Annotated in this window: 39 protein-coding genes (1 of these 39 running past the window's edge); 13 read left to right on the top strand and 26 right to left on the bottom strand. The window is 36.2% G+C overall.

Annotation, left to right across the window (positions count from 1 at the left end):
• From JE46_RS12120 to JE46_RS12070, 11 genes are all read right to left on the bottom strand, one after another.
• On the bottom strand, positions 1 to 1,023 hold the start of the coding sequence (locus JE46_RS12120; RefSeq protein WP_031455553.1) for a SusC/RagA family TonB-linked outer membrane protein. It extends 2,346 nt beyond the left edge of the window; only the first 1,023 of its 3,369 coding nucleotides appear in the window; the start codon lies at positions 1,021 to 1,023; its stop codon lies off the left edge, out of view.
• Between the two features lie 848 nt (positions 1,024 to 1,871).
• A complete protein-coding gene (locus JE46_RS12115) occupies positions 1,872 to 2,864 on the bottom strand; it encodes a pectinesterase family protein (RefSeq protein ID WP_031455552.1) in 993 nt (330 codons plus the stop codon).
• An 89-nt stretch (positions 2,865 to 2,953) separates the two neighbouring features.
• Complete coding sequence (locus JE46_RS12110; protein ID WP_031455551.1) at positions 2,954 to 4,972, bottom strand: aceric acid hydrolase; 2,019 nt, start codon at positions 4,970 to 4,972, stop codon at positions 2,954 to 2,956.
• Between the two features lie 148 nt (positions 4,973 to 5,120).
• Complete coding sequence (locus JE46_RS12105) at positions 5,121 to 7,568, bottom strand: pectate lyase family protein (RefSeq protein WP_031455550.1); 2,448 nt, start codon at positions 7,566 to 7,568, stop codon at positions 5,121 to 5,123.
• Positions 7,569 to 7,582: 14 nt separating this feature from the next.
• Positions 7,583 to 9,994: a DUF5703 domain-containing protein gene (locus JE46_RS12100; protein ID WP_236010626.1), complete on the bottom strand. Its 2,412-nt coding sequence runs from the start codon at positions 9,992 to 9,994 to the stop codon at positions 7,583 to 7,585.
• 169 nt (positions 9,995 to 10,163) lie between these two features.
• Positions 10,164 to 11,588: a sialate O-acetylesterase gene (locus tag JE46_RS12095; protein ID WP_031455548.1), complete on the bottom strand. Its 1,425-nt coding sequence runs from the start codon at positions 11,586 to 11,588 to the stop codon at positions 10,164 to 10,166.
• A 281-nt stretch (positions 11,589 to 11,869) separates the two neighbouring features.
• Positions 11,870 to 15,256 (bottom strand): glycosyl hydrolase, encoded by a 3,387-nt coding sequence (locus tag JE46_RS12090; protein WP_031455547.1) that lies wholly within the window; start codon positions 15,254 to 15,256, stop codon positions 11,870 to 11,872.
• A gap of 291 nt (positions 15,257 to 15,547) precedes the next feature.
• Complete coding sequence (locus tag JE46_RS12085) at positions 15,548 to 18,883, bottom strand: glycoside hydrolase family 2 TIM barrel-domain containing protein (RefSeq protein ID WP_031455546.1); 3,336 nt, start codon at positions 18,881 to 18,883, stop codon at positions 15,548 to 15,550.
• Between the two features lie 139 nt (positions 18,884 to 19,022).
• The gene (locus tag JE46_RS12080; RefSeq protein WP_031455545.1) at positions 19,023 to 20,147 is read right to left on the bottom strand and encodes a glycoside hydrolase family protein; all 1,125 of its coding nucleotides are present in this window, start codon (positions 20,145 to 20,147) and stop codon (positions 19,023 to 19,025) included.
• Between the two features lie 151 nt (positions 20,148 to 20,298).
• The gene (locus tag JE46_RS12075; RefSeq protein WP_031455544.1) at positions 20,299 to 21,984 is read right to left on the bottom strand and encodes a glycoside hydrolase family protein; all 1,686 of its coding nucleotides are present in this window, start codon (positions 21,982 to 21,984) and stop codon (positions 20,299 to 20,301) included.
• A gap of 191 nt (positions 21,985 to 22,175) precedes the next feature.
• Entirely contained in the window at positions 22,176 to 24,359 is a 2,184-nt protein-coding gene (locus JE46_RS12070; RefSeq protein WP_031455543.1) for an alpha-L-rhamnosidase-related protein, read from the bottom strand.
• Between the two features lie 364 nt (positions 24,360 to 24,723).
• On the opposite strand from JE46_RS12070, the gene JE46_RS12065 reads away from it, so the two are divergent.
• Positions 24,724 to 25,893 (top strand): glycoside hydrolase family 88/105 protein, encoded by a 1,170-nt coding sequence (locus JE46_RS12065; RefSeq protein WP_035136562.1) that lies wholly within the window; start codon positions 24,724 to 24,726, stop codon positions 25,891 to 25,893.
• A gap of 143 nt (positions 25,894 to 26,036) precedes the next feature.
• Here JE46_RS12065 and JE46_RS12060 read toward each other — a convergent pair whose 3' ends face one another.
• Positions 26,037 to 26,852 (bottom strand): AraC family transcriptional regulator, encoded by an 816-nt coding sequence (locus JE46_RS12060; RefSeq protein ID WP_031455541.1) that lies wholly within the window; start codon positions 26,850 to 26,852, stop codon positions 26,037 to 26,039.
• Between the two features lie 100 nt (positions 26,853 to 26,952).
• Here JE46_RS12060 and JE46_RS12055 point away from each other — a divergent pair, with 100 nt between their 5' ends.
• The gene (locus JE46_RS12055) at positions 26,953 to 28,161 is read left to right on the top strand and encodes an MFS transporter (protein WP_031455540.1); all 1,209 of its coding nucleotides are present in this window, start codon (positions 26,953 to 26,955) and stop codon (positions 28,159 to 28,161) included.
• 172 nt (positions 28,162 to 28,333) lie between these two features.
• Here the strand turns inward: JE46_RS12055 and JE46_RS12050 are convergent, their stop codons facing one another.
• The 7 genes from JE46_RS12050 to JE46_RS12020 all read right to left on the bottom strand — a co-directional run bounded on the left by JE46_RS12050 (position 28,334) and on the right by JE46_RS12020 (position 37,479).
• Positions 28,334 to 29,848, bottom strand: coding sequence for a right-handed parallel beta-helix repeat-containing protein (locus JE46_RS12050; RefSeq protein WP_167343435.1), 1,515 nt, complete (start codon positions 29,846 to 29,848; stop codon positions 28,334 to 28,336).
• A gap of 379 nt (positions 29,849 to 30,227) precedes the next feature.
• Entirely contained in the window at positions 30,228 to 30,785 is a 558-nt protein-coding gene (locus JE46_RS12045; RefSeq protein WP_031455538.1) for a hypothetical protein, read from the bottom strand.
• Positions 30,786 to 31,109: 324 nt separating this feature from the next.
• Positions 31,110 to 31,670, bottom strand: a complete 561-nt coding sequence (locus JE46_RS12040; RefSeq protein ID WP_031455537.1) for a hypothetical protein — start codon at positions 31,668 to 31,670, stop codon at positions 31,110 to 31,112.
• Positions 31,667 to 32,008, bottom strand: a complete 342-nt coding sequence (locus JE46_RS12035) for a type II toxin-antitoxin system HigB family toxin (protein ID WP_031455536.1) — start codon at positions 32,006 to 32,008, stop codon at positions 31,667 to 31,669. The genes JE46_RS12040 and JE46_RS12035 overlap by 4 nt, the downstream gene beginning before the upstream one ends.
• A gap of 219 nt (positions 32,009 to 32,227) precedes the next feature.
• Positions 32,228 to 33,808, bottom strand: a complete 1,581-nt coding sequence (locus JE46_RS12030) for a sodium:solute symporter (protein ID WP_031455535.1) — start codon at positions 33,806 to 33,808, stop codon at positions 32,228 to 32,230.
• Positions 33,805 to 34,869, bottom strand: a complete 1,065-nt coding sequence (locus tag JE46_RS12025; RefSeq protein WP_031455534.1) for a Gfo/Idh/MocA family protein — start codon at positions 34,867 to 34,869, stop codon at positions 33,805 to 33,807. The genes JE46_RS12030 and JE46_RS12025 overlap by 4 nt, the downstream gene beginning before the upstream one ends.
• 87 nt (positions 34,870 to 34,956) lie before the next feature.
• A complete protein-coding gene (locus JE46_RS12020) occupies positions 34,957 to 37,479 on the bottom strand; it encodes an L-rhamnose mutarotase (protein ID WP_031455533.1) in 2,523 nt (840 codons plus the stop codon).
• A gap of 407 nt (positions 37,480 to 37,886) precedes the next feature.
• Between JE46_RS12020 and JE46_RS12015 the strand changes: the two genes are divergently transcribed.
• Both JE46_RS12015 and pelA read left to right on the top strand, forming a co-directional pair.
• Positions 37,887 to 39,575 (top strand): glycoside hydrolase family 28 protein, encoded by a 1,689-nt coding sequence (locus tag JE46_RS12015; protein WP_031455532.1) that lies wholly within the window; start codon positions 37,887 to 37,889, stop codon positions 39,573 to 39,575.
• 73 nt (positions 39,576 to 39,648) lie between these two features.
• Positions 39,649 to 40,857 carry a pectate lyase gene (gene pelA, locus JE46_RS12010; protein WP_031455531.1) on the top strand — a complete coding sequence of 403 codons (1,209 nt, stop codon included), beginning with the start codon at positions 39,649 to 39,651 and terminating at the stop codon, positions 40,855 to 40,857.
• A gap of 63 nt (positions 40,858 to 40,920) precedes the next feature.
• On the opposite strand, the gene JE46_RS12005 is transcribed toward pelA, so the two are convergent.
• The 6 genes from JE46_RS12005 to JE46_RS11980 are packed head-to-tail and all read right to left on the bottom strand — an operon-like array spanning position 40,921 to position 46,434.
• Entirely contained in the window at positions 40,921 to 41,754 is an 834-nt protein-coding gene (locus JE46_RS12005) for an amidohydrolase family protein (protein ID WP_031455530.1), read from the bottom strand.
• A gap of 5 nt (positions 41,755 to 41,759) precedes the next feature.
• Positions 41,760 to 42,557 (bottom strand): SDR family oxidoreductase, encoded by a 798-nt coding sequence (locus JE46_RS12000; RefSeq protein ID WP_031455529.1) that lies wholly within the window; start codon positions 42,555 to 42,557, stop codon positions 41,760 to 41,762.
• Between the two features lie 19 nt (positions 42,558 to 42,576).
• Positions 42,577 to 43,590, bottom strand: a complete 1,014-nt coding sequence (locus JE46_RS11995) for a zinc-binding alcohol dehydrogenase family protein (protein WP_031455528.1) — start codon at positions 43,588 to 43,590, stop codon at positions 42,577 to 42,579.
• A gap of 1 nt (position 43,591) precedes the next feature.
• A complete protein-coding gene (locus JE46_RS11990; RefSeq protein ID WP_031455527.1) occupies positions 43,592 to 44,446 on the bottom strand; it encodes a fumarylacetoacetate hydrolase family protein in 855 nt (284 codons plus the stop codon).
• A 17-nt stretch (positions 44,447 to 44,463) separates the two neighbouring features.
• Positions 44,464 to 45,228, bottom strand: a complete 765-nt coding sequence (locus JE46_RS11985; RefSeq protein WP_031455526.1) for an SDR family NAD(P)-dependent oxidoreductase — start codon at positions 45,226 to 45,228, stop codon at positions 44,464 to 44,466.
• Positions 45,229 to 45,246: 18 nt separating this feature from the next.
• Positions 45,247 to 46,434, bottom strand: a complete 1,188-nt coding sequence (locus tag JE46_RS11980; protein ID WP_031455525.1) for a glycoside hydrolase family 88/105 protein — start codon at positions 46,432 to 46,434, stop codon at positions 45,247 to 45,249.
• A 286-nt stretch (positions 46,435 to 46,720) separates the two neighbouring features.
• On the opposite strand from JE46_RS11980, the gene JE46_RS11975 reads away from it, so the two are divergent.
• From JE46_RS11975 to JE46_RS11940, 8 genes are all read left to right on the top strand, one after another.
• The gene (locus JE46_RS11975) at positions 46,721 to 47,860 is read left to right on the top strand and encodes an ABC transporter substrate-binding protein (protein ID WP_031455524.1); all 1,140 of its coding nucleotides are present in this window, start codon (positions 46,721 to 46,723) and stop codon (positions 47,858 to 47,860) included.
• A 4-nt stretch (positions 47,861 to 47,864) separates the two neighbouring features.
• Complete coding sequence (locus tag JE46_RS11970; protein WP_031455523.1) at positions 47,865 to 49,007, top strand: CaiB/BaiF CoA transferase family protein; 1,143 nt, start codon at positions 47,865 to 47,867, stop codon at positions 49,005 to 49,007.
• A 4-nt stretch (positions 49,008 to 49,011) separates the two neighbouring features.
• Positions 49,012 to 50,151, top strand: coding sequence for a CaiB/BaiF CoA transferase family protein (locus JE46_RS11965; protein WP_031455522.1), 1,140 nt, complete (start codon positions 49,012 to 49,014; stop codon positions 50,149 to 50,151).
• The gene (locus JE46_RS11960) at positions 50,151 to 51,374 is read left to right on the top strand and encodes an extracellular solute-binding protein (protein WP_031455521.1); all 1,224 of its coding nucleotides are present in this window, start codon (positions 50,151 to 50,153) and stop codon (positions 51,372 to 51,374) included. The genes JE46_RS11965 and JE46_RS11960 overlap by 1 nt, the downstream gene beginning before the upstream one ends.
• Positions 51,375 to 51,376: 2 nt before the next feature.
• The gene (locus JE46_RS11955) at positions 51,377 to 52,441 is read left to right on the top strand and encodes a Gfo/Idh/MocA family protein (RefSeq protein WP_031455520.1); all 1,065 of its coding nucleotides are present in this window, start codon (positions 51,377 to 51,379) and stop codon (positions 52,439 to 52,441) included.
• A 212-nt stretch (positions 52,442 to 52,653) separates the two neighbouring features.
• Positions 52,654 to 53,094: a MaoC/PaaZ C-terminal domain-containing protein gene (locus tag JE46_RS11950; RefSeq protein ID WP_007809657.1), complete on the top strand. Its 441-nt coding sequence runs from the start codon at positions 52,654 to 52,656 to the stop codon at positions 53,092 to 53,094.
• A gap of 21 nt (positions 53,095 to 53,115) precedes the next feature.
• On the top strand, positions 53,116 to 54,420 hold the full coding sequence (gene fucP / locus JE46_RS11945) for an L-fucose:H+ symporter permease (RefSeq protein ID WP_031455519.1): 1,305 nt from the start codon (positions 53,116 to 53,118) through the stop codon (positions 54,418 to 54,420).
• A gap of 91 nt (positions 54,421 to 54,511) precedes the next feature.
• Positions 54,512 to 55,618 carry a pectinesterase family protein gene (locus tag JE46_RS11940; RefSeq protein ID WP_051872873.1) on the top strand — a complete coding sequence of 369 codons (1,107 nt, stop codon included), beginning with the start codon at positions 54,512 to 54,514 and terminating at the stop codon, positions 55,616 to 55,618.
• Between the two features lie 58 nt (positions 55,619 to 55,676).
• On the opposite strand, the gene JE46_RS11935 is transcribed toward JE46_RS11940, so the two are convergent.
• Complete coding sequence (locus JE46_RS11935; RefSeq protein WP_031455517.1) at positions 55,677 to 56,447, bottom strand: response regulator transcription factor; 771 nt, start codon at positions 56,445 to 56,447, stop codon at positions 55,677 to 55,679.
• 106 nt (positions 56,448 to 56,553) lie between these two features.
• On the opposite strand from JE46_RS11935, the gene JE46_RS11930 reads away from it, so the two are divergent.
• Positions 56,554 to 57,306, top strand: coding sequence for a DUF1349 domain-containing protein (locus tag JE46_RS11930; protein ID WP_031455516.1), 753 nt, complete (start codon positions 56,554 to 56,556; stop codon positions 57,304 to 57,306).
• The last annotated feature ends 365 nt before the right edge of the window (positions 57,307 to 57,671 follow it).

Below are 57,671 nucleotides of genomic sequence, written 5' to 3'. Positions count from 1 at the left end.
ATACGTCGCTTTATCAGTTCCTCCACTAGCAGAAAGTGATTGTCTTTGCTGCACGGCTGGTTTCCATGCTTTATCAAGCCAGTTATAATCTAAACCTTTCATTTCTTCCAACTCTGCATCTGAGAAATATATAGCAGGATTGGCAGTTGGATTAGCCTGATTAGTAGATCTTAAAAATCTGTTTTTCCAGATACCATGCTCATACGCATTCATTGTTTTACTATGACTTACAGCATCATTAAATGAGTATTGACTGTAGTATGTAAATTTCAAATTACCTTTCTGACCTCTTTTTGTTTTTACAATTACAGCTCCCTGAGAGGCACGTGAACCGTAAATAGCAGCAGAACCGTCTTTTAACACTGTTATACTTTCAATCTCTGAAGGATCTAATCTGTTAAAAGTTTCCAATGTTGGTTTACCATCAGATGGATCTATTTGAACCATATCGTCAATTACAATCAAAGGTATAGTTGAGTTTCCATCTTTCGTTAAACCAAAAGTCTGACGTATCTGAATAGTCCCAGCATCTCCAGGACGTGTAGAACCTCCAGATACAGTAAGACCCGGAGTTAAACCTCTCAATGCCTCAGACAAATTTGATACAGGTAAATCCTGAATATCATCAGGTTTTATAGTAGCAATAGCTCCTGTAACATTATTCTTCTTCTGTGTACCATAGGCTACAACCACAATGTCATCTAATACATTAGAATCCTCTTGCATTTTAGCATCAAGATTGGTACGACCATTTAAAGGAATTTCCATTTTCTTCATTCCAATAAAAGAAAAAACTAATGTTGCACCTGGCTTTACATTAATTTCATATCTACCACTAAAATCTGTACTTACAGAGTTTTTGGTAGATTTTTCGGTTACGTTTACTCCCGGCACAAGTAAACCTGTGGGATCAGTAACAGTACCTGTGATCTTAATTTGACTGCCTGCAGTCTGGGCATAAGTAACAATGCTCATCAAGGCAAACAGAATAAAACTACATCTTTTGATAAGTGTTTGTTTCATAAATCTTTGATTTAGTTAGATTAATAGTTAGGTTAGTTTAGTTTATAAAAATGTATTTTTATTGTTGTTGAAAAATGCTGTATTTATACGGCTGTTAAATACCTTCAAAATTTTAAACGTTAAAACTACATTTATTACTTGGTTTCAAAAATATAATGATTGAAAATCACAACTGTCCTGTGGCATCCTGCTTCGATATTATCATCAAAAAAATTCCAGTAAAAAAACTATATCATCAAAAAAATGTAAGACAAAATAGAATAACACTAAAAAAAATGAGGAAATTTTAAATATAACAATACACAAATAAAATAAGTAAGAAAAAACACCCACAAATAGAGAGGTTTTAGCAAAGACATTAAAAAAACAGTAATTTAATTTAATTTTTTCATCCTAAAACATTGTAGGAAATCGATTTCTTTTAGTTAAAAATCTTACAAAAAATAGCATTTAGGGCTAATAAAAAAAAATAAAAAAATTTATAAAAAAAATAAAAAATAACTTTTATATAGGTTAATACTTATTAATGTGTTTTAAGATTTATCGTAAGTTTTGAGTGTTAAGACTATAACAACATTAATAAAGAATTATAGTCCGTTTAAAACTGTACTTCTTCATTCCCTTAAACGCTAATCTGTCTACTTTTCTTTCCTGAAGTCTGAAAATGAGTATTGCCTTTTTCCAAAAAGAAAAGCAGGAAAATGACCTGCTTCAAAGTTCTTAAAATGTTTTAGAGTTACATACACCTGACCTTTATTAGTAAAAAAGTTGATAGACAGTTTTTTATAGACTTAAAAACTAATATTGAAAATAAAATGGTTGTAAGTATTTAATAATTATGATCATGTTTAATTTTTAGGATTCCAGCCATTTAATACCTTTTCTAAACCGTACTTTTTTAGATCAGATTTTTTCAATTGATGTGACCAGAAAACTCTTTTAGACATATCTTTTGCGCCCTCCCCTTTACTGCCTGATTCTGCATAATAAACCGTTTTTTCCTTGTCAGGGAAATTTTTATCACCTTTCCATGGATTCCAGCCCTCGGGAATAATATGTGCGCCCAATTCTGCATTGATAAACACTGTTTTTGCAAAAGGTCTCCACGGACGTCCGAGAAAAACCTTATCTACAGAATTGTCTTTTGCTGTAAGTTTGCAATCCACAAAAACAAATCCGTATTTATCTTCCTGAGTCGTTGATGCCGCCGTAACATACGAATTACTTAAACTTTCAATAGTACAATTGTAAAAATAAGCTGTTGCAGCACCAAAAATAAAATCGACAGTACCACTGATATAACAGTTTTCAAAATAATTTCGGGTTCCTCCTTTTGCTAAATACAATGTATCCTGATTTCCTAAAACTGAACAGTTTTTCACTGAAACCCGATCGCCTTCAGTATGCAGAGCCACTGCCTGACCTACTTTACCAGCGGTATTTTCTATAGTCAGATTTTCTACCGAACAATCATTTCCCTGAACTAATAAAGTATAAGACGTATAAGTACTAAATTTGGTATCTCCCGTAACGTCAATCCCTCTGAAGGGTTTTCCGGAATAATCGTTGTATGAAATAATCGTCTTTTCTCTGTCTGAACCTTTTAAAGTAATATTTCTTTTAAAAGCCGGAATTACCACTTTTTCATTATAAGTACCCTCTTTTATTAAAATTACAACTCGTTTTTCGGCATGATCTCTCACTTTATTAATCGCCTCCTGTATTGTTTTAAAATCTCCGGATCCATCCTGTGCCACAGTTAATTCAAATCGGTTATCTGTTGTTTGCGCTAATGATAAAGCAGATATAAATGCTAAAAATAAAGTAACAATATATTTCATAAGGTTTTATTTTTTAACCATGTAAATTATATAACATTCTTTAAGTTTTAAAAAACAGAACTTATATGACTTATATGGTAAATTATTTTTTAATGAGAAAGCCACACAGACATTTCGCCTTTTCCGTGATTTCCCCATGCAAAATAAGGAATTAATTTGATACTGTATTCCTTGTTGTCTTTTGTAGAAATAGGTTTGTACAATTTTTTATCCCATGAATTATCGGGAGTAATTGATGAACTGGCAGTTATACTCAACAATTCTCTATTGTCTATTTTTATAAAATTTGTAGTGAATTTAGAATTCAAATCCAAAACAACATCATTTACTTTTACATTTGCCGGAAGTTTATTCGATTCTAAACAATATACAATTGGTCCTCTTTTTACGGCAACCTGATTTTTTACTTCTTCTACCAATGGATTTGCCTGCATCAGTTGTACCGGCATTGGAATATTCAATTCGATGACATCTCCCTTTTTCCATTGTTGTACTAATTTTTGGTACGAACCTGAAACTACTGTCTCATTTATATTTTTGCCATTAACTGAAATAGTTGTCCCCTGACTCCAGCCCGGAATCCTCAATAAGAAAGCGTAAATATCTTTAGGAGCTTTTATGATTTTCAACATAACTTTTCCATCCCACGGATAATTGGTTTGTTGTTCAATTTCAATTTTTTCTCCGGAAAGCGTAATTGAATTCAAATTATTACTTCCGTATAAATTCACATATAAACCTTCTTTCGAAAAGTTATAAGCATAATTGCTCACCTCAGCAATGGTTCTGGTTACGTTTGGCGCACAGCAGTTTGACAAAGCGATGTAGCCTTCGCGTTCTTTGCTCCATCTTTGTTTGAAAGGCAAATCTTTAGAAACATTCAGCGGATTGTTATAAAAGAATTCTTTTCCTTCCAGACTGATTCCTGACAAAACACTATTGTATAAAGCTAATTCCACAATATCCGCATATTTGGCATCTCCTGTAATCTGAAGCATTCTCCAGTTCCACAGCACATTTCCAATATTAGCACAGGTTTCGGTATGAGCTGTAGCATTTGGCAATTGGAAAGGTCTTCCGTAGGCCTGATGAATTTTTTGCACATCGGTTGGATTATACGAAGTTCCGTCTGGAGAAACCCCGTCATACAAAGAACCGCAGGCTCCTGTGATATACATTTTTCTATACGTTACATCATCCCAGATTGATTCCAGGTTATCCAGTAATTTTTTCTCTCCGGTTTCTGCGTATAAATCGGCGACACCTGCGTACAGGTAATTAGCCCGTACGGCGTGACCCATTGCTGTAGTTTGCTGTCTAAACGGAATTCTGTCCTGATTGTCATCGGTACCATCATCTGTAGTTCCTCTAATATCAATCAGATTATTGGCCAATTCCAGATATTTTGGATTTTTAGTAGTGCGGTACATTTCGACAATTCCCATATAATGAGATGGACAAATTGCATTTCTTGCCAATTCCGGTGAAGCTTTTTTGTAGAAATCATATAGAAAATCGGCAACGCCTTTGGCAATGTTTAAGAAATTAGTTTTCCCTGTCGCCCGGTAATGAATACAGGCCGCAGTCATCAAATGCCCCATATTGTATTTTTCGAAACCCAATTGTTTTTTCACTTCTTCAGGTCCAAGCGTTCCCCAGCGTTCATCGATTAGAACCGGTGTGTGCAGATAGCCGTCTTTTCGCTGTGCTTTCGCAAAAAGTGCAATGGCTTTATCCATTTCTGCATCGAGTTTTTTATCTTTAGTAACTGCATATGTCGCTGCCATTCCTTCAAAAATTTTATAAAAATCTCCATCATGAAAAGAAGGTCCTTTGAAAGTTCCTTTGCTTTCTCCCGCTGCAATTTCGAAGTTTTTGTAAGCATGCGAAACCTCATCATTATGATACAAGTCCCACATATAAGGTAATGTATTCTGGGTTTCAACATCAAATTGTTCTTTCCAAAAACCGTTTGTCCATTTTACATCCTGCAAACCTACACTCTGTAATTTAGAATAAGGGCTTTCAGAATTGGCTACCAAACCTTTGTTTTGGGCAAAAATTACTGTTGAAAGGAATAAAGACGATATGAGAATGTGCTTTTTCATTTGATATATTTTTTTATCTGCCTGATCTGCTAAATCTTCGGGAGGTTAATTTTTCTCGCAGATTTAGCAGATTTGGCTGATTATTTTTTTGCTTTTAAATTGAAATCTGAGCAAATTTCTTAAATCAAATCTGCTTCAAATCTTTCTATTATTTCACAAGGAAATTAATTTTACGGCTCATTGTATCGCCATCTGCATCTTTAACTGTTAATACAAAAGATGCTAATCCTGGTTCAATAGGCGTAAACTGAACTTCTTTTCCTTTTAAGACTACTCTCCCATTAGTAAGATCGGAAAAAGTAAATACCGGGGTTGTTTCGTAACCTTTAAAATAGTCTGCAGCATTTAAAACTGTTTTCTCACCCGATTTTATAAAGAAATGCGGCTGTGCCATCCAGTCTAAATAATTATCTAATTGCGTAAATCCGTCTTCATCTAAATCTAAATTCGCATCTGAAAAATCTCCTGCTTTAGAATTTTCGTTTAAACTGAATGCTTTTTCCCACCAGTCCGGCAAACCATCATGATCGGTATCCCAGTCTGCAGGACGGGTTTCTGAAGCAAACTCAGGCCATCCACCCGCATCTGATTCATTATCGATCATACCACCCAAACCACTTTTGCTTCCTTTATAAGTAAAAGTTCCTTTTAAAGTTTCCTCTATGATTCGGTTATCGTGTTTATCAAAAAAAGGCTGATTCGCACCAACATCCGAAAGTACATTTTTATAAGCTCCTTTTGCTGATTCCGTATTTACATAAGATTCGAAGAAAGGCTTATCTACAAACGTTTCGTATTCTACAATTTCTTTATTGGTAACGGTCATTTTTCTTCCCTTATCCTGAGATTTCTCATCGAAGTATCCCGGCATTACATTTCCATCAAAGAAATAACGCTGCATTCCTTTTCCAACTCCTTCGTGCTGTGCATTTAGTGCTACAAAAATATCTGTTGAAGCGCCAGGCTTGTAGTAATTGTTCACAAAATTAACTTCGTTTGCTCCACCGTCAGTAGTTCTTTTTCCCCAGTTGTAAACGACATTGTTTCGAATATCAATTCTTCCGGTATAAAATCCGTCACCGCTTAAACCACCTCCAATACTCCAGTTACGTCCATAATTGTGTGCCAGTAAATTGTGGTGAAAACTTCCAATATCGCCACCAATTGTTGCTGCATATCCGTGCATTTTCCCGGCTTCGTATTTATCGTGTCCGGCAACGTTCAGGGCTTCTGAAATTAAAGTCCTTTGTAATGAAATATGATGTGCTCCTCTTGAACTGAATGATTCATCAATCGTCCAGCTGATAGAACAGTGATCGATTATACTGTAATCAGCACCCGTTAATCCCATTCCGTCAAAAGTCGTTCCACCACCAATTCGAACTTTCAAAAAGCGGATTACACCATCATTCCAGGTAAGGCCAATTGGTGCACGGCTAATCGTAATTCCTTCTCCAGGAGCTGTCTGTCCGGCAATAGTGATATAGGGCTGATTCACTACTAGTCTTGATTTCAACTGTATATTTCCCGAAACATTAAAAACGATTGTTCTCGGTCCGATTTCCTGATTGATAGCGTCACGCAAACTTCCCGGTCCGTCATCATTAAGATTGGTTACTTCAACCACTTTTCCGCCACGGCCTCCAACTGCAAAACGCCCATAACCTTCTGCTCCCGGAAAGGCCAATTGTGCCGGTTTGAATGACCAGACATTTCCTAATGTAACATTTCCTTTAGCATCTACTTCATCAACACGCCAATAGTAAGTTGAACCGCTGTATAAATCAACAACTGGAAACGTCCTGTCAGTTAATTTTCCTTTGAATTCTTTTGAAGATTCAGTAGCATTAGCAACAGCATTTTTATCTTCTCCAAAAAACAATTTATGCGCCACCGCATTTTTTGAAGCTTCCCATTCCAACAAAACCTTTTTATCAACTGTAACGACATGCTCATTTGCATTTTCCGGTTTTGGAGAACGCGCCTGATTCATCAAGTTCGGCGTATCAACTTCAAAACCATTAATTACAATCTGCTTAACAATATCCGGATTTGTGGTCGGATCAATTTCAAAGCGTATAACGACTTCTTTCGATTTTACAGCATTAAAAGAAATATATGCCATAGAAGCATCAGCCTTGGCATTGGCTCTCTGGCTGGCATTCACAGTTTCTGCCAGTTTTCCGTTTACAAATATTTTTATTGGTGAAAATGTTTTTCCTGTAATGACATCAAAAGCATTATGAAACGTCAGAAGCGTATGTTTTCCTGGCTTTAATCCACTGATTTTTAATTCCAGATTTTCGGCTGTAACCAGACCGTCACTGCCTAATCTGTTATAATAAGGGGCATTCATCCCGACTTTATACCATTTTGAAGTAAAATTTCCTTTTAACTTAAATGTTAAACTATTAAAAGTTTTTTGGTCTTCTTTCATTTCATTTACAACCCACGAATCATAACCCGGAGCGTGAACTTCTTCCAGTCTTCTCTGAAAAAAATCAAAATCTACTTTTACAATTTGCTTATTCTGTGCCTGCCCATTGGCTGTTAAAAGCATTGCCAATGCAGCTGTGCTAAATAATTTCTTTATCATTTGATCGGTACTAGTTAGTTTAGTTTTTTCTTTTCTTCTATTGAAATCCCTAACAGATTTATAATGTTTTTTTTTCTTTCTTCGGGAGTTACTTTGAGGACTTTCAGCTCCCCGTTTATCATTTCCGCTTCCACGGTTGTATTTTGTGCTGCATGCAATTTAAAATGCACATTCCATTCTTTTGGCCAGGCCGGAAAAAGATAGATTTTTCCATCTGCTTCCTGCAAAAGCATTTCCTGCATTCCAATCATTCCGGCACCTCCCCAGTTGTGGTCCGGAACCCAGTCATATCCGGGACCCCAAAATGCGGGGAAACGTCTTTCTGAATTGGACATTTTCAACAAATTATATTTTGCTGCTTCTTCGGTTAAGCCTAATCTTGCCGAAAATATATTATCCTGTTTCCAGCCGATATGACTTCTGAATTTTATTGCATCCGAATCGTATTTCCATGTATTCAAAGCCGTTTCTAAATCGGGTTTTCCAATTCCGTAAATTCCCCACGGATATACCGGATACAATTGTGGCACTTCGGTATTATTTATGCGTTCCCAGGTTTTTGCCGGAAGCAGCACTTTATGATTTTCAATCTGTCCAAAATTCAAAGGCGGAATTCGGGTTTGAAAACTTTTCAGATATTCACCGTCTTCTTTGGACAATTCTTTTTCAGAAAGGTTTAAAAGATTTTCCATAATTATTTTCAATGCCGAAATAGTGCTGTTGGCATTGTTGGTCATTTTGTAAGTTTCGACAGCAGAACCCGGAAACAGTACTAAATGCCCGTTTCCATCCAAAGCTTTTCTGCCTCTTTTCTTAGCTAAATATTGATAGTGTTCATCAAAAAAACGAAGACAACTAATGATGAATGGATTGTATTTCTGAATATCTTCTCCTGCATATTCTTTATGCTGCAACATCATCTGGCAAAACTCAAAAACCGTATCCCATTCGTATTCCAACCAGGCGTTATATTCCATTCCCGGATCATAATCTGCCGGGCGTTTCCATTCGTATTCTGCAGGATTTGGAAGTCCAAAATTTTCTAATTGTTCGGTAAACGATGCGCCGTTATGGTTCCAATAGACTTTGCTTCTTAATTCCGCATTTTTCTGAAGGCTCAAATAATAATCAAGCTGTGATTTCATCATGTCAAAATCACCGCTTTTTACCATCGGATGATACACTAATCTTTGGTTTTGGGCTGTCATTGTTCCTCCTCCCCAATTCCTGAAATCAGGTGTGAAATTCAAATCGGGATTCGTAAAAGCAGGATCAACTGTAAACAATCCACCGTTGAATTTTGTTGGATATTTTCCGTATGCATTACAGCCCAACATATAGCGGAACAATTGATAATTCTGTCCTATTTGATAAACAGAATCTTTGGCTGTGGAAGTACTTTTTTGAGTGTAAATAAAACTGCGGTTCCAGAAATTATTCCACCATTTTATTGTGTTTTTCTCCGCTTGTTTTGCTGTATTTTTATTTTCAGCAATTAAGCTTTTCAATCCGTTATTCCAAGTTGAAAAATCAGATTGAATGGTGTTTAAGAAAATTTCTAAAGAATGCTTTTTTGAAGGTTTTATGCTCGTTAAATTAAAACCTTTGAAATCGGTATCCTGATATTTTCCAAGATATGTTCCATCCGGTTTTAAATTATCGCCTTTCATGAATCCACCGAAAGTCAAATTGGCAATTGGATTCATCATTTGATCTTTGACCGATTCCATTTTCTGCTGTTTTACAGCGACATCGAAAACAGTTTCTTCTCGATTTCTGTGGTAGAATTTAAGTCCGTTATTTTCAAAAGCAATCGAATCTTTAAAAATGATTAGATCTCCCTGAGGTGCCCATTTATAGGAATTGGCATTATTTTCTTTTCCTTTTGACTGATGGTTCTGATAACGCCAGCTTTCATAAGAGGCTGTCATTTTCAGCAGATCTTTACTTTCTAAATCAACATGAATTATTGGTTTAAAAACATCAACCCAAAGTTTGATTTTGGTATCGTTTTGACCAACCAAAACATACCCGTCTTTCAGTTTTAATTCCTGACGAAAACCTGCTGCCCCCACAAACGGATTCGGACTTAAAGTAATTTTTACACGACCTAATTTCAATAACGTATTATGCTCATCGAAAGTCCCGCTTCGGGAAAAATAGAAATACAAATCACCTTTTTCTACCCAAACATTCATCCCGATATCTCCACCTCCTAAAGGCATAGATTCTGATGAATTTGGGCTTTGCGTTGTCCAAACTTGATTGTAATTATCGAGCGCAGGAATTTGCGCTTTGATGCAAAACGTAGTGAAGAGAAGTATTAATAGTATATTATTTTTCATCGTTTTCTTTCCTGCAAGGTTTTCAAAACCTTGTAGATATCTATTTTTAATTTTCTCTCGCAGATTTAGCTGATTAAGCATATTTATTTTTATCTCCAAAAACTGCCAAATCTACGAGAGTTATAAATTAAGCGTCCCAAACAATCATCATGCTAGGTTCAAATCTTTGTCGAGTTACTTGCGAAGATTTCTCCTTCGTCGAAATGACAGACTATGTGGAAACTCATAACTCATAACTTATAATTATTAATTACCACTCGTCTGTTCTAAATGAAGAAACCGGCAATCCGCCCGCGCTAAACAATTCAGCTTTTGCGAAATCTTTCCACAAATATCTTACCGCAACTGGTTTTGTAACTTTATCAGAAGTCAAAACCACTGATTTTCTTCTAACAACGGTTTTAGCAGGATAAAAAACCTTGTCTTCACCAGCAATTTCAAAACCTAAAACCTCTTTGTCGTAAGTCGTGATTCCGTTAGCAACATCATCAAAAGAAACCGTTATAGCGCCGTCTTTTATTTCCATTGATTTGTATTTCGGACTTTCGAATTCGAAACCTTCAATTCCATAACTTCTTGCCAAAGCCTGGAACGCCAGTCGATTCCCTCCTTTTTCTTTGTCCATTGGGTGAATATTATTTTCTTCACCAACATCCATTAAAACTGCCATTCCTGAATTCGGAATTTCTTTTGCGGCTATAAATTGCGCCTCTCTCAAATAAGCCGAATTGTATTTTTCTAAATAATCTTTTGGGTGAAATGAAGCGTAATTAAAAGGTGCTATTTGAGCAAAATAAAAAGGAAATTCTCCCTGATTCCACAACGTTCTCCAACTGCTTACCATTTTCTTCATCAAAGCAGTATATTCATTTGCTCTTTCGTAATTCGATTCTCCCTGGTACCAGATACAGCCTTTAATTCCGTAACCAATAATCGGCGAAAGCATTCCGTTGAACAAAGTCGTTGGAACACGATTTGGGTCTTTTGCCAATTCTTCTTTTGTGGTCGGAATTTTGGCACTTGCAAAATCTTTCAGCATTTCCTGATTCATCCAGGCTTCCATACTCGAACCTCCGTACGAAACATGAATCAATCCCACCGGAACCTGTAAAACTTCCTGTAACAACGAACCGAAATACCAGGCCGTTGCACTAAAATTAGAAGTTGATTTAGGCGATGCAACTTCCCATTTTCCTTCAAAATCCTGCAATGGCTCTAAAACCGTTGCACGCGGAATCGTAATTAAACGAATGTTTTTATTAGTTGATCTTACAATAATTTCATTTCCGTTTTTAATCGGCTGTCCCTGAAATCCTTTCAAAGGCATTTCCATATTCGACTGACCGGAGCAAAGCCAGACTTCGCCAATCAAAATATTTTTGATGGTTACTTTTTCGTTTCCTTCCGTAACTTCAATTGTAAAAGGTCCTCCTGCTGTTGGCGTTTGTAATTCAGTTTTCCATTTACCGGAAGCATCAGCTTTTGTTTTGTAGATTTTAGAATTCCATGATGTTTTGATCGTAACATTTGCATTCTTTTCTGCCCATCCCCAAATTGGTGCGTTCGATTTTTGCTGCAACATCATGTTGTCTGTAAACAATGCAGGTAGTTTAATTTTGGCATTAATTTGAAAACTTGCTAAAATCGTTAATAATGCAATAATTGATTTTTTCATTTTTTATGTTTTTTTTGCCACAGATTAAAAAATTAAAAAGGATTATTAATCACTTGAAATTCTTTAATCTATTGATATTTTTGTTTTCAATTGCCTCCAGCTTTAGCTGGAGGTCATAAAGTATTTTCATTTTTAGGGCTTTAGCCAAATAATTAGTTTGGCTAAAGCCCAATTTTTATCTTCTTCTAAACCTCCAGCTAAAGCTGGAGGCAATTCATCTAACTCTTCTTTTATCACAGGTTAAATAATCATTTTTAATCCTTTAATCTGTGGCTAACATTTTATTTTTCTTTTACAATACTTACTGGTCCCAATAATCCCGCTTTTAACAACGGTTCGCCTTCCAAACGAAATGGCGCTGTTGTCCACGTTAATTTTTCTTCTTTTGGCAATTTTTGATCGCCGATTAATCTATTTGCCCAAGTATTTGTGATTTTTATTTCTATCGTATTTTTTCCTTTTTGCAAAACTTTTGAAATATCAGTTTTAAAAGGGAAAGTCCAAAGTGTTCCGCAGTCTTTTCCGTTGATTGAAACTTCGGCCATATTTGCAATTTCTCCTAAATCAAGCCATATTTTATTAACATCTTTTCCTTTCCAGATGAACTCCTTTTTATACACCACAGTTCCTGAATAATACTTAATCTGATCGTTTTCAGAAGTACTCCAGTCAAAAAGTTTGTTCGTTTTTACCACTTCTTTCGGACCTTTGAATTCAGGATCAAATTGTAGATCCCAGTTTTCATCTAAAACCTGAACTTTTTCAAATTCAGAAGATTTTCCCTGAGCTAAAACATCTTTCGTTTCGTCTTTAAAAATCACAAAACCGGATTCGTTGGCATCTAAAATTATCGAAACAATTGTTCTTCCGTTTTCTATTTTCCAATTGGTTAAAGCTAAAGTTTTATCGGTAACAGGATTATACCATTGAGGCACTTTTCCTGTTATTCTAAAAGAAGCATCAAATGTTCTTTTTTCATTCTTTTGATTCGAAAGGAAATATAAATCTTCGTTTTCTGCTTTTCGGTGTGTGTAGGCAATAGTTTCTGAATCGGTTCTGTTCAGGTTCGGAAAATAAACATCTTGTGTAATTCCGATTGAAGCAAAATCATTTCCTAAATACGGTAATTTCATAACTGTTCCTTTTCCAATTTTCCATGATTCAGCATTTGCATTGTTCCAGATTTCATCAATTACATTCTGCCATTTCTTTTGATCTTCTTCTGACTGAATTCCCGGCTGGATAGTTGGTTTTTCATCTACAAAAATAGTTCCACCTTCTTTTAGCAATTGCAGTATTTTTTCGGCGGAAGCCAAAGAAATCATTTTGTTCGGAGCCATTTTGTGACTTCCCGGAAAAAGTAAAGCGCCATATTCAATTCCACCATCAAAAGTTACTTTTCCGTTTTGAACTTTTGCTCTGTTGATTAAAACATCGGCATTAAATGAATCATATTGATAACCATTTAGAGGATTAATCCATTGTGATAAATCAGTGATATTTTTAGAATACGTCACTTCTTTCGGCATTTTGGCTGTTGGCTGACCTTCATTTTCCAAACGGATTTTCTCGCTTTCCAGTCTTTCCTTTCCAAACACATTCGGAATTAACGGCACTAATCGATCCGGTACAAAAGAGCGTGAAGGAAAATCTTCTCCAATAAAAACCGCTAAATCAATTACTGGTTTTCCTTTCTGCAACTGAAACTGCACACGTTGGCAATACTCAAACCATGCTTTCCCCGGTTTCCACCAGGTTTGGTCTCTTTGGAAAAAAGTTCCGATATCATCCAAAGTCATTCCCGGTTTTCTGTCAGTCCACGGATTATGTACAAAAACATGATAGAATAATCGGTTAATTCCTAAAGCGTAATTGCGGTCTGTCGTTGTTTTTAAATTCCCCGGATGTTCGTCCCAATCCATTCTCAACGCCGTAAAAGATTCTGCCTGAATAATGTCTTTTCCGTAAATATGTCCGCCCGAAATGGCATCTACCATATCAAAAGGTTTGTCATGAGTTGGGCTTTTCAGCCAAAATTCACCGCCCGGATAATCCACATATTTATAATGCAACAAAGCATCACTCATCATTGTTGGCGCAACATTTTCAGAACTTAATTTAACCTTATATTCTTTTGCAATTTGAGCGACAGTTCCGTAGAAATTATCCGCTACCAAATCGGCAATGGTTTTTCTGACATCATATAAAACTTTCTCTGAGAAATCGGCACTTTCTACGGGAATTCCGGCCATGACTGGAAGATAATCTACAAGATCGTAGCCACGTCTCTTTTTAAATTCCGCCTGAAAAACCGAAGACCAGTTTTGGCTTCCACATTCCCAACTGTCAAAATGAAGAATTTCTAACACTTTTGAAGCCAGCTCAGGACCAGCAGAACGAACGGCTTCTCCAAACCAATGATCCAATTGAAAACGAATTAATTCTGGATTAAATTTATCTACTTCCAAACCTTTTCCTGCTCCGCCCGTTGCATTTTCATGACCTGTAGAAGTATGTCCCATTCGGATAATTTTCCATTTCCCTTTTGGAGCTTTCCAGTTCAAATTTCCATCAGCATCAACAAAACTCGAAACATTGATGATTTCTGATTTTTTGAATGCCTCTGTATTAGGAATCTGTTTTTCTGTAGTTTCTGGTGTCAAACGCCAGATTGCTCCTGATTTTCCTTCGTAATTATTAATCAGTGATTGATTCGAAAGTGTAATTTTACTTACTTTCAGGTTTTGTTTCCATTTCGCAAAATCTAAATCTTCTGCTCCTGGTTCTGTTCCTACCGGATCATAAACAAATCTGAAATATTTTGCCGTAACGGGTGCAATTGTATGTGTATTTGAGAAATCCATATCCTGCCAACCGTGACGTGGTGCTATCAATCTTTCGTGAAATCTAAAATTGATTCCGTCATCACTCACTTCCACAATTAAACGCTGTGCCTGATAATCTCTTCCTTTGGTTTCAATTACAATCGATTTGCAGGTAAAAGGCTGAGCAAATTCGTACTGAATCCAGCCTGCATCGGCAAACTTGAAATTTTCGTCTTTTTTAGGATCAGCCAAAAATGAAGCATCTGAATTATTTGATGTTGTAACTTTTGGCAATTGAATTTGTGATGTTGTTTGATATTCTTTTATCGGAATAGCAAAAGTCGCAATGTCTTTATAATAGTCTTTGTAATGTTCCGAAACGGGAAGTTTTGAAGCTGCTTTTTTTCCTCCTAAAATTTCAGTTGTCGACCAAACCACTTTCTGCATTGACATTTCAGGCGTAATCCAAGGACCTCCTGCAACCGCAAATCCGTCTGCCCCGTGAAAAGCCAATTTTAAACCTAAACGATCCGCTTCTTTAAAAGCCCAATGGATCATATCCCAAAATTCAGGACTCAACTGTAAAACTGGCGGATCGATCAATGGTGGATTTGCCGGACCTTTGATGGTCATTAAATAGGCGCCTGCAATTCCGGCTTGTTTCATCGCCTCTAAATCGGCTGTGATTCCGGGTTTGGAATAGGCTGATTTCATCCAATACCAATATACCCACGATTTGGAGGATTCTAGCGTTGGCTGAAAAGATTCTTTTTTATGAACTTCCTGTGCAGAGACGATACTTGCAAATAGAAGGATAAAAAAGAGGTGTTTTTTTTGAAACATTATTGTTTGTTTTTTGATGATCTGCTTTATCTCCAAAATCTGCAGGAAAAATTTACTCTCGCAGATTTGGCAGATTATTTTTTTTGTTTTTTTAGTTTTTTTTGTCATTTCGACGAAGGAGAAATCTACACAAGTAGATCCGTAAAGAAAGTCTAATCTTTGTGGAGTTTCTTGCGAAGATTTCTCCTTCGTCGAAATGACAAACCGTACTTATACTATACTTAAAATTTACTTTTTCTATAATAAAAAATACCTAACAGGTTTTGGAAACCTGTTAAGATAAATCGTAATTTAATATTTAAACTTCTTCAAACTACTTTCCAATTCATTTTTTGAACCCGAAAAAGGCGTCAAATAAAAACTATATTGATAGTCTCCTGACTTTATCTGATATTGCTCAATTGGCTGAGCGACTAACGTCCAACTGTCGTTTCCTCCAACTCCCATTTGAATTAAATCAATATTCACTGTCAAAAATCCAGGGTCTTTCAATTCATATGTATGAGTAGCTGCACTTAGATTTTCCTGTGTATACGGCCATGCGCTCATACTTAAAACTTTGGTATCATTTACCACCAAAAATCCATTGCTTTTTTGTGGAGAACTTAATGCCATCCATCGTACATCGCAACGATTTCCATTTTCCTGTGGTTTTGGGTAATGCTCGATAAAGTCATTAATTGGCAATGAATATTTACCAACAAACGAGCCAAAACTTCTGTCGTTATAGTTTTCTAATTCCCCTTTTCCGTACCACGAAATCTGGTCAAATTTTCTTTGAACACCCATCTGCATTCCGATTTTTGGAATATTTGGCAATTTATTCGATGCTTTTAAACTGTAATCGACTTTAACAATTCCGTTTGGATTGATTTTATAAATGATTTGTACTTGTGCACTATCTTTTAAAACCTCATAATTACTGGTAACAAATATCCCATCAATCGCAGTGGCCATTTTAGTGCTTACCAATTTTGGTTTTGCTTTGTACCATTGTTTTAAAAGTTTTTGTGATTTCCATCCTCTTTTATCATTATCCGTAAGCGGTCTTACGAAATTAGGGAGCAACGGAGCAAAAACTTGTTCTTCGCCATTGAAAATATAAGAACTTAAAGCTCCATTTTCCTGACTGATTTTGACCTCAAAAGTTTTCCCTTTTATTATGAAATCTGAATCAGTCTCAGTTCCTTTCATTTCAAGATTACTTTCTTTTCCAAGATTTAAAACAAGTTCTTTCTTTTTCAGCAGAAACTGATCTTCTGCGACAGCGTATCCTTTTGAAGCCCAAAGTTCATCTTTCGAAAGCTGGAATTCGATATTCAAAAGATATTCCGCATCCGCTTTTATCTTCGGCAGATACTGACTTATATTTAAATTAGTCGATTGTCCTGCTTCTAAATTGAAAGGTTTTAAAACGTGTATTTTGATGACATTTCCGTTTTCCAGAATTTTCAAAACCGGAGTGTAATCTGCCAATGATTTTACTGCACTGCGGTTTTTTATTTCTAATTGATTACCATTTAAAGTCGATGTTGCTGGCTGGTAGACCCATTTATTTTCAAAAATCGAACCTTTTGGTTTTCCATTAGAATCTACAATCCCTTTGGTATTGAAATTTCCATCGTGGTATTTTTCGCCAAAATCTCCTCCGTGAGCAAAATAGTTCTGACCTGATCTGGAATCGAATTTTACCAGTCCCTGATCTTTAAATTCCCAGATACAGCCTCCAATAACTCTTGGAAGCGAACGGAATTCATCCCACAATTCTTTTAAATTTCCAACTGAATTCCCCATGGCATGAGAATATTCAACGAAAATAATCGGTCGGGTATCTTTCTTTTGATCCACCAAAAATTTCGGAGTGAAAACGCCCGGATAAAAACGGCTGACCATATCCACATACGAATCATCCTGTGGATTTTCGAAACGATACGCGTGATCGATTGTTTTTGGATATCCCGAATCCAGCGGATCGATATAACCGTCTAATTTTGCGTTTCCCTGTGCCGGTTCGTAATGCACGGGACGTGTGATATCGAAATCGTGAACCCAGCCCGACATTGCTGCGTGGTTTGGACCTTTTCCGCCTTCGTTACCTAAACTCCACATTACTACTGACGGGTGATTTTTATCTCTTTCGACCATTCGGGTCATACGCTCCAAATAAGCATTTGTCCATTTTGGATCGTTTGCTAATTTTCCGCCAATTCCGTGCGTTTCCTGATTCGCTTCGTCCATCACCATAATTCCGTATTGGTCGCATAATTCATAAAAATACGGATCGTTTGGATAATGACTGGTACGAATAAAATTGAAATTATATTTCTTAATTGTTGTGATATCCTGTTTGATATCTTCTCTGGTAACTGCTTTTCCTCTGATTGGATTATGATCGTGACGGTTTACGCCATAGACATAAGTTTCTTTTCCGTTGATGAGCATTTTGCCGTTTTCTTTGGAGAATTCTATCGAACGGAAACCTACTTTACAACTTTTCGCTTCGGTAATATTTCCGTTTTTATCTTTTATGGAAATGACCATTGTATATAAATTCGGTTCTTCTGAACTCCATTTTTTTGGATTTTTAATGGTTTCCTGAAAGAATCCGAAACGCACATTATCCAGACGTGGGTAACTTTCGTTGATCAAATCAATCACCGGTCTTTGAAGCGGTTCTTTGAACATTGCCGTATTATTGGCATCGTACAACTGAACATTCATTGTGTAATCTTTGACTTTTTCTCCGGTCAGATTCTCTACTTTTGGACGCAGTTTAAAAATCGCATCTGTGTATTGTTTATCCAATTTGGTTTGAACAAAGAAATCCTGAATGCGCAGTTTTGGCTCAGCCATAATAAAAACTTCACGCTGGATCCCGCTCATACGCCAGTGATCCTGATCTTCTAAATAAGAACCATCTGCCCAGCGAATCACACGAACTGAAACTACGTTTTCGCCAACTTTCAGATAAGGTGTAATATCAAACTCGGATGGCAGGAAACTGTCTTCCCCGTATCCTAAAAATTCTCCATTTAACCATACTTCAAAACCTGAACTTACGGCTCCAAAATGTAAAGTCACCGTCATATCTTTCCAGTTTTCAGGAACGGTAAAACTGCGTTGGTAGGAACCAATTCCGTTATAATCTTTAGGAATATAAGGCGGATTTATTGGCCTAAACGGATAAACGGCACTTTTGTAAATCGGGTTATCGTAGCCTTTCATTTCCCAGTTGGATGGGACTTCAATTTTATCCCAGCCTGAAACGGTGTTTTTATAGAAATCTTTATTAGCTTCTTTTAAGTTAACCGCATATTTAAAGTTCCAATCGCCGTTCAGCATTTGGATTCGGCTTTTGGTTCTGTCGCCTTTTAACGCGTCTTCAACACTGGTGTACGAATACGCCGTCGCTCTGGATGGCTGTCTGTTGATACTGGTTACCGTTGGATCTTCCCAAGGGGCGAACTCGTATTTTTTGTGCAATTCAGGAATTCCTGCAGGTTCGCCGGTTACGGATTGTGCCTGTGTTACGTAAGATGTTAGAAATAATATGAAAAATGTGAATACCGATTTACTTATCGAAAATCGAAACTTTGAAAAGTGATTTATTTGAATTGCTTTGAACATTAATTCTATTTTTATTTTTTTGTCATTCCGACGAAGGAGAAATCTCCGTGTAATATTCTACAAAGATTGGTAGTCTTTCTGTGCGGAGTTACTTGCGAAGATTTCTCCTTCGTCGAAATGACAAGTTTGGTCTTAATACTTAATTCTTCTTCTTTTTCTCTGGCGGAGCCACAAAATTCGTTTCGCTTTTCCCTAAATCTTTTGAAGTTGCTACTGCAATTCCTCTTTGTTCTGCTTTGTTTACGGCACAATAAAAATGATATACAACTCCGTTGTGTTTTACGACGAATGATTTGTGGGCAAACATATCGTCATACGGCTCAGATGACTGTATTAAATTGTCGCCCTTCCAGTCGTTCCAATGGATTAAATCATTCGAAACTGCAAATCGGTTAAATGCACCCTGATCCCAACCCGTCCAGAAAGCTCCGAAGTAAAACATCACCCAGGTATTGTTGATTCTCTGAATAAAAGCATCGCCCGTAATTCCTTTATGGTTGTTAAGTACCGGATTTTTCCCGAAACGTTTCCATGTTTTCATATCGTCAGAAACCGCCATTCCAATTCTTTCTGCTCCTTTTGCCGGATTTATACTATCACCACGGGCATTGTAATACATGATAAAATTATGTCCGGTCAATTTTTCTTTATCGCGAATCACACTGTTTTTATACATCGTACTGTTATCCCACCAGCTTACATCTTTATCTTTTGGTGTCAAAACCGGATTTTCTAATCTCTTAAATTCGTGTGGCTTTGTCGGTGATGCTGTGGTATAGGCCATTCCAATCGACAAAACTCCTGCTTCGTAACCTTTACTGTCTCCGCCAAAATAACTCATCCAGTATTTATCATCGTATTTTTCCCATTCGTAACTTCCGCCCCAGGTTGGATCTTGCAACGAAATATATCCTGCTTTTTGGTTGACATCCCAGTGTTTCTCATTTTCTGAGAAAGACATTACTTTTCCTAAATGCTTCCAATGTAATAAATCGTCACTTTCTGCCAGCCAGGTTTCGTATCCTCTTCCGTCATAAATTAAATAGGTCATGTACCATTTTCCATCTTTTCTGAAAACACTCGGACAGTCCATTTTGTATGAGTTGTCTGTTGGCACCATCACCAAACCATATTTGTAAGGCGTTTTGATTTCGTTGTAAATCTCCTGCATTACGGTTTCGTTGATTTCTCTTTTTTTGTATTTGGTCGCACAGCTTGTTATGACAAGTGCGGAAATGGTTATTATTAGGTATTTAATTTTCATTTTTATGTTTTTTTTCTTTGCGTCTTAGCGACTTTGCGAGATTAATTTATAAGCTTAGTTTTTAGCTCTCGCAAAGTCGCAGAGTCGCAAAGTTTTTTATTTTTCTCTCGTTGATAAAGCAGATAAAAATCTGCAAAATCTGCGTGAAATATTATTTTTCTTTTTTCAATTCTTCTAGACGAGAATTCATTACCTCTTTATTCAATTTTACTTTTACCATTCCTGTTGGATGAAATCGTTTTTTCAAATCAATCGTATTATAGATAATCGTGTAAACATCATTGCCTTCAGGAATTAAACATAATGGTGTTCTCATAATATCCCAGGTTTTATCTACTTTGGTTTCTATAGGCAAATAGCGCGCTTCTCCCCAATTGATTCCGTCTTTTGAAAGTGTGTAGCCTATCATATTGGGTAAATGATGTCCCCAGCCTTCCGGACCTCCATCAAAAACAGCGATGTACAATCCGTTTGGCAACTGGCTTACGATTGGGTTTTCGACAAATTGAGGATGGATTGTTTTTATTGGTTCTAAGCCTTTATTCATTCTTGTCCAAGGTCCTTCCAGACTATTTGATTCTGCTAAAGCCACAAACCAGCCTTTTCCTGATTTCTTCGGATAATCTGCCCAGGATTCAAACGGATAAGCCCCGCTGTAAAATCCAAAATATTTATCGCCGACTTTATATGGAAAAAACGAAGCTACTCCCTGACGTCCTTCCCAAGGCTGAGAATCCAATCCCGGTTCCATAATAATGCCCATATCTTTATAAGGGCCGCCAATTCCGTTGATCCCTTCTACAGTCGATTCGCATCTCCAGATTCTTCCAAAAGAGTGATTTGGCTGAATTTCTTTATGAACGGTATACGCCAAATAATAGCCATACCATTTGTTTGCTTTTTCGCTAAAAACAGGCATATACGACCAAATAGCACCACGACGATCGTTCATTGGATTATCATCTTCTGTAACTGCGTAAGTTCCGCTTGCCTGATAAATGGTAGATTCTCTTTTCCAGTGAATGGCGTCTTTACTTGTCCAGTGACCAATTTTGGTTTTTACACGGTCATAATAATATTCCACTCCTTTTTCTCCTGCTCTTTCAGTTGGAAACATGTGATAAGTATCGCCGACTTTTACGACTCTTCCTCCTTCAAAACCTCCCTGAATTCCTTCTGTTCCAGGCATTCCTTCGTCTATAACGGGTTTGTTTTCTCCGCCAATGATTTCAAATAGCGGTTTTTCATCGGAGAATCCTTCGATGATATAAGTTGGATTCCAAAGCTTTCCGTCTAATAATTCGGCGTTTCGGGAAACCAATTGCTGACTGCTTTTTATTACTCCCAAAATGGCAAACAATCCTTTTGCGTTTGGCAGAATTGTGTGTGTTCCTTTTGCGTAAGCAATTGCATATATATTTACAGGAGCCAACCCTGTGATTGTAACTCCGTTTTCTAAAACTAATTTTGCATTTTGAAGTTTATCGGCTTGCAGATATTCTGAATTCTTTTCCTGAAAAATCCCTACTAAAACCTGAACCGGTTCTTTGAATTTTAACTGCAAAGGCGAGTTTGTCCCGTTTTTATATTTATCCAAAGGAAGTTCAATACCTGTCAAACCTTGTAATTCGGGTGCTAAACCCACTATATTGTATTTGCTTCCCGAAAAAACATGAGCGTACTGACTCGTTTTGAATGTTTTATAATTGGATTTTACAATTTCGAATGATGCTGGCTTCCATGCGTTGCTTTGTGCTGTGGCTTGAATGCAGACGGCCAATAGCATTAAGAAAGCAGTTTTTAATTTGAAGTTGTATTTTGTATTTTTTGAAAACATGGGTTTCTATTTTTTTTATTGACTTCTGAATTTCTTCAATCTTGTCATTTCGACGGAGGAGAAATCTTCGTTTGCTGAGCACGCTTTGCAGATCAAACTTTGTGGAGCTACTTGTGAAGATTTCTCCTCCGTCGAAATGACAAACTAGACGTAACATGCTAAAATAATTACAAGGCACTAAGGACTAAGAACTACAGAGCCTTATAACTCACTTTATACTCCACATTCGGTTTTACGATCAACTGATATTTGTTCTTTGCCAATTCCGTAATCGTCCCTGAACTCGCTTTTGGTTTGCCTGCACTTTCAAAAACCAATTTTCCTTCGCCTTCAGAGGCTTTTACTTTTATCTCAGATTTGCTCACATACAACGCCACTTCTCCATTTGGGGTTGGCACTTTTCCTTCCATCCATTGCTGTCCGCCTAAATTCGGTTTGATTTCATATTCAGCATAACCCGGAGCAGTTGGTTTTACTCCTAAATAATATTTCCCAAGCAAATAAATTGGACTGGACCCCCAGGCATGGCAAAGGCTTTTTCCATAAGGACGTCCATACATTTCTAAATGTTCTTTTCCTTTTTTGTTTGGGTTGTATTCTTCCCAAAAAGAAGTAGCGCCTTCTTTTAACATTCCGCCCCAATAGTCTTTCATTTCTTTCAGCACATAATCTTGTTCGCCTATAGCACACAAGGCTTCCAGTTCGTAAAAACGCATGTATGGTGTTGTGATTTGAAGAACATCTTTATTGAGTAATACCTTATTTTTTATACTTTGTTTTTGTTCTTCATCAAAATAATTGAAGAAAATACCAAACATATTAGCGTATCTGGTTACAATATCCTGCATTTTTCCGTCGATACGCTGGTGCTTCATCACGTTTTCTTTCTTATCCCAAAAGACATCGAATAATTTGGTTTTTAAATCCGAAGCTAATTTTTGATATTGTTTTTGATCATCCTTTTTATCGGCAATTTCAGCGCTTACTGCCATGGCTTCTAGACTTCTTGCTAAAAGCATCTGCTCAAAACTTACCTCGCCGGTTTTTGGCAATCCGTTCGCCCAATCAATAAAAACCCAATCACCTTCTAATGGTTCCAGAAATCCGTTTTTGTTTCTTCTTTCCAAACAGAAATCCATAAGCGATTTCATTCTTGGGTAAAAAGTTTTGATGAATTTCGTATCTCCCGTGTGTAAGTAGTAATCGTAAACACCCACAAACCAATACAGCGAATAATCCATAATGATATTTACATGAGCGGTCACAGGATCTTTTCCGCGAAGAGCCAACAGCGTTCGTTCTACAGAAGCCGAATCAAAGAATAAATAATAATTCATCAAATAACTCTGATATGCATCGCCCGACCAAACCCAGCGGTCGCGTTTGATTCCATCTATAAAAAATTCTCGGGACGTTAAATGCATCGTGTAAGCCGACACATCCCAAATTTTATTCAATTCTTGGTCCGAAGATTTGAAAGCACCGCGATAGTCCAATGGCAAATATTCGTAAAGCATCGAAATAGAATCGTATTTTACTCCTGCATCTGCCTGTACCTGAACATAGCGGAATGCTTTGGATCCATCATGTGTGTAGGTTTCGGGCTGTTTTCCATCAAAAGACAAATGGTCTAAGGTTTCACATCTGGCGGAATCCAACGCTTCCTCACGAGATTCACCATAATAAAGAGCTAGTTTACCTTTCCCTTTTAACCCGTGAATTTTAATGTAACCAAAAGTTTCTCTTCCAAAATCGACCAACTGACCTGACCCTATTTTCTCTGTTTTTTTCGCACTCAAAGGTTTTGTGGTTAGTTTAAACCCTGACGGTTTATTCTCCGGTGCATTAAAATTCCAGGAACCAACAGGAACCCAAGGCGTACCAGATTGTTGCGCTTTTCCATTTTCATCAATCCAAAGTTTATCTTCATTGGTTACTTTCCAGGATGCATCAGATTTAACATATTGACCAGAAATATAAATAGCCGGCAGCACTTCCTGATTGTAAACTTTAAAGGAAATTTTATGTTTTCCGGCAGGAATTTTTATTGATTTTGGCTGTCCATAAATTTGAACACCATCTAAAAGTAATTGAAAAGAGCCTTCCGAGTAGATTTTTACCTCGTCTGGTGCCGGAATATCTACTTCTGTTTGAAAAGTTACCAGGGCATACGGACTGTAATATTGCCAAAGCGGTGGAAATACTGCTTCACGTTCTGTACGTCTAACCTGCATTTTATTGCTTAACCAAATTTCAAAATCCCCTGGATACCAAATCCATGTGGCAGGTTTATTTTCCTGAGCAAATACAAGAGCTGAAGAAAATAAAACTGCAAAAACAAATAATTTTTTAAAATTTAGAAATCGATTTCGCATAAAAATATTTTTTGGGACTAAAGATAAGTGTTATTTTCACATTTTACAACCTGCACTGTCCTGTACCGTCCTGAAATTAACAAAATATTTCTTTTTTGAAAGAATTTTAAAACACAATTAATTCGTATTCGAAATAAGTTAATTACGTGAACGGAATTTTCATAAATTCAGATATAAAATAATTCTTATTTGTTTTAAGTGCACAACCAAACAGAGCTTTTAATCTGAAGATTAAAGGCGTTTGATAATTCATTAAATAGAACTTAAAATCTCCTCGCATTTTTCATTAAAAAAATAAAAAATCTGTAGAAATATATTTGTTAATTTACAAAACTAACTTGATCAATTTCTAATCTGCCAAAAAGTGAAAAAACTATTCCTAATTATTTTATTGACTATAAATTTCTTGTCCTGCGCACAATCAACCAATTTTGGGGTCCAATTTAGCGACGCAATAATTCAACGATATCAGCCTAATATTGACTTCATGACACACAAAGGATGGGATCACGCCAACAGTATTATTTTACATGGGATAGAAAAAATATACTTAAATTCTAAAAAACATGAATATCTTAATTATATAAAAAAATATGCTGATGCTTTTATCGATAAAGAAGGCAACATAAACGGACTAGAGCCCGAACTAGACAGAATTCATCCCGGTATGGTTTGCTTATTTTTATTTGAACAAACCGGAGATCTTAAATATAAAATTGCTGCTACGAATTTAAAAAATTACTTGCTAGGTTCTTCTTCTAATCCCAGTCTTTTTAATAAAACTCCGGATGGAGGTTACTGGCATAAAAATAATGATCACTACAAAAATGTAATGACTATTGACGGTGCTTACATGGCAAATCCATTTTTAATAAAGTACGGAGCACTGTTTAATGATAAAGAATGTGTAGATACTGCTATTTTTCAACTTTTCCTCGTTGCTTCAAGAACATTTAACATTGAGACTCATTTACCTTACCATGGTTGGAATTCTGATAAAAAAATGGCCTGGGCAAATTCTATAACAGGAACCTCAACAGAAGTGTGGAGCCGAAATGTAGGATGGTATTCAATGGCTCTAGTTGATATTTTAGAATATCTTTCTAAAGACCATCCGGATTATGACAAAACAGTTTATTTGTTACGTCAGTTAGCAATTGGAATAAAAAATACGCAACACAATGACGGAATGTGGTATCACATGATTAACCATAAAGAGTTAAAAGGCAATTATCCTGAATCAAGCGGGTCAGGAATGATTCTTTATTCCCTTAAAAAAGCAGTAACAAATGGATGGCTGGATGAATCCTATAATAATACAATTCAGAAAGGCTGGAATGGGCTAAAAGCTTTTCTTAATATTAACCAAGACGGCAAAGTTCAGATTAACTCTTTTACACCTGGCATGGGAATAAAAAAAGATATTGCAGAATATATTCTTGTGAGACCTGTAAATTGCCCTTCTCATGAGACAGCAACACATCCACATGGCTACTGCGCGATTTTAATGGCTGCTTCTCAATTAGAAAAATAGCATACACCAGCTTAAACCAGGTTTGATGAATAAAAAGAGAGACAATATAAGGAAGCAACTGCGAAGTCTGCAGACTACAATTTCTTTGTCAATTCAATATCTAAATCGATCATAAAGATGCCCTAATAATACTCAATAAAAAACTACACAATCATTTTTTTAACCTCATTTTCATCCTCCAAAATATAATTAGCTGGTGTCGTTCCCAAATGCTTTTTAAACATAAAAATAAAAGCACTCGCAGTTTCATAACCCAAATCGAGCGCTATTTCTTTTATGGATTGTTTTTCGCCTAATCGTTTTATGGCTTCCAGTAATTTCAATCGGGTGCGCCAGTCGCTGAAATTCATTCCGAGTTCTTTGATGAATAAACGAGATAAGGTTTTGCTGCTCATAAAAGATATGTCGGCATAATACTCGATCGTATTTTTACTGGCCACATCATTAAGCAAAAGCTGCACTACTTTTTGCAGTCTTTCATGGTTAGTTGTTGGCAGAAAAGTGGCACTTGGTTCGATTAAGGCCAATTCGTCCAGGAATACATCGATGATTCTTCTTTTGGGAGATGTGATATTCCCATCAGTTCCAAAAGAAATGATTTTAAAAACCAATTGTTTTAGAAATACCGAAATATCAAAAGAAAAACTGACTTTCGGCAACCCATCCATAAACGAAGGATCGACATAGACACTATATAAATTAACATCTTTCTGAAACGTTACCTGATGTTCGGTATCACCCGGAATCCAAAGTCCCTGCAGCGGATTTACAACCCAAATCTGATTATTGACCACGACATTCATAACACCGCTGGTAGCATAAATAAGCTGTGCCCGCGGATGCGAATGTGATATACAAACGGCATCAGTTACCATTTCAGTATAACCCACGACTGGTAAGTCAGGATTTATCTGAAATCCAAAACCAACTACTTTATATGTCCGAACATCGTTATTCATTGTCCAAATATAGTAATTAAGACACTGTCATTTATTTTCACCTTTGTAAAAAATTAATTGCAGATATCATTTTTAATCTGTCATAATCTAAAAATAACTCATGGAGACCATTAAAACCAATTCGGAAATAGTCAAAAAAACTACTTATTCTATTCTTTTTATCATCAGTTTTTCGCATTTAATTAATGATCTTTTACAGGCTGTTGTTCCGTCCATTTATCCGTTACTGAAGGAAAATTTCAATTTAAGTTTTTCTCAAATCGGAATTATCACTTTTACCTATCAGATTGTTGCTTCTATTCTTCAGCCTTTTGTAGGAATGTATACCGACAAAAAATCAAAACCTTATTCATTGATTATCGGAATGTGTTTTACCATGACCGGACTTTTTCTTGTTTCGATTGCTTCGAGTTTTACGTATCTTTTATTATCTGTGAGCTTAATCGGAATCGGGTCTTCGATTTTCCATCCCGAATCTTCAAGAGTGGCACATCTGGCTTCAGGAGGTAAAAAAGGGCTGGCGCAGTCTATCTTTCAATTAGGCGGAAATGCCGGAAGCGCTATTGGGCCTTTATTGGCAGCTTTTATTATTATTCCGCACGGACAAAGTTATGTGGCTTGGTTTTGTATTATTGCTTTGGTTGGGATTTTTGCTTTGTATAAAATTGCGCTTTGGTACACGGAACATCTGGCTTTAAGAAATACCAATAAAACAGCGTACAAAATTGAAACGCATCATTTGTCTAAAAACAGAGTAATTGGGTCGTTGGTCATTTTATTGGTTTTGATTTTCTCCAAATATTTCTACATGGCGAGTATTACGAGTTATTATACGTTCTTTTTGATTGATAAATTTCATATTTCGATTCAGCAGTCACAGATTTATTTATTTTTATTTTCGGGCGCAGTCGCTGCCGGAACGTTAATTGGAGGCCCGATTGGTGATCGCTTTGGAAGAAAATATGTCATCTGGATTTCTATACTGGGTGTTGCTCCTTTTACTATGATGCTGCCTTACGTTTCTCTATTCTGGGTTGGAATTTTATCTGTAATTATTGGCCTAATACTTTCTTCTGCGTTCTCGGCAATTCTGGTTTACGCTACCGAATTAATGCCTGGAAAAGTGGGTTTGGTAGCCGGTCTTTTCTTTGGATTTGCTTTCGGAATGGGCGGGTTAGGTTCTGCGGTTTTAGGAAAAATTGCTGATGCCACCAGTATCGAATATGTTTTTAAAATTTGTGCCTTCCTGCCGTTGATAGGAGTTATCACTGGGTTTCTGCCGAATATTGAGGCAAGAAAAAAGGCCTAATTTTTTAATCTCGCAAAGTCGCGAAGTCGCAAAGGTTTTCTTTTTTGGCATTTAAAGCAAGTTTTGCAAACAATCTTACAGTATTTCATAAAAAAACAGATAGTTCTCTAACTGAAAACTATCTGTTTTTTTGTATCTAATTTTCAAAGTGAAACACTAAAATTGTACCCCTTTAATCTTTAATAATACGTTTACTAATTTTATTTCCATTAGTTGTTAAAGTCAAAATATAAGCTCCAGATGGAAGATTTTCTAAACTTAAGTTTTCTGTTTGCCTATTCACAGTTTTAGTAACAATCAATTTACCGGACAAATCAAACAGCTCAATTAAAGTGCCTTTTGCCATTTCGTTGTCTAATTCTATTGTCAGGATGTTTTTTACCGGATTTGGATAATAATTAAATGTTAAATCAGAATTAACATCTTCTATTGTTTCCACATTTAGATCTGTATTTATTTTTTTAGCGGTTGTAAAGTTACTTTCGGAATAACCTAAATCAGGATTACTGCCGGAATACGAAAGACCAACATTTGTCCCTTTGTCAATCAGATCGCTTCCCTGAACTAATTTGAATGGTAAGTTTGTTGGAAGATCCCCATTTGACTGTCGGGCTCCGATGGCAAGTGAAGTACTGGTACTTGTAAAATCGGAGGTATTTACAGTGACACTTAGATTCCACGAGTTGTTTTGCTGTGTAGCGTTTGAAATAGAAATTGTTCCGGATAATGAAATATTATTTTTGAAAATATGTTTCTTTCCCGATTGCACCGGATTTCCAAAACCAAAGTTGATGTTGTTTCCGAATCCTGTACAATTATATAGTGTTATGCTTCCGGTATTGTTGTTCTGATCGAATCCTTTTTTGGGATGTCCTATTGCAACACATTTGGTCAGTACATTGTCAGCCGGAACAGAATTTCCTCCTACTTTAAAACCATTTCCGTTTCCGGTAAAGCCTCCGTAATTCCATACATCAACTCCGTTTCTGATCGCCCAGCAGTTTTCGAAAGTTACTTTTTGGGTACTGTCAAAACAATCGTATCCGTCATCTGAATTTTCCCAGGCACGGCAGTTGATGAATTTATTTCCGGGTCCCTGTTCTTGTTTTGGACCAAAACCATCAGCCATGCTTCCCTTTTTTTTAGGGTCATAATTTCGGTAAGCATCGCAGTTTTTTACCGTGGTATTAGAACCACCTTTGTTAATTTCCAAACCGGTGTTGCGATTGTTGTAAAAAGCACAATTTTCAAAAGTAGTATTAGAACCTGTTACATAAGCGCCTTGATAGCCTGCTCTGGTAATAGCAATTCCTTTGAAATTCCAATACGAACCTGTAATGCTAAAACCGTACGAATCCTGTACCCATTCCTGATCCGGAAACGAAAAATCTATGATCGCCCTTCCGTTGTTTACACATTCTACCTTGATTGGACTTGCTGAAGTTCCTGATTTTGTAAACGAAATAGTGTTTTTTGCACCGGCAGTATACGCAATTGTATACGTTCCGGCTTGTAATAAAATAACATCTCCGGCAACAGCTTTGCCAACAGCGGTTTTAAAATTCATAGCGCTAGTAAAACTCGAACCCGAATTAGAAGCACTTCCGGTTGGTGTCACATAATAAGTAGCTGCTGAAACTGATGCCGATACCAAAAGGGACAGCATAAAATAGTAGATTTTTTTCATAAGTTTTGTGTTAGTTTGAACAGCACAAGATACTTATGGTTTTTTATAAAAATATTGAATTAATTCAATGGTTTTGGTGAAATTTGATTTGTTTGTGCATACGAGCTAGAAGCTCGCACGAGCAGGGAACTGGGTATGTTTCATTTTGGAGGTTCAACACACTGCCTGATTTTTAGACCGGGTGTTAATTTAGAATTTAGCACTTATGAAACACCGGGATTAGATGCTCTTAATAATATTCGTGTGAATACTCAGATTGCGAAAGTGGTTAAAATTTGCTCGTGATAACTATCGGGATTGCGAGCAATTTCTCTTCATAAATAAAAACACACATAGAGTTATGTTAAATTATGTGTTTTTTTATTTTAGTTAAAATAGGTTAAGATGATAATTTAGTTTTTATATAAAAGAAAATTATACCAACGACTATTACAATTAACCATAAAATGATCTTTATATTATCAATATCATTACGATATTCTTCGGTTCCATTTTCATAATTTCTTTGTGCCTGTTCGCGTGCTTTTCTTCTACCATATTTAGTATTTGGATTATATTGCTTATAAGTAGGAATATATTCTGGAGCAGGTTTATTACTTTTTATATCTTTTGCATATAGATTGACCTCAGGAAATTCATTTTTTTCAAAATTTGCTTTCTTTTCTTCAATACTTGAATAATCTATTCCATCTTCTATTAGAGCATTAATAAATAAATTATATAGTGCAACAACATTCTCTTTGTAAAACTCATCTTTTCTAACTAAAAGATTCTTATTTACCTTAATAATACTATCAAAGGCCGCAAAATAAAATTCTTTTTTAAGCTCTTCAGAATAACCATTTTCACGAATTACTCTCTTAAACTCATTATCAAAATCAGAAGCACTGCCCCTTAATTGAGCAACAAATAGATTTCTGTATTTAGTCTCATCCATATTTTAAATATACTAATTCTTTTTAAAAATTAAATGTAAGTAATTAACTTTTAAGTATGTAAAAAAACACTCCCTTAAAAAAAGAAAGCGCCTTCATTATTATATATCAATTGAACTATTTAATTCAACATCTGGTGGCTCGTTTGCAACGAGTATCTTACTACTTTTGTAAACTAAATATAGCGTTTGTAAAGCGGCTGTTAAAAACAAAATCTCCTTATAAGTTTTATGTGAGGTAATCTATCTAAACAGACGCGTTATAAACGCTTTATTTAGTTTTTATAGTAAAAGTTGGTATTCGTTGCAAACGAGCATCAGATTGTTTTAAGATAAAACCAAATCGTCACTTGCCAGTTTCACTTTCGGTTTCCCAAGTTTTATGACAGCTTCCTTTACCTTAATTTGATCTTCTTTAGAAAGAAATACAGGAATCAATACAGCTATTTCAATTTTCAACAGTCGATTAATAATAATTAAATCTCGTAAAGTAAAAGGTTTAATACCATTCATCAGCTCCGACATGTGCGTCTTGCTTTTGTGACCTAAAATAGAACCCAGATTTTCCTGAGTTAATTCCAGTTCCTTGAGTTTTTTTCTGATGACTTGTTTTCTGTTTTCCAGAAATACTCTTTCTAAATCGGCAATCTGTTCTGCTTTGTCACTTTCTAAAAGTTTAGCATCATCAATTTGATTTACATCACTCCATTCTGCATTTTCATATTTTTCAATTATGTCACGCAGTTTAGTTCTTAGCTTTTTAAAGTTGAAATCTTCCTTTGCCAGAAGTCTCAATTTCCTGTCGGCAATAAGCGCTCTTTCATAATCCAATTCGTTTGTGATTACGCCTTTTTCTATTAGTTGCTCTATGTCAAAATGTGTTTTCATCCTATATAGCCGTTTTTTCTCAACCATTTTTCAATAGTCGATTTTGTATTTTTAAAAGTCGATTCATATTCCTGATGCGTTCCTGCCCAAACAATTGTAGCTTCACCGTCCTCATCAAACTCAATTAATATAAGTGTTCTGTGAACGTGAATATCAAAAAAATAAAATCCGTCATTATGAACACAGTCTGCATCATTTCTAATGTCACTAATATTTTCTTCGTTAGGATTAAACTTTTGTAAATCTGTGATTAACTTATCGATTTCAATACATAGCTTTTTATTGCCTATGTTTTTCTTTTTGATCTTTAAGATTGTCTTTTTCCCTATAATCCTCATACTAATGACTTTGCAAATATAAATAAAGTTCTGATAAAAACCGAACTTTTATTTGTTCGCTTTTTATATCAGGAAATAGTTTCAAACATTTCCATAACGGCAAACCTAACTATTTTTTAATATAATTATAAATATTTACTTACTTTTTTTACATCAAAGCATAAAAAACGCTCCCTTAAAAAAGAAAGCGTTCTTGTAATTATATATTTAAGAAACTATTTAATTCCCATTAAAAAACAAATACAAACTCAAAATCACCAACCCCAACAAACCAAATAAAAGCTTCACTTTTTTACTCGTTTTAGGAATATCCCTTTCATCTGAAAAATTAACTTCCGGATTTTTATCCACTAAAGAAATTAGCACTGCAGCAATTAAAAGCACAGCAAAAATGTAAAACGAAATCAATAAAAAGTGTGGCCAAACCGGGTATTTATCTGCCGGGAAAATCCATAAATACAAAACTCCTACGAATAAACTAAAGGCTGAACCCCAGGACAAAGTAGCGTTTACAGCTTTTTTTGTGGTGCGTTTCCAGAAAACACTCAACAAAAACACCACAGATAATGAGGGTGCCAAAAAGCCCAAAACTGCCTGAAAGATGTTGAATAAATTCTGCCCCTTGATATTGTCAATCGCAATAGCAATCAGGATCGCAAACACACAGCCTGCCCCAATTGTCAATCTTCCGATTTTGATCTGTTCTTTGATAGATGCCGTCGGATTCATTTTCTTTACATAAATATCATTAGTAAAAACGGTACTCAACGCATTCAATGAGGAACCAATTGTTCCTACCAAAACGGCAATCATCACACAAATCACCAAACCGTTCATGCCGCTTGGAAACAAATTGGTGACCATGGTCATATAAGCTAAATCGGAGTTTTCACCCAATTCAGGAAACAAAACAGAACACAGGATTCCCGGTAAAATAAACAACGGCAAAGCCATTACTTTGAGCCAGCCAATAAAGTTTACTCCCAATTGTCCCTGCTCCAGATTTTTAGCTCCCAAAACACTCTGCACCATCGATTGGTCGGTACAAAAGAACGCTACTGCAGCCACAGGATATCCCAATAAAATAGCAGGCCACGGATAATGAGCATCATCGGCAGGCTGTACCAAATTCCAGAAATTAGAAGGTGTTTTGGCAATTAAAGCTTCGATGCCACCAACTTTCTGCAAACCTAAATACGATAAGGTAAGCGAAACGACAATCAATAAAATCATCTGGAAAACATTCACTTTGGCAATGGCTTTCAATCCTCCAGCGTAAGTAAAAATTCCAGAGAAAATCACTAAAACGGTCACACTCTGCCACATCGGAATTCCCAAAATCTGGCGTACCAAAATTCCTCCGCTGAACAAACCCAACGACAGCCAGCTTACCAAAATTTTCACCATCGCATACCAGGCCAAAATCGTCTGGGTACTGTCGCCATAGCGTTTCCCCATATATTCGGGCATCGTACTGACTTTACTCGCTATATATCTCGGCGCAAAAACAATGGCTAAAAGCAACAGAAAAACAAAGGCATACCATTCGAAATTTCCGGCAACAATTCCGGTGGCGTAACCAATACTGGCAAAAGCCAATAAAGACGAAGGCCCCACATTGGTCCCCCACATATTGAATCCGATGTTGTACCAGTTCAGGGAATTTCCCGCCATAAAAAGCGTTTCATTCTTCTTACTTTGTTTCACGGTCACCACATAACCAATGACCAATAAGGTCACCAGATAAATAGCTACTATTATAAAATCTAAGGTTGTTAACTTATCGTAGATACTGTTCATAGTCCGTATTCGTTAAGGACGTCAGCAATTTTTACTGGCAGACCGGTTTGTAAAGATTTATCCATTGCCTGTAATAATGCCACGGTTCCGATGCCTTCTTCCATATTTGGATAGGCTTCAAAATTCTGTTCAATACTGTCCACAAAATATTCTAAATAATTTTGGTATTCCCCGCCATGATGGCTCTGCCCTTCAAAACGGAAATAATATTTTATAGTGCTGTCGCCCCAGGTGATTACTTTTTCTTCACCGGTTTTGTCCGTAACGGCATAACGCAATTCGTGATAATCGGCCTGACTCGCGCCTTCTGTTGCTCTTAAAATTGTACTCATTCCGCTGTCTCTTTGGGCTGGTTGAGTCGGTGAAGTATAGACTCCACTTACTCTGGCAATTCTTCCATCTGTAGCTTTGAAAATAAAATGCATCGTATCTTCGTTTTTTAAGCCTGCAACAGCTCCGTTACTGCTGATCATTCCATACCCCATTACTTCCTGAATATTTGGAAGATACCAACGAATGAAATCAACAGGATGGCTCAAACCTCCATACAGCCATTTGAAAGACTGCAATAATGACCATTCTTTCTTTAAAAACCATCTGTGATCTGCGTGATATTGAGCTTCAATCGTAATTAAATCACCGATTAATCCGGCTTCATAATCTGCTCTTTGTCTTTTGGCCGGTTCGAAGAATCTTGAACTTTGTCCGATGAAAACCTTTTTACCGGTTGTTTTGCTTAATTCCAATAGTTCTTTGGCATCCGAAAGATCATCGATAAACGGTTTGGTACACACTACGTGCTTTCCTGCCAGCAAAGCCTGCTTTACGTGTTGAGCGTGCAGATGGTCCGGCGTATAAATCGCGATGATGTCAATGGATTCATCGTTTAATAAATCGTCGTAATTAGTTGTGTATGAATGAAAATCGAATTCTTTTGCTCTTTGCTTGCAGATTTCTTCATTTCTGTCGCACACTTTTACAAGTTCTAATTTTGAACTTTCTAAAGCGGCCGACATCGTGCTACGTCCTTCTCCAAGTCCTAAGATTGCTATTTTTAACATGAGGTGTGGTTATTTTAGATTGTTAGTTTTTTTTCTCGCAGATTACGCAGATGGAGCAGATTTTTTCTTTATTCTTTACTCTTTATTCTACTTTTTCTCTTCTGCTTTAACTTTGTTCAGGAAAATCCAAACTTCTCCCGGTTTTGCGCCTTCGATTCCGGTCTGGTATTTTTTCATTAAGTTGTTCCAATCGTCTACACGCGGATTGTTTTCAGTTGTTTTCGGATTCAGTTTATCCAGACTTTCTCCTTTCGGGATGCTGATGATTAACATTAATTGTCTTCCGTTTTTGAAAACCTGTAACTGCTGAAAATCGGCGTTGCAGAAACCTTTGGCGATTTCCGGCCATTTTTCGAATTGGGTGGTATGATAATCCACGTATTCTTTTTGCAGTTTTTCATCTTCGACTAAATTGGCTGTCAAAATAATATTCTCCCATTCGGATGCTACTTTTATGTCTTTGCATCTTTGAAAATTCTGGAAATCATACACCGGATTTTCGTAGATTTTTATTTCCACTGCTGGAAAAGCCAAAGCCAGTTTACGTTTGGTTCTTTCAGGTTGGTTCATTAATCCGTAAATTACCAGATGGTTTTCCCATTGGTACAATTCTTCGCCTACAATTCGGAATCCTTTTATTGTTGACTTGATTTTTTCGATATCCAGATCTTTTCCAATTACTTCAATCGCAACCGATTTTGGCATTTCCTGTAATCCCCAGGCTTCGTCAACGACAACTTCTTTCGCTAATAGGTTGTTGTATGGCGCACGAATTCCGGCATTTTCTTTGATTTTTGGATCTACAAAAGCATAATTGTCCTGCCAGATATTTCCTTTCGGGCCATTGTTGTTTTTCAATATTTTCTGAATTGGAATCCAGTTGTTTTTAATCGTAAAGCCCTGACTTCCTTCATCGGTATACAAATACAGCCATAAAAACGGGTCGTGTGCATACGGACTGTTGTAGACTTTATCAATATAGTTTTCTTCTATCCGGCTGTCCGGTTGTGAGGAAAGCGTATAAATTCCGGCTACATCGTGTAAATGTTTGGCGTAATGATGAATTTTATTTCGCTGAATTTTATTGTTACGCATCACGTTTTCGGTGTGCGTCCAACCCCAACCCATTGAAATACCGCTGTAAGCCACATCCGAAATTTCGTTATGTTCAATCGTCAGATTTTTTATAAAACCGGCAGCAATTCCCAAACATCCCCAATCTTCATTGGCAACATTAGTAATCAGGTTATCCGAAATCAATTCATCCGAACAAACTACTCTTTCATCTTTTACAGTATAAGGCAAATGCGCTTCAAAAGATTCTTCGGAGAAAACACCCAGATTAATTCCGTTTCCGCCAATGTCTTTGAATAAATTTCCTTTGACGATATTATGATTGGTTCCTTTATGCAGATCCAATCCTGTGGAAGATAAATGCTCAAAAGTACAGCCTTCGAAGAGGGTATTATTGGCATAATTTACCTCAACAGCAGCTCTTGGTCTTCCCACCCAGCCCTGATTTTCCAAACTCGCCTGATTTGGAGTTCCGGGAGTTTTTAATTTATAAGCATCCAGTAAATACATTCCCGCCTGCAACGGAACGTGTCCCTGTTGTGAAGGACGAAACCAGTTGCTGTACTGAAATGAAATTCCTTTGAAATTAAAATGATGTACCGGAGTATCCAGAGTACCTTCAATTTTTACCAAATTTTCCAAAACCGGTGCAGTTACTTTAGCAGAAGCCAAATCTTCTCCTTTTCTTGGAATGTAATAGATTTTACCTTTTTTTCTGTCTAAAAACCATTCTCCAGGTTCATTCAGCATCGAGATTCCGTTGTTTAAATAGAATGCTGAATTTCCATTGTTTTTAGAAATCCACGGAGCAGGCCAAGGGTGTTCGCTCTGAATTTTGCTTTCCGGCTGTTCGAATGAAAGCCTTGCGCTGTCTTTAACTACTTCAATATTTTTGATTCGAAGATTGGCAATCGCCCACCATTGCACGATGTACATTTCCATTCCAGGCTCAAACTTAACCGATTTATCTTTGAAAGGAATCCAGCAGGTTTCGGTTGCTGCATCCCATGACAAAATTCTGTCCATTTTATCTCCGGCAGTGTTCTTGGCTCTCACGGCTTTTTTGCCATTCACCCATAACTGACGGTAATTTAGAATTTCACCTGCCTGCTGTGGCGCATCGGCCTCCCAAATTATTCCTGTTTTTAAACCGTTTATAGCAAGTGTTGATTTTTTCCAGTTCTTGATTTCGATTCCTCCACTTAAAATGGGTTTAGCATTTGCATCCGCTTCAATAGTGGTCGGACTCTCAGCTGTTCCGGAATCTTCTGGTCTTATAAATAAAGGTTCGTTTAAAGAATACATACCGTTCATTACAATAATACGGATTCCGTCTTTTATTGATGCATCTTTTAATCTTCGCAGTTCTCTTGCTTTTCTTACTGCCATCTGAACGGTTGCCAAGGGACTGGCCTTTGTTCCGGGATTGGTATCTTTTCCTTGAGGGGAAACCCAAATTTCGGCTGCATTCAGTGAGAATGTGCAAATAGTTATTAAAAAGATAATTAGAACTTTTGTCAAAGTATTTAAACGCATTTTTTTATTTTTTAGGTAAAGCCGTAAAGGGTTTTATTTCTTAACAGTATAAGACTTGCAAATAAATGTATTTTTTACACTTTTACCAAATGAAGGTACAATTTAACAGAACACAAAAATATAAGTGTCCTGTACCTTCCTGCTTCTATTTAGGTATCTGGCATCAGTGCGTATAAATGAAAAATAGCAAAAAACATTGCAATTAACTTACAGACAGTCATAATCGTTTTTTTACATCTATTAAATATATTGTAAATATTTTTTATAAATTTGTGCAATCGATTACATTATTGTATTTTCGTTTTTTTACGAAACTTATTTTACAATTTGTAAAAAAAGTATTATCAAGATAAACATATCGTACTATTTTGATACCTAAAAATTAAACTTTAACTAATTCAATAAGAATGAAAACTAATCCAACTAACTTTTTTCGTATGCTTTTGGCTGTTTTGGCAGTAAGCTGTTCAGGAAATATGATAGCACAAAAGTCAAAATCCAATGACACTTATGCGAACATTGAGTTTAAAATGCCGAAGGTAAATGAGCCAAAAATTCCGAAAAACACGGTGAACCTAAAAGATTTCGGTGCAGTAAATGGCGGATATGTTTTAAACACAAAAGCTTTTGAAGATGCGATTAATGCGCTTTCAAAAAAAGGAGGCGGAAAATTAATCATTCCTCCGGGAATCTGGTTAACAGGTCCAATCATTCTAAAAAGTAAAATAGAATTGCATGCACAAACCGGTGCTTTAATCAAATTTTCACCAGACAAGAGTTTATATCCAATAATTGAAACCAGCTTTGAAGGTTTGAATACCTGGCGTTGTATCTCTCCTCTTTACGGAAAAAATCTTGAAGATGTTGCCTTTACCGGAAATGGTGTTTGGGATGGTTCCGGCGAGGTTTGGAGACAAGTTAAAAAAAGTAAACTGACAGAAAGCCAATGGAAGGCGTTTGTGAATTCAGGTGGAGTTCTTAACGAAAGCAAAACAAGCTGGTATCCATCAGAAACCTTTATGAAAGCTTCTGTAGGGGCTGATCAAAATGTACGTCTGGATTTAAAAACAAAAGAAGAATTTGAAGCTATTCATGATTTTCTTCGTCCTGTATTGGTAAGCATTCAAAACAGCAAAAGAGTATTGTTTGACGGACCGGTATTTCAAAATTCTCCGGCATGGAACATTCACCCATTAATGATTGAAGATTTAATTGTTCGTAATGTAATGGTTCGTAACCCTTGGTTTTCACAAAATGGTGATGGACTGGATGTAGAATCCTGTAAAAATGTTATCGTTGAAAATTCAAGTTTTGACGTAGGAGACGATGCCATCTGTATTAAATCAGGAAAAGATAAAGACGGTCGTGATCGTGGAGTTCCTTGTGAAAATATTATTGTAAAAAACAATATTGTGTATCACGGACACGGAGGTGTAACTGTAGGAAGTGAAATGTCCGGAGGTGTAAAAAACATGCACGTTTCTAATTGTACTTTTATGGGAACTGATGTGGGATTGCGTTTTAAAAGTAACCGTGGACGCGGAGGTGTTGTAGAAAACATTTTCATTTCTGACATTTTCATGACCGATATTCCGTCTCAGGCGATTTCATTCAATCTTTATTATGGAGGAAAATCTATAGCAGAAACTTTGGAAGAAGGCGGTGATAAAATTGTGAATCAAAAGATGCCTGTAGATGAAAAAACACCACAGTTCAAAAACATTTCGATAAAAAATGTAACGATCAAAGGTGCGCAACAGGCCGTATTTTTACAAGGACTACCTGAAATGAATCTTGAAAACATCGAAATCTCTAATCTGATTGCAAAAGCAGAAAAAGGATTTACTATTGTTGATGCTAACGGAATCAAAATTCACAATGCAAAACTGGATATTGAAAAACAAACTGTAATTGAAATTTACAATGGTAAAAATATGTCTTTCAAAGATATTGAACTGAATTCGACAGCTTCTAATGCTATTACTATTAATGGAGAAGCTACTGAAAATGTTGAATTTGTGCCTTCATCAAATTCAGATTTTGCCAAGAAAACAGTTATTGGAGAAACGGTTCCAAAATCTGCAGTAAAACTATAGGTGATTAAACTATTTTGCTTCTGTTGGGTCTAAGTCTAAAAACAAACACAACAGGAGCTCATCAAAAATTACTATGAAAACATTACAAAATCTGTCCAGAAATAAGAGCTTATTATTTGGCATCCTACTCACCTCCTTTTCGTTTCTTCATTCAGGCGCTCAATCTGAAAAAGACAAAAAGACGACTGTAATCAGTACAAAACCATTTAGCGACAGTATGAATCACTGGTATGGTATTGCCGATAAAAACAATATTGTAAATCCGATTCCGAATCAGCCGAAATATGAAGAATCCGAATACACTAAAATAGCGGATAACATCATCTATTTTCAGCGCGATAATGGTGGATGGCCAAAAAATTATGACATGCGTGCTATTTTGACAACTGAACAGATTAATGATATTGTAGGTTCAAGGTCTGTTTTGCATACCACTTTTGACAACGGTACCACTTATACTCATGTCTATTACCTGGCGCAGGTTTATACACTGACTAAAATAGAAAAATACAAAACTGCCTGTCTGAAAGGAATTTATTTTATTTTGGAAGCCCAATATCCTAACGGTGGATGGCCTCAATATTATCCTCTGGAAAAAGGATACAGCCGCCATATTACTTTTAATGACGGTGCTTATATGGGGATTATGAATTTGCTGGATAAAATAGTACAGAACGATCCTAATTTTAGTTTTATAGATGCTGAAACAAAAAACAAAGTAAATACAGCTTATGAAAAAGGAATTGACTGCATTTTAAAAACACAAATTTCTGACCATGGGAAACTTAGTGCCTGGTGCCAGCAACATGACGAGGTAACATTACTTCCTGTATGGGCGAGAAAGTTTGAACCGCCAAGTGTCAGTAATGCAGAAAGTGTTGATATTGTCTTATTTTTAATGAAAATTGAAAATCCGAACGAACAAATTATCAGATCGGTACAAAGCGCGGTTAGATGGTTTGAGGATTCTAAAATATACAATACCAGAGTAGAAACTTTTGAAGCTCCGGAGTTTGATTCAAAATTCAAAAAAGTGAAAGACGACCGTCGTGTTGTAAACGATCCTACAGCACCGCCAATCTGGACACGTTATTATGAATTAGGAACCGGAAGACCTTTGTTTTGTGACAGAGACAGTGTGTACCTTTATTCATTGGCAGAAGTAAGCCGAGAACGTCGAAGCGGTTATGCATGGTACACGTATAACCCAGAAAAAGCATTGAAAAAGTATCCGGAATGGCAGAAAAAATGGACTCCTGAAACAGATGTTTTAAAAAAATAAAAACATAAAAAAAGCGTGAAATATTAAATTCACGCTTTTTTTTATATTCAAATATCATTCTTCTTAATCATGGATTTTATAAAATGATTTTGCGTTTTCAAACCAAAATTTATTCTGATCTTCATCTGAAAAAGGAGCTAAATAATCTTCTACAGTTTTGACTAAATTAGTATAATCTGAAGCTACATTGCAAACCGGCCAGTCGGATCCGAACATTAATTTATCTGCAGTGAAGTTTTCAAAAATCACATCCAGATACGGTTTTAAATCGGATGGTTTCCAATTGTTCCAATCGGCTTCCGTCACCATTCCGGAAATTTTGCATTTTACATTTTCGAATTTTGCAATCTCCTTAATTCCTTTTTTCCAGGATGCAATCTCACCCGATTTTATATCCGGTTTTGCAATATGATCAATGACAAACTTTTGTTCAGGAAATGATTTTACCAAATCGATTGCAGCCGGCAGCTGACGATGGAAAATCAAAATATCATAGGTAAAGTCAAACTGTTTTAAAGCTGCGATTCCGTTACGAAATTCATTTCCAAACATAAAATCATCCGGTTCTCCCTGCACAACATGCCGGAACCCTTTTAGCTTTTCAAATTGAGAAAAATGTCTCAATCGTTCTGAAATGTTTTCTGCCCTTAAATCAATCCAGCCCACAACTCCTTTTATGAAATCATTTTTTGAAGCGAGATCCAATAAAAAATTGGTTTCTTCTTCAGACTGACTTGCCTGAACCGCTACGCATCCCGAAAATTGATTTTGGGAAAGCAATGGCGACAAATCTTGGGGTAAAAAATCCCTTTGAATCTTTTTCATAGAATTATCAATCCAGCTATCCCTAACCGGATCAAATATCCAAAAATGCTGATGGGAATCAATTCGGTTCATACCTATTAATTTACATCACTGATTAAAGCACGGTCCAAATGCACATAACCTCCTTCTACAAAAACAAATTGTCCCGTAGTATGAGAAGAACGATCTGAAATAATAAAAAGCGCCGTATCTGCAATTTCTTCTGTTGTAGTCATTCTGGACTCAAACGGAATACTTTTATTTATTTTTTTCAAAACTGCTTCACCATCCGGTACTGTTTTGATCCAGTCTTCGTATGCAGGTGTATAGCATTCCGCTATAATAATGGCATTAGAACGAATTCCGTACTGAATCAAATCTACAGCCCATTCTCTCGTAAGTCCAAGAACACCGCCTTTTGCAGCCGCATATCCTGAAGTCCCACCTTGCCCTGTCAAAGCTACTTTTGAACCAATATTCAAAATATTACCTTTTGATTCTTTTAGGTATGGAAGTGCAAATTTCACGAGCAAAAAGTAACTTACCACATTAAGCTTTAATGAATCCATAAACTCTTCGTAAGTAGCATCTAAACCGGCACCGTCATTTACCCCTACATTATTAATCACGACATCTATCCTGCCGTATTTTTCAACAATTTTGTTGACTGCATTTTGCATTTCATCAGGATTGGTCACATCCGTTTGTACAAATAAAGAATCGATTCCTTTTTTCTGAAAAGCTTCCGCATAACCAAAGCCTCTGCTGTTTCTGTCAACCAAAACCGGAATAGCACCTTCATCAGCTAATCGATTGATGATGGTCTCACCAATACTTCCTTCTTTTCCTGCCGATCCTGATACGACTACAATTTTACCTTTTAAATGTAAATCCATAATATTATATTTTTCAGAATTAATTTAATTCTATAATTGCTTTGATAGTATTGTTTTTCGGATCAATCCATTTTCCAAATTCACTGATCATATCCTCAAAACCAGCTCTGTGTGTAATGTATTTTTTCGGATCGATTTTACCTTCTTTCAGACATTTCATTACATATTCAAAATCTTCGATAGTCGCATTTCTGCTGCTCATCAAAGTAGATTCCCTTTTATGAAAATCAGGATGACTGAAACTCAATTCTCCTTTTTGAAGTCCCACCAATACGAATCTTCCGCCATGCGAAATATAATTAAAAGCACTGTTCATCACTTTTTGGTTTCCTGTCGCATCAATGACTACATTCGCCATATCGCCGTTGGTCAGTTCAGCTAATTTTGCAGCTACATCATCATTCAGCGGATTGATGGTTTCATCTGCCTGAAGTGCTTCTTTACAAAAGTTAAGGCGATATTCGTTGATATCCATCACAATCACTTTGGCTCCCGCAATTTTAGCAAACTGAATCAATCCTAATCCAATAGGTCCTGCACCCATTACTAAAACAGTGTCGGTTGCTTTTACAGCGGCTCTTCTTACTCCGTGCGCTGCAATTGCTAATGGTTCAACCAAAGCCAGTTCGTCATAATCCAAACCTTGTCCGTGCAATAAATACTGTTCCGGAATCGTAACATACTCGGCCATTCCGCCGTCAATATGCACGCCGAAGACTTTGATATTGGCACAACAATTAGTCAGACCATTTCGACAGGCCACACATGTTCCGCAGCTGAAATAAGGAATAAAAGTTACTTTATCGCCAGGCTCAAAACCTTTTGCATTTCCTTTAATATATTCGGCAGCCAGTTCGTGACCTAAAATTCTTGGGTATTCAAAATAAGGCTGTGTTCCTCCAAAAGCATGAATATCGGTTCCGCAAACTCCTATTCTTCTAATTTTCAAAAGTACTTCTCCCTCTTTTGGTTCCGGCATTGGTTTTTCTTTGATTAGAAACTCCTGCGGTTTTTCGCAAACAATATATTTCATTTTATTTAGAATAAGCTTTAGCTACTTGTCTACTTGAACCCAAACCGTCCATACCCAATTCGATAACGTCGCCCGGTTTGATATAGATTGGATCCGGCTTAATTCCTAATCCAACTCCCGGAGGCGTTCCTGTACTAATGATATCGCCAGGAAGCAAGGTCATAAACTGACTTAGGTAATGCACTAAAAATGGAATTTTGAAAACCAGATTAGAAGTATTACTGTTTTGGAATTTCTTTCCGTTAACTGTCAGCCACATTGGTAAATTATTCACATCGGCAATTTCATCCTGCGTAGCCAAAAACGGTCCAAGAGGTGCGAAAGTATCACAACCTTTTCCTTTTGCCCATTGTCCGCCCATTTCGATTTGGAAAGCTCTTTCGCTGTAATCATTCAACAAAGCATATCCTGCTACGTAATCTAAAGCATCTGCTTCTTCTACATAACTTGCTTTTTTGCCAACCACAAATGCCAGCTCGATTTCCCAGTCAGTTTTTTCACTGTTTTTTGGGATCACCAAATCATCATTCGGACCGCATAAAGAAGTGGTTGATTTGAAAAAGATAATTGGCTCTGTTGGAATCGGAGCTCCTGTTTCATGACAATGATCTACATAATTCAGACCGATACAGATTATTTTTGAAGGTCTCGCAACCGGAGAACCTAAACGTACATCTGCTCCTACTTCCGGTAATGCCGGATTACTTTCTAAAGCTTTTTTTAATTTTTCCAAACCATTGTCTTCGAAAAAAGCTTCGTTAAAATCCGAAACAATTGAAGAAACATCATATCTTTTTTCTCCAATAATAACACCCGGTTTTTCTTGTCCGGCAGCTCCAAAACGTATTAATTTCATTTCTTATATATTTTTAATTAGTTATTTAATTTTATAAATCCTCCATCGATAGGATAGTCACTTCCCGTAATAAATCCTGCTTCATCACTGCATAAGTAAAGGGCTAAAGCAGCAATTTCGTCCGGTTGTCCCATACGCCCGATTGGTTGTGACTTAGACAACTTTTCAAAAATTTCAGCTTCTTTACCCGGATAGTTTTTATTGATAAATCCATCTACAAAAGGAGTATGCACTCTGGCAGGCGAAATCGAATTGCATCGAATCCCTTCATCAATGTAATCTCTTGCAACTGATAATGTCATAGCCATTACAGCACCTTTAGCAGTTGAATAAGCAAAACGATCCTGAATTCCAACCCATGATGCAATAGAAGCCATGTTCAAAATCACACCTCCTTTTGACAATTGAAATTGTGGAATTGCGGCATATAAACAATTGTAAACTCCTTTTACATTTACATCCATCACCCTTTGGAAATCGATTTCCAAAGTTGTCCCTACTTTCCCCACATGGGCAATACCGGCATTATTAATCAAAATATGGATATTTCCAATTTTTTCAAATGTAGCAACAACCTCTTTTTGATCTACTACATTGCAGGCATATGAAAATACTTTTCCTCCCAATTGCTGTATATCAGCAACCGCATCCTGAGCACTTTCTGTTGTTAAGTCAATAATGTGAATTTCTGCTCCCTGTTTTGCAAATAAAGTAGCGATTGCTCTACCTATTCCGCTTCCTCCACCCGTTATGACTGCTTTTTTATTTTGTAATGAAAACATATATATTTAATTTTTTAATTATCGGTTTAATTCTAAAGCCGCCAGAATAAAGGGTCCGGTTACTTTAGGGTCATTATCTTTCCTTCTTTCATTAATATAATATTCGTAAGAGCCATCACGATAAGGCTTCCCTCCTAAACCTGCTACTGCGCAGGCATTCGTAATTTCAATTTCCCCGTTTGGATATACTTTAACAAATTTTGAAGTCATACCATCAAAGGCTTTTTCAGCAATTATTTTGAATTTTTTAGGCAGATATCCTTTTTTAGCTCCCTTTGCAAAAGCATATGCAAACATAGCCGTACCCGAAGTTTCTAAATAATTACCTTCACGGGTTCCCATATCAGTAACCTGATACCACAATCCTGACTTATCCTGAAATTTCACTAAGGCATTCGAAATATTGTTTAAATACAAAATCAGTTCTTTTCTTTTTGGATGATCTTTAGGAAAATAATCCAGTACATCAACCAATCCCATCACATACCAGCCCATTGATCGCGACCAAAAGTTAGGCGAAACTCCGGTTTCTTTGTTTGCCCATGCCATTTCTTTGCTCTCATCCCAGGCATGGTACAACAATCCTGTTTTTGCATCTGTTGCCTTTTGCTGAATCAATTCAAATTCATGAGCAACATCATCTAACTTAGCTCCATTTTCGAACGTAACGGTATATTCTGCATAAAATGGTTCTCCCATATACAAGCCATCCAGCCACATTTGGTTGGGATATATTTTTTTGTGCCAAAAACCACCACTTGGGGTACGAGGCTGTTCTTCTAATTGTTTACGCAAAGTCTGCATCGCAACTAAATATCTTTTGTCTTTAGTTTGCTCATAAATGTCGAACAAAATTCGTCCTGTAGGTATGTTATCAATATTAAAGGACTCATACTTATATGTTTTAATATTTCCATCGGCATCTATCAATTCATCAGCATATTGTTTGGCGTAAGCCGCGTATTTTTCATCATTTTTTTTCTTGCCTAATTCCTGAAAAGCATACGTAACCAAACCATGAACATAACTGATGTGTGCTACAGGAGCATCATCAAGCATATACGATTGAGGGTGACGCTGCATTAACGTTAATGCCATTCTTTCTGACCATTTCAGCTTAGTGGAAATTGTATTTTGAGCATTTGAAATTGTTGTTACAAAAATCAGTAACACAATCATTTTGGAAAGAAAAGAAGTTTTAAGCATAATTGCTATTTTAAAAATTGTATTTTATGTAATTTAACGCAAAAATAAATGTGATTTTTACATTTACAAATATAAAACTTAATATTAATAACAACGACATATTTTAAAAATCAATACTCAAAAACAGATATAATCAAAAGCAATATCACATTTTAGCTGTAATTTGTATAAAATATAAAAAAGCATTGCCCGAAATGTCAAAAAACAAATATATAATCATGGCATTTGAATCTAATTTCTATATTTGTAAATGTGAAAATCACATTTATTAAATCAGACTATCAAAATGAAAAAACTAAAAGGGATTACGTGGAATCATACTAGGGGTTTATTACCAATGGTTGCCACAGCTCAACGTTTTACAGAATTAAACCCGGACATTGAAATTAGCTGGGAGAAAAGAAGTTTACAGGAATTTGCAGATGCTTCCATAGAAGATTTAGCCAAAAGATTTGATTTATTAGTTATCGATCATCCATGGACAGGATTTGGTGCCGATACCAAAACAATTTTGCCCTTATCAGATCATCTTTCTGCCGAATATATAAAAGACCAGGAAATCAATACTGTTGGTAAATCTTACGGAAGTTATGTCTTTCACAATAAATTATGGGCTTTGCCAATTGATGCGGCAACTCCGGTAGCAGCTGCCCGATTGGATATTTTAGAAAAACAAGGATTAAAAGTCCCACAGACCTATGATGATTTATTGGCTTTAGCGAAAAAAAGATTAGTTGCCTTTGCAGGAATTCCGGTAGATTCCTTAATGACATTTTACTCTTTTTGCTGTAGTTTAGGCGAAGACCCTTTTCAATCACAGGAAAAAGTAATTTCTGTGGAAACAGGAAAAAAAGCTTTACAGATGCATCGTGAACTTGCTCAATTAATGGATTCGGCTAATTTTAACCGTAATCCGATTCAGGTATATGAGGCGATGGTCAATTCAGATGAGATTGCTTACTGCCCTTTTGCGTATGGCTATTCTAATTATTCACGAATTGGTTACAGCAAAAACTTATTGCATTTTTATGATTTGGTAAAATTGAATGACAATCCAATGATCAGTTCTTTAGGAGGAACAGGGTTAGCAGTTTCATCCTTTAGCCAGCATATTCCTGAAGCTATTAAATATGCTGAATTTACAGGATCATCACAGGTACAACAGAATATTTTTGCTGATAATGGTGGACAGCCAGGACATTTGCAGGCTTGGAAAAATGACAGAATCAATGGTATAACGCATGATTATTTCAAAAATACTTTACCGGCTTTAGAAAGAGCTTTTTTAAGACCAAGATATTCCGGACATATGTATTTTCAGGATCATGCAGGTGATGTGGTTCGTGATTATTTAATAAATGGCGGTGATGAAGAATCTGTTTTGGAAGTAATGAATGGACTATACATAAAGTCTTTAAACTTATAACAGCATGAGACCATTAGAAGGATTAGTTGTATTGGAGTTTTGCCAGTTTTTGGCAGGACCTTCTGCGGGATTAAAATTAGCTGATTTAGGAGCAAGGGTTATAAAAATCGAGCGTCCTGTAAAAGGTGAAGCTTGCCGCCAGTTGAGCATCAAAGATCTTTTTGTCGATGACAGCAGTTTGTTATTTCATACCATTAACCGAAATAAAGAATCTTTTGCAGCCGATCTTAAAAATCCTGATGATTTGGTTTTAGTCAAAAAGCTAATCGCCAAGGCAGATATTATGACCCATAATTTCAGACCGGGTGTGATGGAAAAAATCGGACTGGATTTTAAAACAACTTTAAATATTAATCCAAAAATGATTTACGGAACCATTACAGGTTACGGAGACAAAGGTCCTTGGGCAAATAAACCGGGACAGGATTTGCTTTTGCAGTCACTTTCGGGATTAAGCTGGCTAAGCGGCAGGAAAAGTCAGGGACCAGTTCCTTTTGGTCTGGCTGTAGCCGATTTGATGTGCGGGAATCATTTCGTACAGGGAATTTTGGCTGCTTTATTGAAAAGAGCTAAAACCGGAAAAGGAGTTTTGGTCGAAGTTAGTTTATTGGAATCGGTCTTAGATGTTCAGTTCGAAGCTATTACTTCTTACCTAAATGACGGCGGACAACAGCCCCAAAGAAGCGATGTAAAAGGAAGTGCTCATGCTTTTCTAAGCGCTCCTTACGGAGTTTATCAAACTAAAGACGGGTATATTTCTCTTGCAATGGGCGATTTGCTTTTTATTGGAAGTATTTTAGAAATCGATTTCCAAAAATACACTGATAAACATAAATGGTTTTCTCAAAGAGATGAAATCAGGGAATTATTAGCCGAAAAACTGAATACCCAAACAGCAGATTATTGGATTGATGTGTTACAAAAAGAAGGAATCTGGTGTGGAAAAGTACTCAATTACGAGGAATTAGACAGCCAGCCTTTTGTAAACGAATTACAATTGAAACAAACGGTAAAAAATTCTGCAGGAGAAAAATTGGTTACTACCAGAAGCCCTATACAATTAGACGGAGAGATTTTAACCAGTACCAAAGCAGCTCCTAAAGTGGGAGAAGATAACGTAATAATACACGAACAATTTTTAAACTAGCAGGATGAAACCATTAGAAGATTATTTAATAGTAGATTTTAGCCAGTTTCTTTCCGGTCCCTCAGCCAGTTTGCGCTTGGCAGATCTGGGTGCCCGTGTGATAAAAATTGAGAAACCGGGAACAGGCGATATCTGCCGAACCTTATATACTTCTGATTTGATTATGAATGGAGAATCATCTGTTTTTCATACCATCAACAGAAATAAAGAATCATTCGCTATTGATTTCAAACAACCGTCAGAGCTTGAAAAATTAAAAAAATTATTGGCCAAAGCCGATGTTGTCATGCATAACTTCAGACCAGGAGTGATGGAACGCGTTGGTTTGAGTTATGATGAAGTCAAAAAAATCAACCCGAATATAGTGTATGCCGAAATTTCGGGTTATGGCACTAAATCCGAACTAAAAGATTTACCCGGACAGGACTTACTATTGCAATCTTTGACAGCCTTAACCTGGTTAAGTGGAAATCAGGAAGATGGCCCCGTACCAATGGGATTATCAATTGTGGATATGTTGGCGGGAGCACATCTGGCACAAGGAATTTTAGCTGCTTTATACAGAAAAGCAACTCATAATATTGGAGCAAAAGTTCAGGTAAGCATGCTGGAATCGGCTTTTGATTTTCAGTTTGAAACCATTACAACTTATTTTAACGACGGTGGTGAATTGCCTGTCCGAACAAAATCCAATAATGCACATGCTTATTTAGGCGCGCCTTATGGTATTTACAAAACTGAAAACGGCTATTTAGCTCTGGCTATGGGATCCATTCCTGTTTTGGCTTCGCTATTGAGATGTGATGAATTATTACAGTTTCCAGAAAACAAATTTGAACTGCGAGATGAAATTAAAAACATTCTGGCTTCTCATTTGCAAACTCAGGAAACCCAATATTGGCTGGATATTTTAGAGCCTGCTGATATTTGGTGTGCCAAAGTTCTGAACTACAAACAGCTTTTTGCCGAAGAAGGATTTCAGGTTCTAAATTTCATACAAAGGGTAGAAATGCTGGACAGCTACAACTATAAAACAACCCGATGCCCCATTAGGATTGATGGAGAAATTTTCACATCGAGTAAAGGTTCCCCAAAATTAGGACAGGACAATGAGCGAATTATTAAGGAATTTATAGAATCGTAATGGAAAAAATAAGAATCGCTGTCCGGAAATTTGATCCTTTTGAAACGACACTTCAAAAGCTGTGGGTTTTATTCTGCCTTCAAAACAATATTCAAATTGAAGCAGAAATGGTACCGCTCGAGCTTCATGATTTGTATGAAACCACTATTACAAAAAAAGGTTTGAAAGAAGGTAAATGGGATATTGCACACCTCAATACCGATTGGATTTATGATGCTGTACACGAAAAAGCGGTTTTGGATTTGTATTCTTTTATAGCAGCAAATCCACCTGAAAATTATCCTTACGGCTGGCATAAATCGCTTTTAAAATTGCAGCAACTGGATAACGGCACTTATGGACTTCCGTTTCATGATGGCCCGGAATGTCTGATTTACAGAAAGGATTTATTCGAAGACCAAAACGAGCAGGAAAATTTTAAAAAGCAGTATGGTTACGAACTTTCCACACCAAAAACATGGAAAGAGTTCGTAAAAATTGCTTCTTTCTTTAATCGGCCGGAAGAAAATCTTTACGGCTGCATTTTTGCCAATTATCCAGACGGACACAACATGGTTTTTGATTTCTGCCTGCAATTATGGACACGTGGCGGATCATTAATCAATCACAAAAATCAAATCAGCGTTCACAGTAAAGCTGCAATCGAAGCTTTGGATTTTTACAGAAAAATGGTGAACGATCCAACTGCTGTTCATCCAAAATCAAAAGAATTTGATTCGGTTCAGGCTGGTTTGGCCTTCGCCAAAGGAGAAGCTGCAATGGCTATCAACTGGTTCGGATTTGCTTCGATGGCACAAGTGATTGAGGAATCGAAAGTAAAGGGAAAAATTGATATCACTTCACTCCCTTCCGATCCGAATCATAAAACGGCTTCTTTGAATGTGTACTGGTTGTATACTATTGGCTCAGGAAGTAAACATAAAAAACTGGCTTACGATTTTTTACGTTATGCAACAACTTCTGAAAGTGACAAATTATTAACAAAAGAAGGCGGTATTGGTTGTAGAAAATCAACTTGGAAAGATGAAGAAATTAATGCTTTAATACCATTTTATCATAAACTGGAAATGCTGCATGAAAATGCATTTACCCTTCCACAAACCCCAATTTGGCCAAAAGTGTGTGAGTTTATCGATCATATGATTTTAAAAGCCATTAACAGCGACATTCCTTCAGCACAATTATTAGAAGAAACACAAAATAATATTCAAAAAATAGAATAAATATGAATATTCCATATAAACCTTTATTGCCCGAAACAACGCAGCCGATTATTATAATTGGTGCAAGTGGTATTGTAAAAGATGCTCATTTGCCTGCTTATAAAATGGCTGGCTTTTCCGTTTTTGGAATTACAAACAGAACAGTAGCAAAAGCACACACAATGGCGGAGGAATTCGGCATTCCGAATGTTTTTGAAAACGTAGCCGATGCTGTAAAAAATGCTCCTTCGAATGCTGTTTATGATATTACGGTATTACCTGATCAATACATCGAAATATTAGAACAATTGCCAGATGGTGCTGCAGTTTTGATTCAGAAGCCAATGGGAAATGATTTGGCGCAGGCCAAAGAAATTGTAGCTGTTTGCGAAAGAAAAAAATTAGTAGCAGCGATTAATTTTCAGTTGCGTTTTGCTTCTTTTGTAAGTGCAGCGCGTTATATGATTGATCAGGGAATTATTGGAGACTTGTATGATCTGGAATTTAAAGTAACTGTAAACACTCCTTGGGAATTATTCCCATTAATCAAGGAACATCCAAGATTGGAGATTCTTTTTCACAGTGTGCATTATATTGACTGCATTCGTTCCTTTATGGGAAATCCAAAAGGAGTCTATGCAAAAACAACCAATCATCCTTTAAAGAAATTATCATCTTGCCGTTCTTCCATTATTTTGGATTATGGAGATTCGATGCGTGTGGTTATCAACACCAATCACGACCATCATTTTGGCCCGAAACATGAAGAAAGCTACATCAAATGGGAAGGAACAAAAGGAGCAATTAAAGCCAAAATGGGCTTGTTGATGAATTACCCTGACGGTATGCCGGACGAATTTGAAGTTGCTTTGGAAAAAGATGGTACGTACGAATGGGAAAAAATCAATTTGGAAGGTTCCTGGTTTCCGGAAGCTTTCATTGGTACTATGTCAAATTTAATGCGCTTTAAGGAAGGTTCTGATGACAAATTATTAGCAAGCGTTCAGGATGTTCTGGATACCATGAGAGTTGTAGAAGCCTGTTACATCAGTAATGAAAAAGGAGCAATTCCACTAAAAGACTTATAAAATCGAATCCCGCGTTAACGATTGAAGCGGCATCTCCCGATTTAGAAAAACAGAGCTTTTTAGCTCTAGATTTTCTTAGTCGGGAATACAGCGGAAAGCGTGTTAAAACGCCCAAAAAATTATAAATATAGTGATTAGTGAAAAGTCATAAGTAATTAGCAGTTGAGCCAATCACTAAGGATTAATCACTAAGGACTAAAAAAACTAAAAATATGTATTTCAAATCCACATTTTTCGAAGACTATCAACTTAATGATAAAAGAGTTACATTAGGCAGAACTATTACAGAAACCGATTTTGTAGTTCACGCTGGACATACTGGCGATTTTTTTCCGCACCACATGGATGAAGAATGGTGCAAGACACAACCTTTCGGTCAACGAATTGCCCATGGAACAATGGTTTTCAGTATTGGAATCGGTTTGACTGCTTCTGAAATTAATCCGGAAGCTTTTTCTAAAGGATACGACAGAATGCGATTTGTGAAGCCGGTTCATATTGGAGACACTATTCATTCAGAAATTACGATTTCGGAAAAAGGAGAAGCCAAAAAACCGGATATGGGAACAGTAACCGAACACGTAGAAATCATCAACCAAAGAGGCGAAGTAGTTCTGGTATGTGATCACCTATTATTAGTAAAAAAGAAATAATTCTAAAATAAAAATCTAACTATGCAAGTAACTAACCAAACAGGCGACCAACACGAAGTACCAACAGAAGGTGGAAAAGGAAATCAATATCTTTTGCCTTTCATTTTAATTACCAGCTTATTTTTCCTTTGGGGAATGGCGCACAATCTGGATTCTATTTTGATTCCACACTTAAAAAAAGCTTGTGAATTAAATAACAGTCAATCTACATTGATTGATACCTCCGTATTTTTTGCTTATTTTATTATGGCAATTCCCGCCGGAATGCTGATTAAAAGATTTGGCTATAAAAATAGCATCATAATAGGATTATTAGTTTTTGCCTGTGGAGCATTTCTTTTTGTACCTGCTGCAAATACAAGAACGTACGAACTTTTCCTTTTGGCCTTGTTTGTTATTGGTTGTGGACTAACCATTCTGGAAACCAGCGCCAATCCGTATGCTACTATATTAGGACCTGCTGAATCATCTTCCAAAAGATTAAATTTAGCTGCTTCTTTTAACGGATTAGCGGCTATGATTGCCCCAATTGTTGGTTCACTGTTTATTCTTTCAGGAACAAATCACACTCCGGAACAAATGGCAGCTATGCCAGAAGCAACAAAAGCTGCTTATTTATTAGGGGAAGCTTCGGCTGTGAAATTACCTTATATCATTTTAGGAAGTGTATTGGTATTGGTTGCTATCTTATTTTATTTCATGCATTTACCTTCAATGAAACCACAACATTCTGAAGTGGAAGTAAAACCGGGATTTTTCTCTGTTTTGAAATTCTCTCATTTGAGTTGGGCTGTTGTAGCACAGTTTTTTTATGTTGGCGCCCAGGTTTGTATTACGAGTTTCTTCATTCGAATTGCACAGCAAGGAGCTGGATTAGATGAAAAGACAGCCGGATATTATCTTGGAATTTATGGTTTTCTGTTTATGGCAGGACGTTTTATTGGAACTTTCTTTTTGAAGTTTGTTAAAGATTATGTTCTGCTTTCTATATATTGTGTCGCCAGTATTTTACTTTGTTTAGTAGCTATTTACGGTTCTGGAATTGTAGTTATTTATGCTTTAGGCGGAATTGGATTCTTTATGTCAATTATGTTTCCAACTATTTTCTCTTTAGGATTGGTAGGTTTAAAATCAAATACAGAAACGGGTTCATCATGGCTGGTAATGTCTATTGTCGGTGGTGCTATACTACCTTATGGAATGGGAACATTAATCGACATGAAACACGATGATATTCAAGCGGGATACATTATTCCTTTGGTATGTTTTGTAATCATTCTTTATTTTGGAATATTTGGACATAAAGTAAAAAACAGCATTTCTTAGTTATATTCAATTATTTTTATAAATTTCCAAGGTGTAAAACAATTTATTCCTTGGAAATTTTATTTTAAAACTTTATCATTCATAATCTAACATGAAAAAAACTTTACTTACTTTTTATTTCTTACTTATTAGTTTTAGCGCACTTTTATACGCCCAAAAAAACAAAACTGCTTATGATATTGTAGTAGCTGCTGATGGAAGCGGTAATTATACAAAAGTTCAGGATGCTTTTAATGCTGTACCTGATAATAATTCTAAACGTACCGTTATTTTTGTAAAGCCAGGTGTTTATAAAGAGAAACTAAAATTAACCTCAGGAAAGAAAAATGTTTCCTTAATTGGCGAATCGTATAAAAACACAATTCTCACTTACGATGATTATGCTGAAATTGCAGGAGGAACAAGCAAATCATTTAGTGTATTAATTGAAGCAAATGATTTTTTTGCAGAAAATATAACTTTTGAAAACACTATTAGTAGTGAATTGCCACAGTATAAAAAGGGCGGTCAGGCTGTAGCTTTGATGGTAAATGGTGACAGGGTTATTTTCCATAACTGTAAAATGAGTGGTTTTCAGGATACATTTTACCTAAAAGCTAACAAAAGAACCTACATTAAAGATTGTATAATTGATGGAACGACAGACTTTATTTTTGGCGCAGGTATAGCCTTGTTTGAAAATTGTGTTATCCAATGCAGAAAAGACTCATACATCACTGCCGGAAATCATGAAGCGGGAAAAAGTAAATATGGTTTTGTATTCAAAGATTGTGTCATAATGAAATATCCTAAAGCAGACATTTCAAAAGTGTCTCTTGGAAGACCATGGGGAGCCGGTGCCAATACTGTTTTTATCCATTCGTATGAAGAATCAATTATAATACCTGAAGGATGGTCGATCTGGTCTAAAGATCCGGAAAATAAAGTCTATGACAACTGGAAAACTTCTTTCTATGCAGAATATGATTGTTTTGGACCCGGCTCTGATACAGATAAACGCATTTCATGGTCTAAACAATTGAATAAAGTCGAAGTCTCTGAATACACAAAAGAAAAAATATTTGCAGCAAACACTACAACCGCAAATAAACTCGAAGGAGATTGGAATCCAGTAATTGAAAAAGACAAATGTAATTCTGTTTTACCTTCTAAAAAAGCCAAAAATGCGGATTCAAATTTTGAAAAAGCATTTAACTAAAAAAATAAAGAAAAACCTTTAAGCCCGTGAAGCTTAAAGGTTTTTCTTTATTTTTTGATTATACATTTATCAGCCCCATAACAAAAGCTGTTTTTAATGCTTCTGTCGTATTGGCAACCTGCATTTTCTGAATTATATTCTGTCTGTGACGACGAACAGTATAAACTGAAATATTTAAAATATTTGCAATCTGATCACTATTGTTTCCCTTTGCCACGTGAGTCAGGATTTCTAATTCTCTTTTAGAAAGCAGGGTTTCTGTATAAGGTTTATATTTTTCTGATGTTATTGTTTCTCCTGTCTTAATATTTACAATTTTACCATCAATTCCGGTTTGAAATCTAAAATTAGTCGATGGTGCATATAAACACAATGCAAATAAAACACTTCCATTGCGTAATTTTTTAAGATACATAGTACGATGATTTATATAATTCATATTTTTATCATCAGAAAAACGCAGACGACTAAAAGTACTGTAATTTCGATATTCTTCATCAGGCAGGTTTTTCAGGTATTGAAAAAAATGAAGTTCTAATGCATGACGTTCGATTACATCCTCCGAATTTAACTTATCGAATATACAATCTTCAAAAGCCGAATCGATAAATAAATCCCCTAAAGGGAGTCCTAAGAATTTACCGAAATTACCCGCATATATATAACTGCAGTCAGCCTGAAAATCCGAAAGTACCGCCACACATTGCTCTATAGAAACATAAGCAGCAGCCATTTTTTTATAATCTTCAATATCGAGTATATTTCCATCCAAAAATGTTTGCTGTAATAAAGTAGACGTTAGCCGATCTTCGATGGATGTATTTGCCATAGTTGTTAAAATAAATGGTTAATTTTAGGTATTGCCGTTATTCGAAGCAGCATGTAAATTTGAGAAACTAAGTTAGACTATTTATATCCCTTAACAAAAAACATTTATGAAACCTAAATTTCTTATCTACTGCAGCCTTTATCAAATTATTCTATTTTCAGCTTGTAATAACATTTCTAAAGAAAATAAAACAGTTGAAAACACTGATCCTACAACAAAAGACTTGGCAATAGTACGTGGAATTCCATGTGATATAAAACTAAGCCGAATTCATTTTACCAAGTCAATTAATGGTGCGGATACCTTAGCAAAAGTAGATGCAAAAGAAAATATACTATTTCATGTAGGAGAGAAAAAAGATTATTTCTCGGATCCGAATAATAAACTCTCAAATAATTCAGCACCTATTCTTTTATCTAAATTAGATAACACAAAACCATTTACATTAACAGCAAAGGTAAGTCCGGAGTTTACTAAAAGCGGTTTATACAATGCCGGAGTTTTATATTTATATGTAAATGACAATTTTTATCAAAAATTTTGTTTCGAACAAGATGAACGTGGCAATCACAGAATTGTAACTGTTCGTACCATAGGAACTTCTGACGATAACAATCATGATATTATTGAAGGGAAAACAGTATACATGAAGATTTCATCCGATACAAAAACTGTGGCAAGCTATTATTCAATTGACAACAAAAACTGGCAAATGGTCCGTTTATACAAGAACAACTATCCTTCAGAAATCTGGACAGGAATTAGTACCCAATGTCCGGTCGATAAAGGAACCACAAGTTATTTTGAAGATATTAGCTTAGAACAAAAAAGTGTAAAAGATTTTCGTTTAGGGATCTAAAAAACATTAAAATTTTTATAACAACAGCGGATCTATAAATGATCCGCTTTTTTTAGCATCATATCTAAATCATTGATGTATTATGATTTAGATTTGAACATTTTGTATCTGTTTTTATAGCTTTTCCCTATGGGGCGGGCTTTACGGTGTATCTTTCGTTCAGGCAGTTTTGGTATGATACAGGATATAAGGGCTCACAAAAGGATGCCCCTTGCATCCCTAGCGCAGTAAGGGACACCGGGAAGCTTCAGTTTTTAAGCAAGTAATTCCATTAAGCAAAAAAACTCCAATCAGCCATAGCCAATTGGAGTTTCAGTACTCAGAGCGGGACTTGAACCCGCACGGACATTGCTGTCCACTGGATT

The organism is Flavobacterium chungangense LMG 26729 (genome assembly GCF_000735715.2).
GTDB lineage: Bacteria > Bacteroidota > Bacteroidia > Flavobacteriales > Flavobacteriaceae > Flavobacterium > Flavobacterium chungangense.
The sequence above is the reverse complement of the archived record's forward strand: the minus strand, read 5'-3'. Positions and strand labels throughout refer to the sequence as shown.

Bases quoted from the DNA above. Each gene is read 5' to 3' on its own strand.
- JE46_RS12115 (WP_031455552.1), bottom strand. From the start codon at position 2,864: ATGAAATATATTGTTACTTTATTTTTAGCATTTATATCTGCTTTATCA.
- JE46_RS12110 (WP_031455551.1), bottom strand. From the start codon at position 4,972: ATGAAAAAGCACATTCTCATATCGTCTTTATTCCTTTCAACAGTAATT.
- JE46_RS12105 (WP_031455550.1), bottom strand. From the start codon at position 7,568: ATGATAAAGAAATTATTTAGCACAGCTGCATTGGCAATGCTTTTAACA.
- JE46_RS12100 (WP_236010626.1), bottom strand. From the start codon at position 9,994: ATGCTTAATCAGCTAAATCTGCGAGAGAAAATTAAAAATAGATATCTA.
- JE46_RS12095 (WP_031455548.1), bottom strand. From the start codon at position 11,588: ATGAAAAAATCAATTATTGCATTATTAACGATTTTAGCAAGTTTTCAA.
- JE46_RS12090 (WP_031455547.1), bottom strand. From the start codon at position 15,256: ATGTTTCAAAAAAAACACCTCTTTTTTATCCTTCTATTTGCAAGTATC.
- JE46_RS12085 (WP_031455546.1), bottom strand. From the start codon at position 18,883: ATGTTCAAAGCAATTCAAATAAATCACTTTTCAAAGTTTCGATTTTCG.
- JE46_RS12080 (WP_031455545.1), bottom strand. From the start codon at position 20,147: ATGAAAATTAAATACCTAATAATAACCATTTCCGCACTTGTCATAACA.
- JE46_RS12075 (WP_031455544.1), bottom strand. From the start codon at position 21,984: ATGTTTTCAAAAAATACAAAATACAACTTCAAATTAAAAACTGCTTTC.
- JE46_RS12070 (WP_031455543.1), bottom strand. From the start codon at position 24,359: ATGCGAAATCGATTTCTAAATTTTAAAAAATTATTTGTTTTTGCAGTT.
- JE46_RS12060 (WP_031455541.1), bottom strand. From the start codon at position 26,852: ATGAATAACGATGTTCGGACATATAAAGTAGTTGGTTTTGGATTTCAG.
- JE46_RS12055 (WP_031455540.1), top strand. From the start codon at position 26,953: ATGGAGACCATTAAAACCAATTCGGAAATAGTCAAAAAAACTACTTAT.
- JE46_RS12050 (WP_167343435.1), bottom strand. From the start codon at position 29,848: ATGAAAAAAATCTACTATTTTATGCTGTCCCTTTTGGTATCGGCATCA.
- JE46_RS12045 (WP_031455538.1), bottom strand. From the start codon at position 30,785: ATGGATGAGACTAAATACAGAAATCTATTTGTTGCTCAATTAAGGGGC.
- JE46_RS12040 (WP_031455537.1), bottom strand. From the start codon at position 31,670: ATGAAAACACATTTTGACATAGAGCAACTAATAGAAAAAGGCGTAATC.
- JE46_RS12035 (WP_031455536.1), bottom strand. From the start codon at position 32,008: ATGAGGATTATAGGGAAAAAGACAATCTTAAAGATCAAAAAGAAAAAC.
- JE46_RS12030 (WP_031455535.1), bottom strand. From the start codon at position 33,808: ATGAACAGTATCTACGATAAGTTAACAACCTTAGATTTTATAATAGTA.
- JE46_RS12025 (WP_031455534.1), bottom strand. From the start codon at position 34,869: ATGTTAAAAATAGCAATCTTAGGACTTGGAGAAGGACGTAGCACGATG.
- JE46_RS12020 (WP_031455533.1), bottom strand. From the start codon at position 37,479: ATGCGTTTAAATACTTTGACAAAAGTTCTAATTATCTTTTTAATAACT.
- JE46_RS12015 (WP_031455532.1), top strand. From the start codon at position 37,887: ATGAAAACTAATCCAACTAACTTTTTTCGTATGCTTTTGGCTGTTTTG.
- pelA (WP_031455531.1), top strand. From the start codon at position 39,649: ATGAAAACATTACAAAATCTGTCCAGAAATAAGAGCTTATTATTTGGC.
- JE46_RS12005 (WP_031455530.1), bottom strand. From the start codon at position 41,754: ATGAACCGAATTGATTCCCATCAGCATTTTTGGATATTTGATCCGGTT.
- JE46_RS12000 (WP_031455529.1), bottom strand. From the start codon at position 42,557: ATGGATTTACATTTAAAAGGTAAAATTGTAGTCGTATCAGGATCGGCA.
- JE46_RS11995 (WP_031455528.1), bottom strand. From the start codon at position 43,590: ATGAAATATATTGTTTGCGAAAAACCGCAGGAGTTTCTAATCAAAGAA.
- JE46_RS11990 (WP_031455527.1), bottom strand. From the start codon at position 44,446: ATGAAATTAATACGTTTTGGAGCTGCCGGACAAGAAAAACCGGGTGTT.
- JE46_RS11985 (WP_031455526.1), bottom strand. From the start codon at position 45,228: ATGTTTTCATTACAAAATAAAAAAGCAGTCATAACGGGTGGAGGAAGC.
- JE46_RS11980 (WP_031455525.1), bottom strand. From the start codon at position 46,434: ATGCTTAAAACTTCTTTTCTTTCCAAAATGATTGTGTTACTGATTTTT.
- JE46_RS11975 (WP_031455524.1), top strand. From the start codon at position 46,721: ATGAAAAAACTAAAAGGGATTACGTGGAATCATACTAGGGGTTTATTA.
- JE46_RS11970 (WP_031455523.1), top strand. From the start codon at position 47,865: ATGAGACCATTAGAAGGATTAGTTGTATTGGAGTTTTGCCAGTTTTTG.
- JE46_RS11965 (WP_031455522.1), top strand. From the start codon at position 49,012: ATGAAACCATTAGAAGATTATTTAATAGTAGATTTTAGCCAGTTTCTT.
- JE46_RS11960 (WP_031455521.1), top strand. From the start codon at position 50,151: ATGGAAAAAATAAGAATCGCTGTCCGGAAATTTGATCCTTTTGAAACG.
- JE46_RS11955 (WP_031455520.1), top strand. From the start codon at position 51,377: ATGAATATTCCATATAAACCTTTATTGCCCGAAACAACGCAGCCGATT.
- JE46_RS11950 (WP_007809657.1), top strand. From the start codon at position 52,654: ATGTATTTCAAATCCACATTTTTCGAAGACTATCAACTTAATGATAAA.
- fucP (WP_031455519.1), top strand. From the start codon at position 53,116: ATGCAAGTAACTAACCAAACAGGCGACCAACACGAAGTACCAACAGAA.
- JE46_RS11940 (WP_051872873.1), top strand. From the start codon at position 54,512: ATGAAAAAAACTTTACTTACTTTTTATTTCTTACTTATTAGTTTTAGC.
- JE46_RS11935 (WP_031455517.1), bottom strand. From the start codon at position 56,447: ATGGCAAATACATCCATCGAAGATCGGCTAACGTCTACTTTATTACAG.
- JE46_RS11930 (WP_031455516.1), top strand. From the start codon at position 56,554: ATGAAACCTAAATTTCTTATCTACTGCAGCCTTTATCAAATTATTCTA.